The organism is Peteryoungia rhizophila, assembly GCF_004912145.1.
GTDB lineage: Bacteria > Pseudomonadota > Alphaproteobacteria > Rhizobiales > Rhizobiaceae > Allorhizobium > Allorhizobium rhizophilum.
In genome coordinates, this window is the sequence record NZ_STGT01000009.1 from 1 (window position 1) to 57,418 (window position 57,418).

General features: G+C 61.8%; 51 protein-coding genes and 1 riboswitch (1 of these 52 cut by a window edge). Of the genes, 22 read left to right on the top strand and 29 right to left on the bottom strand.

The genetic code is table 11. The annotated features are described in order from the left end of the window. Window positions 1-121: 121 nt before the first annotated feature. The 7 genes from E9677_RS24245 to E9677_RS24275 all read right to left on the bottom strand — a co-directional run bounded on the left by E9677_RS24245 (window position 122) and on the right by E9677_RS24275 (window position 7,491). Complete coding sequence (locus E9677_RS24245) at window positions 122-646, bottom strand: flavin reductase (protein WP_136560642.1); 525 nt, start codon at window positions 644-646, stop codon at window positions 122-124. A 46-nt stretch (window positions 647-692) separates the two neighbouring features. Next, window positions 693-2,111 carry an amidase gene (locus E9677_RS24250; protein WP_136560643.1) on the bottom strand — a complete coding sequence of 473 codons (1,419 nt, stop codon included), beginning with the start codon at window positions 2,109-2,111 and terminating at the stop codon, window positions 693-695. After that, on the bottom strand, window positions 2,108-2,311 hold the full coding sequence (locus tag E9677_RS24255; RefSeq protein WP_136560644.1) for a hypothetical protein: 204 nt from the start codon (window positions 2,309-2,311) through the stop codon (window positions 2,108-2,110). Before E9677_RS24255 ends, E9677_RS24250 begins: the two co-directional genes overlap by 4 nt. Then, window positions 2,311-3,321, bottom strand: coding sequence for an ABC transporter permease (locus tag E9677_RS24260; protein WP_136560645.1), 1,011 nt, complete (start codon window positions 3,319-3,321; stop codon window positions 2,311-2,313). Before E9677_RS24260 ends, E9677_RS24255 begins: the two co-directional genes overlap by 1 nt. Further along, on the bottom strand, window positions 3,318-4,865 hold the full coding sequence (locus E9677_RS24265; RefSeq protein WP_136560646.1) for a sugar ABC transporter ATP-binding protein: 1,548 nt from the start codon (window positions 4,863-4,865) through the stop codon (window positions 3,318-3,320). Before E9677_RS24265 ends, E9677_RS24260 begins: the two co-directional genes overlap by 4 nt. A gap of 24 nt (window positions 4,866-4,889) precedes the next feature. After that, window positions 4,890-5,990, bottom strand: coding sequence for a sugar ABC transporter substrate-binding protein (locus E9677_RS24270; protein ID WP_168801342.1), 1,101 nt, complete (start codon window positions 5,988-5,990; stop codon window positions 4,890-4,892). A gap of 280 nt (window positions 5,991-6,270) precedes the next feature. Continuing rightward, complete coding sequence (locus tag E9677_RS24275) at window positions 6,271-7,491, bottom strand: MFS transporter (RefSeq protein WP_136560648.1); 1,221 nt, start codon at window positions 7,489-7,491, stop codon at window positions 6,271-6,273. Between the two features lie 179 nt (window positions 7,492-7,670). Here E9677_RS24275 and E9677_RS24280 point away from each other — a divergent pair, with 179 nt between their 5' ends. The 6 genes from E9677_RS24280 to E9677_RS24305 all read left to right on the top strand — a co-directional run bounded on the left by E9677_RS24280 (window position 7,671) and on the right by E9677_RS24305 (window position 14,144). Further along, the gene (locus E9677_RS24280) at window positions 7,671-8,429 is read left to right on the top strand and encodes a GntR family transcriptional regulator (protein WP_136560649.1); all 759 of its coding nucleotides are present in this window, start codon (window positions 7,671-7,673) and stop codon (window positions 8,427-8,429) included. Window positions 8,430-8,686: 257 nt separating this feature from the next. Further along, on the top strand, window positions 8,687-9,769 hold the full coding sequence (gene rutA, locus E9677_RS24285; RefSeq protein ID WP_136560650.1) for a pyrimidine utilization protein A: 1,083 nt from the start codon (window positions 8,687-8,689) through the stop codon (window positions 9,767-9,769). 1 nt (window position 9,770) lies between these two features. Then, window positions 9,771-11,330: an amidase gene (locus tag E9677_RS24290; RefSeq protein WP_136560651.1), complete on the top strand. Its 1,560-nt coding sequence runs from the start codon at window positions 9,771-9,773 to the stop codon at window positions 11,328-11,330. Further along, window positions 11,327-12,634, top strand: a complete 1,308-nt coding sequence (locus tag E9677_RS24295; protein ID WP_136560652.1) for an amidase — start codon at window positions 11,327-11,329, stop codon at window positions 12,632-12,634. The genes E9677_RS24290 and E9677_RS24295 overlap by 4 nt, the downstream gene beginning before the upstream one ends. A gap of 16 nt (window positions 12,635-12,650) precedes the next feature. Then, window positions 12,651-13,517: an isocitrate lyase/PEP mutase family protein gene (locus tag E9677_RS24300; protein ID WP_136560653.1), complete on the top strand. Its 867-nt coding sequence runs from the start codon at window positions 12,651-12,653 to the stop codon at window positions 13,515-13,517. 3 nt (window positions 13,518-13,520) lie between these two features. Next, complete coding sequence (locus tag E9677_RS24305) at window positions 13,521-14,144, top strand: isochorismatase family protein (RefSeq protein ID WP_136560654.1); 624 nt, start codon at window positions 13,521-13,523, stop codon at window positions 14,142-14,144. A 209-nt stretch (window positions 14,145-14,353) separates the two neighbouring features. On the opposite strand, the gene ribB is transcribed toward E9677_RS24305, so the two are convergent. The 5 genes from ribB to E9677_RS24330 form a co-directional block, all read right to left on the bottom strand. Next, window positions 14,354-14,989, bottom strand: coding sequence for a 3,4-dihydroxy-2-butanone-4-phosphate synthase (ribB, locus tag E9677_RS24310; protein ID WP_136560655.1), 636 nt, complete (start codon window positions 14,987-14,989; stop codon window positions 14,354-14,356). Between the two features lie 114 nt (window positions 14,990-15,103). After that, window positions 15,104-15,248, bottom strand: a riboswitch (FMN riboswitch). A 158-nt stretch (window positions 15,249-15,406) separates the two neighbouring features. Then, window positions 15,407-16,195 carry an SDR family oxidoreductase gene (locus E9677_RS24315; RefSeq protein WP_136560656.1) on the bottom strand — a complete coding sequence of 263 codons (789 nt, stop codon included), beginning with the start codon at window positions 16,193-16,195 and terminating at the stop codon, window positions 15,407-15,409. A gap of 17 nt (window positions 16,196-16,212) precedes the next feature. Continuing rightward, complete coding sequence (locus tag E9677_RS24320) at window positions 16,213-17,706, bottom strand: sugar ABC transporter ATP-binding protein (protein ID WP_136560657.1); 1,494 nt, start codon at window positions 17,704-17,706, stop codon at window positions 16,213-16,215. A 21-nt stretch (window positions 17,707-17,727) separates the two neighbouring features. Further along, window positions 17,728-18,663: a substrate-binding domain-containing protein gene (locus E9677_RS24325; protein ID WP_136560658.1), complete on the bottom strand. Its 936-nt coding sequence runs from the start codon at window positions 18,661-18,663 to the stop codon at window positions 17,728-17,730. Window positions 18,664-18,781: 118 nt separating this feature from the next. Beyond that, window positions 18,782-19,756 (bottom strand): ABC transporter permease, encoded by a 975-nt coding sequence (locus E9677_RS24330; protein WP_136560659.1) that lies wholly within the window; start codon window positions 19,754-19,756, stop codon window positions 18,782-18,784. 204 nt (window positions 19,757-19,960) lie between these two features. On the opposite strand from E9677_RS24330, the gene E9677_RS24335 reads away from it, so the two are divergent. The 5 genes from E9677_RS24335 to E9677_RS24355 all read left to right on the top strand — a co-directional run bounded on the left by E9677_RS24335 (window position 19,961) and on the right by E9677_RS24355 (window position 25,087). Then, window positions 19,961-20,770 (top strand): transketolase, encoded by an 810-nt coding sequence (locus E9677_RS24335; RefSeq protein WP_168801343.1) that lies wholly within the window; start codon window positions 19,961-19,963, stop codon window positions 20,768-20,770. Further along, window positions 20,770-21,738: a transketolase family protein gene (locus tag E9677_RS24340; RefSeq protein ID WP_136560661.1), complete on the top strand. Its 969-nt coding sequence runs from the start codon at window positions 20,770-20,772 to the stop codon at window positions 21,736-21,738. Before E9677_RS24335 ends, E9677_RS24340 begins: the two co-directional genes overlap by 1 nt. A gap of 71 nt (window positions 21,739-21,809) precedes the next feature. Beyond that, the gene (locus E9677_RS24345; protein ID WP_168801344.1) at window positions 21,810-23,276 is read left to right on the top strand and encodes an FGGY family carbohydrate kinase; all 1,467 of its coding nucleotides are present in this window, start codon (window positions 21,810-21,812) and stop codon (window positions 23,274-23,276) included. Between the two features lie 22 nt (window positions 23,277-23,298). Next, on the top strand, window positions 23,299-24,249 hold the full coding sequence (locus E9677_RS24350) for a sugar-binding transcriptional regulator (RefSeq protein ID WP_136560663.1): 951 nt from the start codon (window positions 23,299-23,301) through the stop codon (window positions 24,247-24,249). Window positions 24,250-24,301: 52 nt separating this feature from the next. Then, window positions 24,302-25,087, top strand: a complete 786-nt coding sequence (locus E9677_RS24355) for an SDR family NAD(P)-dependent oxidoreductase (RefSeq protein WP_136560664.1) — start codon at window positions 24,302-24,304, stop codon at window positions 25,085-25,087. Window positions 25,088-25,397: 310 nt separating this feature from the next. Here E9677_RS24355 and E9677_RS24360 read toward each other — a convergent pair whose 3' ends face one another. From E9677_RS24360 to E9677_RS24435, 16 genes are all read right to left on the bottom strand, one after another. After that, window positions 25,398-26,708, bottom strand: a complete 1,311-nt coding sequence (locus E9677_RS24360; RefSeq protein ID WP_136560665.1) for an extracellular solute-binding protein — start codon at window positions 26,706-26,708, stop codon at window positions 25,398-25,400. Between the two features lie 77 nt (window positions 26,709-26,785). Beyond that, window positions 26,786-27,637, bottom strand: a complete 852-nt coding sequence (locus E9677_RS24365) for a carbohydrate ABC transporter permease (RefSeq protein WP_136560666.1) — start codon at window positions 27,635-27,637, stop codon at window positions 26,786-26,788. Continuing rightward, window positions 27,634-28,515: a carbohydrate ABC transporter permease gene (locus tag E9677_RS24370; RefSeq protein WP_187182072.1), complete on the bottom strand. Its 882-nt coding sequence runs from the start codon at window positions 28,513-28,515 to the stop codon at window positions 27,634-27,636. Before E9677_RS24370 ends, E9677_RS24365 begins: the two co-directional genes overlap by 4 nt. Window position 28,516: 1 nt before the next feature. Further along, window positions 28,517-29,611: an ABC transporter ATP-binding protein gene (locus E9677_RS24375; RefSeq protein WP_136560668.1), complete on the bottom strand. Its 1,095-nt coding sequence runs from the start codon at window positions 29,609-29,611 to the stop codon at window positions 28,517-28,519. Between the two features lie 27 nt (window positions 29,612-29,638). Then, the gene (gene arfA / locus E9677_RS24380) at window positions 29,639-31,147 is read right to left on the bottom strand and encodes an arabinosylfuranosidase ArfA (RefSeq protein ID WP_136560669.1); all 1,509 of its coding nucleotides are present in this window, start codon (window positions 31,145-31,147) and stop codon (window positions 29,639-29,641) included. Window positions 31,148-31,261: 114 nt separating this feature from the next. Then, entirely contained in the window at window positions 31,262-32,182 is a 921-nt protein-coding gene (locus tag E9677_RS24385) for an ArsR/SmtB family transcription factor (protein ID WP_136560670.1), read from the bottom strand. Window positions 32,183-32,297: 115 nt separating this feature from the next. After that, a complete protein-coding gene (locus E9677_RS24390) occupies window positions 32,298-33,416 on the bottom strand; it encodes an SAM-dependent methyltransferase (RefSeq protein ID WP_136560671.1) in 1,119 nt (372 codons plus the stop codon). Next, window positions 33,388-36,045 carry a nitrate reductase gene (locus E9677_RS24395; RefSeq protein WP_136560672.1) on the bottom strand — a complete coding sequence of 886 codons (2,658 nt, stop codon included), beginning with the start codon at window positions 36,043-36,045 and terminating at the stop codon, window positions 33,388-33,390. The genes E9677_RS24390 and E9677_RS24395 overlap by 29 nt, the downstream gene beginning before the upstream one ends. A gap of 3 nt (window positions 36,046-36,048) precedes the next feature. Then, the gene (gene nirD / locus E9677_RS24400) at window positions 36,049-36,384 is read right to left on the bottom strand and encodes a nitrite reductase small subunit NirD (protein WP_136560673.1); all 336 of its coding nucleotides are present in this window, start codon (window positions 36,382-36,384) and stop codon (window positions 36,049-36,051) included. A 47-nt stretch (window positions 36,385-36,431) separates the two neighbouring features. Continuing rightward, window positions 36,432-38,879 carry a nitrite reductase large subunit NirB gene (nirB, locus tag E9677_RS24405; RefSeq protein WP_136560674.1) on the bottom strand — a complete coding sequence of 816 codons (2,448 nt, stop codon included), beginning with the start codon at window positions 38,877-38,879 and terminating at the stop codon, window positions 36,432-36,434. A 5-nt stretch (window positions 38,880-38,884) separates the two neighbouring features. Beyond that, a complete protein-coding gene (locus E9677_RS24410) occupies window positions 38,885-39,682 on the bottom strand; it encodes an ABC transporter ATP-binding protein (RefSeq protein ID WP_136560675.1) in 798 nt (265 codons plus the stop codon). Between the two features lie 12 nt (window positions 39,683-39,694). Further along, complete coding sequence (gene ntrB / locus E9677_RS24415; protein WP_136560676.1) at window positions 39,695-40,591, bottom strand: nitrate ABC transporter permease; 897 nt, start codon at window positions 40,589-40,591, stop codon at window positions 39,695-39,697. Window positions 40,592-40,683: 92 nt separating this feature from the next. Then, entirely contained in the window at window positions 40,684-41,982 is a 1,299-nt protein-coding gene (locus E9677_RS24420; RefSeq protein WP_136560677.1) for a CmpA/NrtA family ABC transporter substrate-binding protein, read from the bottom strand. Window positions 41,983-42,326: 344 nt separating this feature from the next. Continuing rightward, on the bottom strand, window positions 42,327-43,601 hold the full coding sequence (locus tag E9677_RS24425; protein ID WP_136560706.1) for a CmpA/NrtA family ABC transporter substrate-binding protein: 1,275 nt from the start codon (window positions 43,599-43,601) through the stop codon (window positions 42,327-42,329). Window positions 43,602-43,634: 33 nt separating this feature from the next. Beyond that, entirely contained in the window at window positions 43,635-44,222 is a 588-nt protein-coding gene (locus E9677_RS24430; RefSeq protein ID WP_136560678.1) for an ANTAR domain-containing response regulator, read from the bottom strand. Window positions 44,223-44,407: 185 nt separating this feature from the next. After that, window positions 44,408-45,742, bottom strand: coding sequence for an MFS transporter (locus E9677_RS24435; RefSeq protein ID WP_136560679.1), 1,335 nt, complete (start codon window positions 45,740-45,742; stop codon window positions 44,408-44,410). Window positions 45,743-45,980: 238 nt separating this feature from the next. On the opposite strand from E9677_RS24435, the gene cyoA reads away from it, so the two are divergent. The 5 genes from cyoA to E9677_RS24460 are packed head-to-tail and all read left to right on the top strand — an operon-like array spanning window position 45,981 to window position 50,945. Further along, the gene (gene cyoA, locus E9677_RS24440; RefSeq protein WP_136560680.1) at window positions 45,981-47,186 is read left to right on the top strand and encodes a ubiquinol oxidase subunit II; all 1,206 of its coding nucleotides are present in this window, start codon (window positions 45,981-45,983) and stop codon (window positions 47,184-47,186) included. A 12-nt stretch (window positions 47,187-47,198) separates the two neighbouring features. After that, on the top strand, window positions 47,199-49,202 hold the full coding sequence (gene cyoB / locus E9677_RS24445; RefSeq protein WP_136560681.1) for a cytochrome o ubiquinol oxidase subunit I: 2,004 nt from the start codon (window positions 47,199-47,201) through the stop codon (window positions 49,200-49,202). Window positions 49,203-49,207: 5 nt separating this feature from the next. Continuing rightward, window positions 49,208-49,828 (top strand): cytochrome o ubiquinol oxidase subunit III, encoded by a 621-nt coding sequence (gene cyoC / locus E9677_RS24450; RefSeq protein WP_136560682.1) that lies wholly within the window; start codon window positions 49,208-49,210, stop codon window positions 49,826-49,828. Continuing rightward, window positions 49,828-50,226: a cytochrome o ubiquinol oxidase subunit IV gene (cyoD, locus tag E9677_RS24455; protein ID WP_136560683.1), complete on the top strand. Its 399-nt coding sequence runs from the start codon at window positions 49,828-49,830 to the stop codon at window positions 50,224-50,226. Before cyoC ends, cyoD begins: the two co-directional genes overlap by 1 nt. A gap of 14 nt (window positions 50,227-50,240) precedes the next feature. Next, complete coding sequence (locus E9677_RS24460; protein ID WP_136560684.1) at window positions 50,241-50,945, top strand: SURF1 family protein; 705 nt, start codon at window positions 50,241-50,243, stop codon at window positions 50,943-50,945. A 15-nt stretch (window positions 50,946-50,960) separates the two neighbouring features. On the opposite strand, the gene E9677_RS24465 is transcribed toward E9677_RS24460, so the two are convergent. Next, entirely contained in the window at window positions 50,961-51,869 is a 909-nt protein-coding gene (locus E9677_RS24465; RefSeq protein ID WP_136560685.1) for a LysR family transcriptional regulator, read from the bottom strand. Between the two features lie 171 nt (window positions 51,870-52,040). Between E9677_RS24465 and E9677_RS24470 the strand changes: the two genes are divergently transcribed. The 6 genes in view from E9677_RS24470 to E9677_RS24495 are tightly spaced (at most 20 nt apart) and all read left to right on the top strand, a layout consistent with a single transcriptional unit that may run on beyond the window. Then, window positions 52,041-53,165, top strand: a complete 1,125-nt coding sequence (locus tag E9677_RS24470) for a BMP family ABC transporter substrate-binding protein (RefSeq protein WP_136560686.1) — start codon at window positions 52,041-52,043, stop codon at window positions 53,163-53,165. Window positions 53,166-53,185: 20 nt separating this feature from the next. Then, window positions 53,186-54,298, top strand: a complete 1,113-nt coding sequence (locus E9677_RS24475; protein ID WP_136560687.1) for an ABC transporter permease — start codon at window positions 53,186-53,188, stop codon at window positions 54,296-54,298. After that, the gene (locus E9677_RS24480) at window positions 54,295-55,215 is read left to right on the top strand and encodes an ABC transporter permease (RefSeq protein ID WP_136560688.1); all 921 of its coding nucleotides are present in this window, start codon (window positions 54,295-54,297) and stop codon (window positions 55,213-55,215) included. Before E9677_RS24475 ends, E9677_RS24480 begins: the two co-directional genes overlap by 4 nt. An 11-nt stretch (window positions 55,216-55,226) precedes the next feature. Further along, window positions 55,227-56,243: a formamidase gene (locus E9677_RS24485; protein WP_136560689.1), complete on the top strand. Its 1,017-nt coding sequence runs from the start codon at window positions 55,227-55,229 to the stop codon at window positions 56,241-56,243. Beyond that, window positions 56,240-56,917, top strand: coding sequence for a biuret amidohydrolase (biuH, locus tag E9677_RS24490; RefSeq protein WP_136560690.1), 678 nt, complete (start codon window positions 56,240-56,242; stop codon window positions 56,915-56,917). Before E9677_RS24485 ends, biuH begins: the two co-directional genes overlap by 4 nt. Beyond that, window positions 56,914-57,418, top strand: the beginning of a protein-coding gene (locus E9677_RS24495; RefSeq protein WP_136560691.1) for an ABC transporter ATP-binding protein. 1,034 nt of this gene lie beyond the right edge of the window; only the first 505 of its 1,539 coding nucleotides appear in the window; it begins with the start codon at window positions 56,914-56,916; its stop codon lies off the right edge, out of view. The genes biuH and E9677_RS24495 overlap by 4 nt, the downstream gene beginning before the upstream one ends.

Below are 57,418 nucleotides of genomic sequence, written 5' to 3' on the forward strand. Positions count from 1 at the left end.
CCTGCCCGGCAATCACACCGGCGCGGCCCATTAGCTCTTCCAGGATTGCCAATCGCCACGTCTTCTCTGTTTCCCGGAGAACTGGCGGGAGAGTTGGGTCATGGGTAAGCCGAACGGCATGTCAACTCGCAATACGCCCATAGGCACGTCTGTAATAGACCAATGCCTCCGCGTCATTGCCACCATGAATGCCTTCAACTGTGCAGTATAACACCCGATGGGTGCCGATGTCGCACTGCTCGCTGATACGGCAGTCGAAGGAGACGAGGGCGTCGCTCAGCACAGGCGCGCCGGTAATTCCACTCCTCCATTCGGCGGCAGCGAAGCGTTCGTCGACTGGCGTCTTGCCACCGAAGACCCCGGACAGCGCCTCGTGAGAGGATGAAAGTACGTTGACGCAGACTATACCGTTCTGGGTGACGGCATCGAAGACGGATGCGGATCGGTTGAGGCAGATCAGCAGCGTTGCGGGACTGTCGGTGACGCTGCAGACGGCGGTCGCGGCAAAGCCGGCGCGGCCGGCCGGACCGTCCGTCGTGATGATGTTCACGGCCGCGACCATTTTTGCCATCGCGTCCCGGAATGCCTCGCGGGTAATCGGGGAGATGACGTCCAGGGGTTCGGCGAAACTGGGGATGCTGTTCATCGTGGTCATCCTCTCTGGCTTTGGGATCGTCTTGTTGTCGGTAAGGTCATGCCGCAGACCGTGTCCTTGTCGATGGAGTAAAGGCGGCAAGCGACAGGATTAGTTCGAGGCGGCGAGCAAGGCTCGCTGCAAGGTCCTCCCGCCAGGGCCTTGCAATGATCTGGATGGCAATTGGGAGACCACCGGGCGAGACCGCAACGGGAAGCGTCACCACGGGCAGTCCGAGGAAGCTGAAGGGTCGGGTGAAGGAGGTCATGGCGCTGACCACCGCGTTCATCTTCGGGCTGGTGCCGATGTCGACCTCGCTGGACAGCGGAGGGAGGGCTGGCATCGCCGGTGCAATCAGGATGTCGGTATCGCCGAAGGCCTCATTGAGGAATGCTTCCAGTAAAACCGACCGCATCTGCAGCGCCCTGATGTAGATTGGCGCCGGGATGGCCAGTGACTGCGCCAAACGCATGCGGATCTGGGGGCCGTAGTCTTCCGCGCTCTCTCGCATCCAGTCGAAATGGACAGTGCCGGCCTCGGCCATGGCGACGACATTGGCAAGTTCTGCGATCGACGGCATGTCGATGCCCTTGCTCATTCCAAGCGAGGCAACTTCATTCTCTAGGACATGCGCAGTTGTTTCGATCGCGGTGCCGACCGCATCGTCCAGTCCGCTTTCAAACTGGCCGCCGAGAATTCCGACGCGCAGTGCGCCAATCTCATCCATCAAAGGGGCGGGGCGTGGGACGGCCATGCATGTCGTGTCTCGACCGTCTGGTCCGGCGATCACCCTCAGGACGCGATAGGCGTCCTCCACCGTGCGGGCGAGTGGGCCGACGCAGTCCTGCGAAAAGGAGAGCGGCATCACACCATGCCGGCTGACACGGCCCTGGGTCGGTTTGATGCAGACGATGCCACAGCAGGCTGCGGGCAGCCGAATGGATCCTCCTGTATCCGAGCCGAGTGCGGCTGTGACCACGCCACCGCCGACGGCCGAACCACTGCCCGATGACGATCCCCCGGTGATCCGCTCGGGATCGATCGGGTTCAAAGCCCGGCCGTAATGAAAGTTGTAACCAGTCGGACCCATCGCGAATTCGCTCATGTTGAGCCGTCCGATGGAGATTGCACCAGCTGCCTCCAGCCGTTGCATCACAGTCGAGGTTTCCGTGGCGACATGAGATTGCCTGATCTTCGATCCGCATCCGGTGACGAAGCCTTTGCGGTCATACATATCCTTGTGGGCAAGCGGGACGCCGTGCAATGGGCCCGTTGCTTGACCCCGCGCCAGCGCCTCGTCTGCCAGATGGGCCGCCCGCAATGCCGCTTCCTCTTCGATTTCGATGAAAGCGTTCAGTTGCTCGTGGCTCGATCTTGCGCGGTCGAGTGCCGCTCTGGTCAGCTCCACGGCGCTGATCCGGCGTTCTTTGACAGCGGCTGCCGCCTCCGCGAGCGAAAGGGGATCGTCGAGGCTCATCGATCCGCCTCCGTCTGCAGTATGCGGTCGAAGGCTGCAGGTTCCACATTGAACAATGCGCCGTTCCGCCCTTCCGGAGCCGCAGCGATCGCAGCGCTGTCCCTGCGCAATTCGCCAACCATGGCGACGAGTTCCGGATCAACGGCCGGTCGTCCCCAATAGGCTCGAGCGAGGGCCTTCATGACGTCTTCGATATCCATCAGCTGAAATCCTGCGGCTGCCGGTTTCGGACCAACTGGCTGAGCGAGACCGCGATCACCATCGCACCACCATAGAAAAGGTTCTGCACATAGGCATCTGCGCCCAGCATGGTCAGCCCGGTGATCCCCGTGACCAGGAAATAGACGCTGATCACGGCACCGAAGGCATTGAATCGCCCCGGAGAGATCGTCGTGGCGCCCAGGAAGGCGGCGGCGAAGGCCGGCAGCAGAAGGTTGAGGCCGGAAAGCGGATCGGCGGAACCGGTCATGCCGGCATAGAGCACGCCGGCAAAGGCCGAGATCAGGCCAGAGAGGACGAAGGAGGTCGCGCGGACGCGGTCGACATTGATGCCGTTCAGGCGTGACACTTCACGACCGCGACCGACGAAGAGCAGCTTGCGCCCCGGGATCGTGTATTCGAGCGCATACCAGATGATCGCAGCCAGGATCATGGCGTAGAAAAAGGCGAGCGGTATGCCGAGGAAGCGGTTGATGATAACCCATTCCACGAGGCCCATGGAGATGCCTGATATCGTCTGGCTGTTGCTGACCCAGAGGATCAGGCCATTGACGAAGGTGCCGATGCCGAGCGTCACGATCAGCGAATGAATGCGGAAATAAAGGACGAAGAATGCATTGGCCGCGCCGATGACGATGCCGCTTGCGAGCGCCACCAAGATCACGGGAAAGATCGGCCAGCCAAGCTTCACGTTCAAAACTGCAATCAGCATGCAGCTCATGGTGAGCGTGGAGGCGCCCGACAAGTCGAAATCGCCGGAGGTGAGTGGAAGGATGATCGCCAACGTCAGGACGACGAGGATGGCCTGAGATCCGAACAGGGTGGAGAAGCTGCGCCAACTCAGGAAAGACTCCGGCATCAGGAAGCCGAAGATCACAATCAGCAGCAGCCAGGCTGCGACGAGCGCGAAGCGTTCGACCTCTGTCTTGACCGTGAAGCGGCTCTTCGCCCGGGGGAGGGATTTAGTTGTCGGCATGTCGAGCGTCGTCATTCTGCAGCCTCCGCTTGATGGCTGTGGAAACAGGCTTCGGTGATGGACTTGCGGGAGATCTCGGAACCCTTGAGCTCCATGACCGGGCGTCCGCGGGAGAAGACGATGATCCGATCACAGATCTGTTCGAGCTGTTCGTTGTCTGTCGAGGCGCAGAGGATAGCCGTACCCCCAGCCGCGGCCTGATCGAGCGCCTTGAAGATTTGCTGGCGAGCGCCGAAATCGACGCCCTGGGTTGGCTCGTCGAGCATCAGCAGATTGGGTTTGATCTGCAGCCACTTTGCCAGCAGGACCTTCTGCTGGTTGCCCCCCGACAACGAGCCGAGCGGCAGTTGCGGGTCCTGGGGACGGACGTCGTAGACTTGGGCCAGGCGACCTGCTTCTCTCACCATCCAGCCACGATCGAGCCCATAAGGCTTGAGCAGCCCTTCCAGAACCGGGAGGGTGATATTGTCTGTCACCGACAGACTGCCGATACCGGCAGATCCTAGTCGGTCTCCCGGCAGAAAGGCGATGCCGAGTTTCTGCGCCAGAAGAGGGGTGATGGCGGATAGGGCAAGGCTCTGGCCGCCGATCGAGATCGTGCCTGTGCCACGCAGCGCGCCGTAAAGCAGATAGGGCACAGAAGCGAAGCCCGAACCGATGAGGCCGGTCACTCCGAGGGTCTCGCCCTCACGGATCTCGAAATCGAAGCCTGGGGACCTGCCGTCGCTCAGATCGCGGACACGAACGGCGGCGGGAATGCCATCCGTTGCCATCCGATCCTTTTGAAAGTGATCGATTCGCGTACCGACGATCGTATCGAGAATAGACTGGCGTTCGGCTGTTCGGGTGTCGAGGATGTCGACGAGTTCGCCATCCCGCAGAACGGCGACGCGGTCGGTGATATCCCTCACCTCGTCGATGTCGTGGGTGACGATGACGACCGAAGCTCCGGACCTGACGATAGAGCGGATCAGCGTGAACAGCCGCTGAACGTCTTCGGCAGGCAGGAAAGGTGTCGGCTCGTCGAGCACCAATATGCCCTCACCGCCATAGCCGGCATCCGAGGCGCGCAGATCTTCGAACGCCCTGACAATGGCGACGAAGGCGCGTTCAACCGGTGCCAGGCTGGCAATGGTGCAATAGGGGTCGATGTCGAGGCCGAATTCGGCGAAAAGAGCCGAGATCGTCTGTGCTTCCCGCTTCCAGTTCACGCCCCATGGCGTCTTCTGCCCGAGCGCAGTCACCCGCATGTTCTCGAGGACGGTCAGCGAGGGAACGAGGCCGAGATGCTGGTGGACGAAGGCCACGCCACGCTTCTTGATATCCATCGGGTCAAGCGGCAGGGGCAGCGTCTGGCCCCAAAGGACCACTTCGCTGCCCTCTTCCGGCTGGTGGAAGCCCGCGAGAACCTTGATCATCGTCGACTTGCCCGAGCCGTTCTGCCCGAGCAGGCCGAAGACTTCGCCGCGGCGGATGGAAAGCGATACGCCCTTGAGCGCGTAGTAGCTCCCGAACCGCATGCGAATGTTGTTCATCCTGAGCACAGCATTCTCGGTCATCGCGCCGCTCCCGATGTGGCTGGGTTACTTCAGCATCCAGAGCTTGCGGAAACCCTCGAGATGAGCGTCGCCGTAGCCATCGTCGAAGTTGGCAGGCACCCCTGCGGTCTCGATGTTATCCTTGTCGAAGACCAGGAGCGGCACATTGAGCTTGGCCACTTCCGGCTTGCCGCACAGCATCCGCATGATGTTGTCGATGGCTGCATATCCGGCCCAGCCAAGGCTCTCGCCGATATCCATCTCGACCTGTCCTTCGCGCACCATGTCCAGCACGAAGGGCGTACCGTTGAAGCTCGCAACCTTCACCGAGCCTTCAGAGCCGGTGATGCGCAATGCGGGCACGACGAACTGCGACATCGAATCGTAGATCGGCAGGATGTAGTTGATCGAGGGGTCGGCCAGCAGCGCCGACTGGGTGCCCGACTGGATCTTCGTTGCCCATTCGGAAACCGGCACGTCGAGATGCGTCTGCTTGCAGTCCGGGCAGAGCGCCTTGAGTTGGTCCTGGATGGACTGGACGAAAGGAATTGACGGCAGCACATCAGAGGAGCCGATGATCAGTACGTTCGGCTTGCCTTCGGTCTGCGCATAGGCCCAGGCAGCGAGCAACTTGCCCGCGCCAGTGAAGTCGACTTTGCCGGAATAGTCGACGCTCTCCACAGCCGGCTGGGTCACGTCGTAGAAATGGGTGGTGCTGATCTTGAGGCCAGCGGCGCGTGCCTCGGAGAGCTGCGGCCCCAGCACTTCCGGATTGAGGCCCCCGGCAAGGTCGACCACGTCATAGTCCTGGCTGATCGCCTGGGAAATCCCCTGAACCCACTGGTCGAGTTTCAGCTGGTTGTCCCAGGTCGTGTAGGTGAAGCCAACTTCGGCCGCTGCCGAGGCCATCGCCTTCTGAAGCTCCACATTGAACGGGATCGTCATCGAGATCGGGATCGACAGAACCTTCTTGTCCGCCATGCAGGCCTTGGCATCGAAGGGTTCGCCAGGTGCGGCGAAGACCGGCATGGCGCGGTGCGCTTCGATGATGGCCTTTGCATCGGCCATGGGATCTGCGGCGGCTGGCGTGGAGGCGACCGCAAGTGTGGATGCGGCCAAAAGCGAACTGGCAAGAATGAGGCGCATGATTGACGTTCCCCTGTCTCTAACCCGGTTTTCCGGTGTCATCTGATGCGGTTCTCGATGACCGCTCGTAGATAATGTACGTACATAGTCAGCCGAACGTCAATCGTGTTTTGCCTATTTTTTTGCACTGCACATTTATTCAGCGAATGCCGAAAACCCTTTCAGTCAGGCGATCGAATCGCGATCAACTGGGCGCAGCTCGTCCCCAGCAGGCGCGCGATCTCGCACGTGCAGCATCGATGAGTGCCGAGTGATATGTCAGTACATATGGTGAGAGTTGTTATCGGCTGGCCGTATGCGCGCGCCAGGCGATCAAGCAGCCAGCGAAGCCGAAGAGGGCAAAGATCATGAAGCTGGCGCCATAGTGTCCCGTCAGTGCATAAACGCTGCCGAATGACGAGGGCCCTACGATCACCCCGATGAAAGTGTAGACAAGCACGCCGCCGGTGATCGAGCCGACCCGTCCCTCCGGAGCATTGTGGGCCACCTCGGCGAGCAGCACGCCGTTCCATCCGATGGTGACCCCACCCATGGCGACGAAAAGCGCCACCTGCGCGATCGTTGGCAGATCGGTCAGCCAGAACAGCAGGGCATAACCGGTGCCGCCCAGCAATCCGAGCAGGGCGAGTGTCTTGAACCCGCCACCGATCCTGTCGGCGACCACACCCCAGAAAATGCGCCCGACCGCGCCGGCAAGCTGCATGGCTGCTGCAACAGAGCCAGCCGAAAGAAGCGACCATCCGGCGTCATGCACGAGCGTTACGACGGCAAATGCCGAGACGGACAGTTGCATGGCTGAATAGGCAAAGCCGAGAGCCGACAGCGCCCTCAGTCGCGGATTGCGCCAGATCGTCGACTGCTCCTCCGCGAAGCCCTTCAAAAAAGACCGCCTTGGCGCCGGATTGACCGGCTCCGCTGCATGCGTCGCGGCCAGAAGCGCCATCGTCAGGATCGGGGCGACGGCGCCGATGAGCAGCGCGACGTGCCAGTCGAAGAAGCGCGTGAGAAACGGAAAGGCAAAGCTCGCAAGGATGCCGCCGAGTGGCACGCCCGACTGCTTCAGGGAGAAGACGATATTGCGTCTGTTCAAGGGGGTGACCCGGCTCAGCATTTCCGAGGAGGCGGGATTGTTGAGCCCGTAGCCGATGCCGATGAAGAGGGAGGCGGCGATGATCAGCGGGATCTTAGCGCTCGCAATGCCGACAAAGCCCAGCACGAAACAGGCGAGAGCGGCCTGTTCGATCCGGATTGGGCCGAAGCGCTGAACCAGCGTCCCGGCAATCGCCGAAGAAAACATCCCGGAGAAGTAGATCAGGCTGATCTGGTAGCCGATCCAGTAGGCCCCGATATCTAGATCTTTCGCCACCGTGGGCGCAATCGCGGTCAGCGCGAGCACGCTTGCCGTCGCGACGATCTGTATCAGTGTGGCCGCAATCAAGGTCTGGGTAAGCGAGGAGGCGTGTCGCGCGGGTGGCGCCTCTTCGGCGATGAAGTCAGACATATGGTGCTGTCTCGGAGGATGTGGCTAGGATATGTACGTACTAATTGATTTGGTGAAGGATCGCAAGCCGGTGCTGCGGCCTGCTTCGATCTCCCGAATTCCATTTGCCTTTTGCCGGGAAAGGAGGTTGAAACTCTGGCACGAGGAACTCGGCGTTGCGCCGATGGGGATGGTTGAGCTTGGATCAGAAGCGCATGGACTGGAAGCCGGAAGTGGACACCGCGCCGCTCTACCTGCAGGTCGCCCATCATCTAGAGAGCCGGATCAGCGACGGCGAGTTTCCGGTCGGATCGCTTCTGCCCACGGAAAACGAGATCGCAGCCGCTCTCGGCGTTAGCCGCCAGACCGTGCGTCAGGCGATAGCAACGCTTCGCAACAAGGGGCGCCTTTCCGCCCGCAAGGGCGTGGGCACGCGCGTTGAGGCGGGGTTCGACCCGGAGAAGAAGCGCTTCATCGCCCATTCGCGTTCGGAGCTGTTCGAGATCGCCGCCGAAACGGAATTCGTGATCGATACCAAGGAAGAGATCTCCGCGCAGGGCAAGCTTGCCGTCGAGCTCGGCTGCCGGCCCGGGCGCAAGTTCTTCCACATGGCCGGTATCCGGTATCCCGGCAATCGCAGCCGCCCGTTCTCGTGGAATGAGGTCTATGTCGACGCCAAGCTGGCTGCTGCCGTGAAGGACATCACGGTCGCCCGCAGCGCCATCTTTCACTATATCGAGCAGTACACGGGGGAGAAGATCCAGGAAATCCAGCAGGACATCCGCCCGATGATCCTCGACGCCGAGATTGCCGCCAAGCTCGATGTCAAGGCAGGCGATCTGGCGCTGGTCGTCACTCGACGCTACTTCGGCTCCGGCCGCCGCCTGCTGGAATACGCCTTCCAGGTGCTTCCGGCAGAGCGCTTCACCTTCACCACGACGCTTCGCGCCGAAGGCTGAGCCTCCCCTTTTCTCATCATAGATCCATGGCCACCAGCAGCGCTCTTGGGCGCTGATGGCGTTTCCGCGTCCTGTTTTGCCTACAGATCGTCCGTTTGAACGGTTGCTCGGCAACTCCGCCCTGCGCGCGATTCCGGCGAATGATCGAAAAATATGCAGGCCTAAAGATCAGGCATTTTTGGCTGGACAGCCTCAAAAATTTTTGCATTAGTTCGTACATACTGCTTGCGTGTAGGTCATACTAAAAGGGGAACCACATGGATATCGGTGTCTTCATTCCTATCGGAAACAACGGCTGGCTGATCTCGACAGCGTCGCCGCAATACATGCCGAGCTTCGAGCTCAACAAGCAGATCGTCCAGAAAGCGGAAAGCTACGGCCTCGACTTCGCCCTCTCGATGATCAAGCTGCGCGGCTTCGGTGGCAAAGCCGAATTCTGGGACTATAACCTCGAGAGCTTCACGCTGATGGCGAGCCTCGCCGCCGTCACCGAGCGCATCAAGCTCTTCGCGTCTACAGCTGTTCTCACCCTGCCGCCGGCAATCGTCGCGCGCATGGCGACCACCATCGACAACGTGGCGCCCGGTCGCTTCGGTGTGAACATCGTGTCCGGCTGGCAGATGGCGGAATACGACCAGATGGGCATCTGGCCGGGTGATGACTATTTCGGCTACCGCTACGACTATTCAACCGAATACGTGCACATCATGAAGGAGCTCTGGGCGAACGGCAGCTGCAGCTTCGAAGGCAAGCACTTCACCATGAAGGATTGCATGATGAAGCCGATGCCGGCGAACAAGATCGAGATCGTGGCAGCGGGCCAGAGCCCCCGCGGCATGGAGTTCGCCGCTGAATATGCGGACTACAACTTCGTCATGGGTTCCGGCATCAACACGCCGACTGCCTATGCCCCCAACAACCAAAAGCTCCTCGATGCCGCCGCGAAGACAGGCCGTGACGTCGGCGCCTATGTCCTCTTCATGGTGATCGCTGACGAGACGGACGAGCTGGCCGAGGCGAAGTGGCAGAAGTATCGCGCAGGTGCTGATGTCGACGCGCTGGCCTGGATGGCGGATCAGGGTAGCAAGGACGCATCGGCGGACGCCAATTCGACCGCCAAGCACATCAACCTCCCCGAAGGGGCGGTCAACTTCAATATGGGCACGCTGGTCGGCTCCTATGCGAAGGTCGCCCGCATGCTGGACGAGGCGGCGGATGTGGCGGGTACAAAGGGCATCATGCTGACCTTTGACGACTTCCTTATCGGTCTCGATCAGTTCGGCGAGCGTGTCCAGCCGTTGATGGCAAGCCGCGCACCCAAACAGATCGCGGCGGAATGACGTGACGGCGACTCAGCCTGCATCTGTTGGCAATCCCCGCCCAGCGGCGGGGATCAACTTCGATCCGATGACACTGGCAGACCCCACCCATGTCGACCGCGTTCATCGCGATGCGGTGTTGTCGGAAGTGGATCCTGCTTCGGTGGCTCTGCCGCCGGCGCGGGCTCCGCTGAAGAATCACCCGGTCGCAGCCGGGGTGACCGAGTTGCTCTCGGCCTATTCCAGTGGCAGCTTGCAACCGTCGCAACTTCTTGACCAGCTCAAGGCGCGCATTGAAGCTGCCCGGACGGGAGGAGAAGCAGTTCTCCGCTTCGCTCCAGACGCCGAACAGGCTGCGCGAGAGAGCGATCGGCGCATTGCCGAGGGTCGTGCGCGACCGCTGGAAGGCATCCCCTTCGGTGTCAAGGATATCATCGATGTTGCGGGTACCATGGTTACCTCAGGCTCTCACTTCACGGGTGACCGTGTCGCGGCCGTCGATGCGCCGGTGGTGGCAGCCCTGCGTGCTGCCGGTGCGATTCCCTTCGCAATCACTGCGACCACCGAGTTCGCGACCGGATCGCCGGACAATCCACGCTACGGCACCGTCACCAATCCGCATGACCGTCGTCGCTGGACGGGCGGATCCTCGACAGGGTCCGGAGCCGCCCTCGCTGCTCGGCTGATGCCGCTTGCGCTCGGCACGGATACGGGAGGGTCGATCCGCGTCCCCTCCTGCTGGTGCGGCACAACGGGGTTGAAGCCAAGCCGTGAACTGATCTCTCGGCAGGGTGTCGCTCCCCTTTCCTGGACCCTTGATCATGTCGGTCCGATGGCGCGCTCGGCCGAAGATATCGCCCGCGTTCTGCCATTCATGCTGCACGGCGGTGGAGGGCGGCTGGCAAGCGAAATCGCCGCGCTGTTGACCAACGGCCCCGTCCGGAGCCTGAGGCTTGGCGTTCCCGTCAACTGGTTCACCGAGAAGGTCGACCAACGCGTGCTCGCCAATTGGCAGGCCGCCCTGGGACAGTTCGAGGCCCTCGGATGTCAATTGGTGCCGCTGCCGCGAATCGAGGTAGAGCCCTTGCATGAGGCCGGTTGGGTCATCCTTCAGAGCGAGCTGGCGAGCCTTCATGCGGCCCGTCTTGACCGCGCCGAACTCTTCGATCCAGGCCTCCTGCATCGTCTGAAGAACGGGCTGGGCTACTCGGCCCGTGACTATGGCGAAGCACTTCAGCGTCGGACTGAGGCACTTGAGGCATTCCTGACCGCCATGCGCGACATCGATGCGGTGATCACACCGGGCCTCGGTGGCGAAGCCGGCCATCTCGATGATCTCACCGTCGATATCGATGGCGAACGCCACGCATTCCAGACAGTCATTTCACGCAACACGATGATCTTCGATGTGACGGGCCTGCCGGCGCTCATGGTGCCGTCGGGTGTCGGTTCAACCGGCTTGCCGACCGGCATCCAAATCGTCGGTCACCCCGGGGGAGATGCGCTTTGCCTGAGGCTTGGGAAGGCTTTTCAGGAGGTGACGGATTTCCACCGGATGATGCCGCCAGAGGATGCCCTATGACATCGCACGCCCCTGTCACACCGGATCTCACAGCGCTCACGGCAACCGAGGCCCTCTCCCTGATGGCGGATGGGCGTCTGACGTCGCGCGCGCTCGTTTCGGACTGCCTCGAACGGATCCATGATCGAGATGCCGATGTCAGGGCCTGGCTAGCACTCAGCGAAACGGCACTAGCACAGGCCGACCTTTGCGATGCCGCCCCGAAGGCCGAGCGTGGCAGGCTTCACGGTCTGCCAATCGGGGTGAAGGATGTCTTCGATACATCAGACCTTCCCACCACGCACAATTCGCCACTCTTTCAAGGCTTCCAGCCTGCCGCAGACGCGGCCGTGGTCGATCTTCTGCGCAGCGAAGGCGCCATCATTCTCGGCAAGACCGATACGACGGAATTCGCGGCCGCCGGTTGTGATGCGGCAACCGCCAATCCTCACGACCTCGCGCACACCCCCGGAGGTTCGTCTGCGGGCTCGGCCGCAGCCGTAGCCGACATGCACGTGCCGCTGGCGCTTGCGACGCAGACGGGCGGTTCGACGATCCGGCCCGCCTCCTTTTGTGGGGTCGTCGGCTTCAAGCCGAGCTTCGGCCGGGTAAGTCGCGAAGGCGCAAAGATCTACGCGCAGAGTTTCGATACCGTCGGCTGGTTTGGCCGTTCGGTGGATGACGTAGCACTGCTCGCGTCTGTGCTCGGGCTCGATGAAGCGCTGGAGTCGGCTGACTTGCCGGGCAAGGTCAGGATTGCGATCACGCCTGGGCCCTATCGCGAGCGCCTGAAACCCGAGAGCCTCTTAGCTCTTGACTTCTCGAAGCAGCGGCTCGAAGCGCGGGGCCATTCAGTGCAGTCCATCGACCTGCCGACCGAATTCGAAGCTCTCGACAGCCACCACCGCGTGATCCTTCACCGGGAGGGGCAGGCATCCTTCCGCAATCTGGCGCGACGCCATGGAAGCCTCCTGCACGATGATTTCCACCACCGGGTCGAAAATCGCGATGGCTCCAGCCTTCGGAACCTCGCACAGGCCTATGATGCTATGGCGCTCGGACGCATCGCATTTGACGCCTTGATGCAGGACTTCGACATCCTGATCGCTCCGAGCGCACCTGGTTTTGCACCGCTCGGACGCCGCCCGGGGGATCCGGTCTTCAATGCCTCCTGGACGCTTCTCGGCGTCCCCTGTCTCAATATCCCGGTGCCGCTTGGCCATCCCTCTCTCCCGATCGGTGTCACGCTGATCGCCGCGCGCTTCGCCGACAAACATCTGCTCGATGTCGCGCGGCAGCTCGAACCCGTCCTCAATCCGAGATGAAAGCAGCAGACGAAACATGCCCGATCCCACTTTGAAGCAGCGGCTCACCGACGGCGAGTTCATCCTGGCGCCTGGGATCTACGACATGATCTCGGCTCTGATCGCAGACCAGATGGGCTTCAAGGCGCTCTATGTCACAGGATATGGAACGGTCGCCTCTACCCTCGGCATTCCAGATGCGGGCATTGCCACCTATCGCGACATGATCGAGCGTATTGCGCAGATGGTGAAGCTCACCCATACGCCTGTCATCGCCGATGCGGATACCGGTTATGGCGGACTGCTCAATGTTCGGCACACCGTTCGGGGGTATGAAGAGGCCGGCGTCTCGGCCATCCAGCTCGAGGATCAGGAATTCCCGAAGAAGTGCGGCCACACGCCCAATCGGCGCGTGGTGCCCATGGCGGATATGGTGAAGAAGATCGAGGTTGCGGTCGATAGCCGGCGCAGCGACGATTTCCTGATCATCGCCCGTACCGACGCCCGCACGAGCCTTGGTCTCGACGAGGCGGTCCGCAGAGCGAAAGCCTATGCGGCGGCAGGTGCGGACATTCTTTTCGTGGAATCACCTGAGAGTACCGAAGAGGTGAAGGCGATCGCCGAGGCCATGGACCGGCCACTGCTCGCCAATATGGTCAATGGCGGGCGTACCCCGCTTCTGCCGGCCTCTGCCTTGCAGGCGCTCGGCTACAGGATCGCCATCTATCCCGCCCTTGGCTTTCTCGCCCATGGTCACGCGCTGCGCCATGCCTATCAGGACCTGCTCGACAACGGCATCACGACCGATGCCGTGCCGCTTTACCCCTTCAAGGACTTCAACAGCCTGCTCGGTTTCGAGGACGTGTGGGCTTTCGAGAAGAAATTCGCCGAAACCGAGGACTGAGCCATGACCGACGATCTCACCGCAAATTATGCCAAGGCCTATGACAACAGGATCGGTTTCGGCAAAAAGCCTGCGCTCATTCTGGTCGATTTCGTTCAGGCCTATTTCGAGCCGGAAAGCCCGCTCTATGCCGGCGTGGACGCCGCGCTTGCCAGCGCCCTGCGCATCCGTGAGAAGGCGCGGGAAAAGGCCATTCCCGTCATTCTTACGGGCGTGGTGCTCCATCCCAGTGGTCTGGATGGCGGGCGATTCTTCCAGAAGGCGAAACCGCTCGCCTGCTTCACGGCCGGAAATCCGCTCGGAGCATGGCCGCAGGGGCTCGAACCGTTTCCGGACGAATTCGTCATCACCAAGCAGTATCCGAGCGCCTTCTTCGGGACGTCGCTTGCGCCGCTGTTGACCTCGATCGGCGTCGACAATGTCATTCTGACGGGCCTGACGACGAGCGGCTGCGTGCGGGCGAGCTGCGTCGATGCCATGTCGCACGGCTTCATCACCACGGTCGTCCGCGAGGCCTGCGGCGACCGGCATGCAGCGCCGCACGAGGCAAATCTTTTTGACATGAATGCAAAATATGCCGACGTCGTTTCCGAACGAGAGATCCTCGACTTCATCGCATCTCTTTAACGGACACCCAGTCCCTGCAATGCTGATAGGGCCTGTCCCCGATGCTGTTGCTAAACCGCAGTCGCAGGTTTTCCCGATCGGCGCGACCCCCGATCTGCACCGCTCCAGTTTGCAGTTTGCCAAGGATCGGCTCTTGGCCGACCAGCTCCCCCGATGAGGCATCTCCGGGTGAGCTCGCCGACGCCAGTTCCGCCGCGCCCTCGGCTGCGTTACGCGGCGGCCGCGGATGCGCTCTGATCACACCGCATGCGATAGCGGATCAACTCCTCTATGGAGATGAGAGGGAGGCCGTGCAGTTCACAGAACACGACGAGATCGGGCAGCCTGGCCATGGTTCCGTCGTCATTTGCCACCTCGCAGATCACGCCGGACGGCTTCTTGCCGATCAACCGTGCGAGATCGACTGCAGCTTCCGTGTGGCCGGGGCGGCCCAAGACGCCATCAGGATGGGACCGCAGGGGAAAAACATGCCCCGGCCGAGCGAAGTCTTCGGCAGTCGATGACTTGTCCATCAGGGCGCGAACCGTCGTGGCGCGATCTGCGGCCGAGATTCCGGTCGTCGTGCCGTGGATGTAATCCACCGACACTGTGAAGGCCGTCTTCAGGTATTCCGTATTGTTCGGGACCATCAGCGGAATTCCGAGCGCATCGAGCCGGTCGCCTTCCATGGCGATGCAAACGAGCCCTCGGGCATGTTTCATCATGAAAGCGATGGTTTTAGACGTCACATGCTCGGAAGCGACGATGATGTCACCCTCGTTCTCGCGGTCCTCGTCATCGACGACGACGACCATACCGCCGCGTGCAAGGGTTTCCAATGCGTCTTCAATAGTCGAAAGTGTCATTCCATTGCCTTTCAAGGGTCACCGCGTCAGCGGCCAAACCACGACCTTGCGGTCGCCATCCATCCCTTGGGCGAACACAGCACACACGTCTCCCGGCAAGGGAGGCGCCATGGCCGGTGCTCTCTTTCATCCGGACTGTGACCGTCGGCTCCGGCATCGCACCGGATCTGCTGCCTTCCACCGAAGTGAAAGCGCTCGCGGGCTCCCGGCTTCGCCGGATACCGCCGGTGGGGAGTTTCACCCCGCCCTGAGAACCCCTTCAAGGTAGGAGATTGGATACCGACTTTTCAAGCGCAAACTGAGCAGATGCAGCAAAATTGCAAGTCTTGTCGCTTGGTTGCCACGCGACGTCGCGAAACAAAAAAAGCACGGTGCGCGAGCACCGTGCAGGCTTGGGAGGCCTTGTTTCGATGGGGGTCACCAGCAGCAGAAGCCGCCATCGACTAGGAGGTCGACACCGGTGACGAAGCTCGCGGCGCCGGACAGCAGGAAAACGGCCGGGCCGACCATTTCGTCGACATTGGCCATGCGCTGCATCGGGGTCTGTTCTTCGAAAAGTTTCGTCTGATGGACCATTTCCGGCCGCGTGTTCATCGGCGTCGCGGTATAGCCGGGGCTGATCGTATTGACGCGAACGCCACGTCCCACCCATTCCATCGCCATGGACTTTGACATGTGAATGACGCCGGCCTTCGAGGCGTTATAGTGGCACTGGTTCAGGCCGCGATTGACGATCACGCCCGACATCGAGGCGATGTTGACGATCGAGCCGCGACCGTTCTTCAGCATGGCACGGGCTTCGGCCTGGCAGGACAGGAAGACACCCTTCAGGTTGATGTCCATCATCGTCTGGAACTGGGATTCTTCCATCTCCTCCGCCGGGTTCGCATTGGCGATGCCGGCGGCGTTGACGGCGAGGGTCAGCGGGCCGAGTTCGGCCTCAGTCCGCGCCACGGCGTCCGTCAGCGCGCCGGCCTGGGTCACGTCCGCCGCGATTTCGATGCTGCGGCGACCGGCGGCCGCGACGTAACGCGCAGTCGTCGCCAGACCGTCATCGGTGCGGCTGTCGAGGAGCGCGACGTCGGCCCCGCATTGGGCGAGCCCGATCGCGATCCGTTGACCAATGCCGCTGCCGGCTCCCGTCACCAGCGCCACATTTCCCGAAAGATCGAAGAGCTTCGGTGCGTTCAAAGTCATGTCCGACATGGGTCGTTCTCCTGCAATTAAATCGTGGCGAGTTCCATGACCGAGACGTCATTGGCGTCTGCGCGGTCGAGAATTCCAGCCTGTTTTCCTTGTGCCATCACCATGATCCTGTTGGAGACGCCGAGCACCTCTTCCAGATCCGAGCTGACGACGATGACGGCGATGCCCTGGCGGGCGAGTTCCATGATAGTGTCATAGATCGACGAGCGCGCGCCGACGTCGATGCCGCGGGTCGGCTCGTCCAGCACCACGACCTTCGGGTTGCGCGCCAGCCACTTGGCGAGCACCACCTTCTGCTGGTTGCCGCCAGAAAGCTCTCCGGCATTCTGCTCGCCGCGACCCTTCACTCCGAATTTCTTGATGTAGCCGTCGGCGAATTGGCTGAGACGCTTCGACGTCATCCAGCCGGTTCTCGAGACGGCGTCGAAATTGGCGTAGCCGATGTTTTCCGTGATCGAGTGCTCGAGGACGAGCCCCTGGAGTTTGCGATCCTCCGGCACCAGGACCATACCGTTGCGGATCGCATCTTGCGGTGAGCGCGGCGTGATCACCTTGCCGTCGAGCACGACCTCGCCGGCGGCGATCGGGTCGGCTCCGGTGATCGCCCGGACGAGCTCGGTGCGCCCGGCACCGACAAGGCCCGCGATCCCGAACACTTCGCCACGCTTCACCGCGAAGTCGATGTTGCGGAATGTGCCTGATGGCGACGAAAGCCCGCGTATCTCCAGCATGACGTCGTCCGATGGGGCTGGCACAGCTGGAAACATGCGGTCCAGCGAGCGGCCGACCATGGCCTCGACAATGGTGCGGACGGGAACGTCCCCGCTATCGAATTCCTGCACCTTGGCACCGTCGCGCATGACGACGATGCGGTCGGCGATCTGTCGGATTTCTTCCAGTCGGTGGGAAATGTAGATGATGCCGACACCGTCGGCCTTCAGACGTTCGATCTGGCGGAATAGGAGCTGTGTTTCTTCTCCGCCGAGCGCTGCGGTCGGCTCATCGAGGATGAGCAGCCGGGCATTCAGCGTCATCGCTTTGGCGATTTCGATCAGCTGCTGCTTGGCCGTGGAGAGGCCTTCCACCAGCCGGCGCGGGGAGACGTCGAGCCCCAGCCTCTGCAGGCCGGCATGGGCGCGTTCCTCCATCGCCTGTCGATCGATGCGTCCGCCCTTGGTGAGGTAGCGCCCGACGAAGACATTCTCGGCGATCGACAATTCTGGCAGGAGTTTCAGCTCCTGATGGATCATGCCGACGCCGGCATCCATGGCGGCCCGCGGGGTGGCCGGCGCATAAGGTGCGCTGAGCCATGTCATTGTGCCGGAAGTCGGCTGAACGGCGCCGGAAATGATCCTTGAGAGGGTCGATTTTCCGGCGCCGTTCTCACCCAGCAGCGCCACGACTTCACCCGCTCTCACATCGAGGTCGATGCCGTGCAGGACCTCGAGCGATCCGTAGACCTTGCGGATCTGCCGGAGCGAGAGGATGGGCGGGAGGTCGTTGGCAGTCATGGCGCTGTCTTCCGGTCGTGATCAGGGATGCTCGGCGACGAACTTTTCAGCATTTTCCGGCGTCGTCAGGAAGCCGGGAAGCAGCTGCTCCGCCGGGAGTGTTTCGCCGGCTGCGAGTTTGATGGCGCTGTCGACGGCGAGACGGCCGATGCCGCGGACCTGCTGTGTCGCCGTAGCGTCAAAGCCGCCTTGCGCGAGGATCGGCAGAGCGGTGGTGTCACCATCGAACCCGCCGACATAGACCCGCTGGGAAACGCCGGAGACCTTGACTGCCTGTGCGGCACCGAGTGCCAGACCGTCAGCCTGTGCGAAGATCAGCGAAACGTCGGGATGGGCCTGGAGAAGGTTCTGGCCGATGTTGAGGCCTTCCGCCTGCGACCACTGCTCGCTCCACTGCTGGGCCACCAGTTCGACCCCGGAATTCTCCCCGATCGCCTGCATGCAGCCCTTGGTCCGCTCGACTTCCGGCGTTGTGCCCTTCTGGCCGTGGATCATGAGCATCTTGCCCTGGCCGCCGGCCAGCCCGATGATGTGCTTGCAGACTTCATAGGCCGAGGTTGCGTTATCGGTGGCGATGAATGTATCGCCAGGCGCACCGTCGGCATTGCGGTCGACATTGACGACCGGGATCCCGGCTTCCTTGGCGAGGCGCGTCGGAACGGCGGCGGCGGCAGCACCTGCAGGAATGTAGATGAAGGCGTCGATGCCCTGCGTCAACAGGTCCTGCACCTGGCTGACCTGCGTGGCGCTATCGTTCTTGGCGTCGACAGTGATGACCTCGATGCCCTTCTCCTTGGCATAGGATTCGACGCCGATCTTGATCTGGTTGAAATAGTCGGCCTGCAGGTTCGAGACGGCGAGCCCGATCTTCTTGACCTCTTCGGCAGATGCGCCGATAGGATTGAGGGCCGTTGTCGCCAGCGCTGCAGCGACCAGAAGCATGGTCTTGATTTTCATGGTAGATCTCCTCCGTTGTTTCGGCACCCCGCTACCACCGCAGGACCGAAGTTTTGCCTGGCATTTGCCGGGCGGTGAACTGGCGACAATGCCGCCAAACTGAACCGCAGCCGAGCCATCACCTCCGTTTGATGGCTTCGGCCGCGACTGCGAGTGCGATGACGACGCCGATGACGACGGCCTGCGTGAAGGGCGAGACGCCCAGCAGGTTCAGGCCGTTGCGCAGGACGCCGATGATCAAAACGCCGATGATCGTTCCGAGAATGCCGCCCTTGCCGCCACTCAGGCTTGTTCCGCCGATGACGACGGCTGCGATGGTGTCGAGTTCGTAGGAAACGCCGGCCGTCGGTTGGACAGAATCGAGGCGCATGGCGAGAACCACACCGGCTAGGCCCGCGAGCAGGCCGGACACGACATAAACGCCGATCGTGTAGAGATTGACGTTGATGCCGGCGAGGCGCGCGACCTCCTGATTGCCGCCGATCGCATAGAGCGAGCGGCCGCCCGTGGTGTAGCGCAGGTAGATCCAGCCGAGCACGAATACCACCAGCATGACAGCCACTGTCAGCGTCAGGAAACCGCCGAAGCGGGTGTAGGCGAGCAGGCTGAACCAGGAAGGGAAGCCAACGATCTGCTGGCCGTCAGTGATCATGTTTGCCAAGCCGCGGGCGACGGACATCATCGCCAGCGTAGCGATGAAGGCCGGCACCCCGAGCGCCGTAATCAGTATTCCGGAAATGGCGCCTGTCACGGCGGCGGCTCCGAGAGCCAGGATAATGCCGACAGGGAGCGCCATGCCCACCTGGTTTGCGAGGTAGCCCATCACCATCATGGCGAGTGCCATCACCGAGCCCACGGCGAGATCGATACCGCCGATCAGGATCACCATGGTCATGCCCACGGCCATGATTCCCAGCACCGTGATCTGGTCGAGGACGTTGAGAAGGTTGCGCGCCGACATGAACTTGTCGGTGGCAAATGAGAGGAAGATGCACAGCAGGATGAGGCCGATCAGCGGGCCGGTCGTGCCTCTCAATGCCGACAAGGCATTCGTGCCCCCGCCGCGCCCCTGGTCTGCCGCTTGAACCGACATCCGCTCCTCCCATGCTGATACCAGATCGATAGCGCTGGTATAAATATTCATTGCTGTGTGTAAATTCGTAACGCAGGGATCGTTAGGCTGTCAACTACCGATGTCGTGAGGTTTCGAAGATTTAATTTCAGCAATGCGCCTTGACAGGCGAAGCTGAGATGCAATTATATGAGGTACAGTATATTTATGCACAATGAGGTTTCCATGCAGCCGAATGATCTCGACCGCATTGCGAGGCAGATACGTCTTCGCGATCTCCAGGCGGTTTACGAAGCGCGCGCTGGCCATATCGGCGGAGAAATGTCAGCCATCGACGTTCTGACCGCCCTGTATTTCCAGGTGCTCAGGATCTGGCCGGATCAGCCGAAGCACCCTGACCGGGATCGATTCGTGCTGTCGAAGGGACATGTCGCTCTCGCTCTTTACGTAACCCTCGCGAAGCGCGGCTTCTTTCCCGAAGAGGAGATCTCGACCTTCCTCAAGCCGCATTCGCGCCTCAACGGACATCCGAACTGCAACAAGGTTCCGGGTGTGGAGACCAATACCGGTCCCCTTGGACATGGTCTGCCGGTTGCTGTCGGAATGGCAAAGGCAGCCAAGCTGACCGGTGCCGCCTATCATACGTATGTGCTGACGGGTGACGGCGAGATGCAGGAAGGATCCAACTGGGAGGCGATATCGTCGGCGGCTCAGTTCGGCCTCGATAATCTCACGCTGATCATCGACCACAACCGCTTCCAGCAGGGGGCCTCCCTGAGCGACACCAACAACATGGCGCCGTTCGGCTCCAAGCTTCAGGCCTTCGGTTGGGATGTCACGGAAATCAACGGAAATGCAATGGCAGAGATCGTCCCGGCCCTGCAGCACCGGTCAGCCCGTCCCCACTGCATTGTCGCTCACACCAATAAGGGCCACGGCATTTCCTTCATGCAGGACAGAGTGGATTGGCATCACAAGGTGCCGAATGCCGAACAATACGAAATTGCCGTGGCCGAGCTTTCGGAGGTGCTTTGATGAACGCCGTGACCATGACCGAAAAACTGCACGACTGCCGTGACGCATTTGTCGCCGTGCTCGAACGCCTCGGCGCCGAGAATTCGAAAGTCGTCGCTGTCTGCAACGACTCCGTCGGCTCCTCCAAGCTCGGTGGCTTCAAGTCCAAATGGCCGGAGCGGCTGGTCAATGTCGGCATCGCCGAACAGAACATGGTCGGCGTCGGCGCTGGCCTTGCGAACGGTGGTCTGCTGCCTTTCGTCTGCGGTGCCTCCTGCTTCCTGACAGGGCGTTCGCTCGAACAGGTCAAGGCCGACATTGCCTATTCCAACGCCAACGTGAAACTGATCGGCATATCCTCGGGCATGGCCTATGGAGAATTGGGCCCCACGCACCATTCGGTAGAGGATTTCGCCTGGATGCGGGTTCTGCCGAACCTCCCGGTGATCGCGCCCTGCGATTCTATCGAGACCGCTGCAGCCGTCGAATGGGCCGCGCGCTATGAAGGCCCCGTCTTCCTGCGCCTGTCGCGCGTTGGCGTGCCGGACCTGCTTCCGGCAGGTCATGTCTTCGAACCCGGCAAAGCGAACCTTCTGCGCGACGGCGATGCCGTCACCCTGATTGCCAACGGCACGCTGACGCACCGCGTTATGAAGGCGGCCGAGATCCTTTCCGCCCGCGGCATCGAGGCACGTGTCCTCAACATGGCAACCGTGCGCCCGATCGACGTGGAAAGCATCGTTGCTGCTGCGCGCGAAACCGGCGCGATCCTGACGGCCGAGGAGCATTCGATCTATGGCGGTCTCGGGTCGGCCATCGCGGAAGTCGTCGTTGCGGAGGCGCCAGTACCGATGAAGATCCTGGGTGTGCCCGGCATCTTTGCGCCAACCGGATCGGCCGAATTCCTCCTCGACGAATTCGGCATGTCGCCACAGGGTATCGCCACCGCTGCGGAAGAACTGCTGGCGCGGAAGAGTGGCCGCAGCTAACGGCTGCCGTACAGATCTTTGGATGCCGCCGCTGTACCGGGCGGCATCTTGCAGCATTCGGAGCCGACATGATCACTGCCATCCTCGCCATCGACCAGGGAACCACGAACTCGAAGGCCGTGCTCGTCTCGAGCGAGGGCGAGATTGTGGCGCGCGGATCTTCGCCCGTCGGCATATCGCATCCGCAGCCGGGCTGGGTGGAGCAGGATCCCGAGCGCGTCTGGCAGTCCGTCCTGGAAGCGATCGGCATATGTCTTGCCGCCGCGCCGAATGTGACCATCGCCGGTATCGCCATTTCCAACCAGCGTGAATCCGTCACCATCTGGGACGGAGAGACTGGCGAGCCACTTGGACCCCTCGTCAGCTGGCAGTGCCGCCGCAGCGCGCCGGTCTGCGCCGAACTCAAGGCATCCGGCCATTCCGCCCGTGTCGAGGCGCTCACTGGCCTGCCCATCGATCCGATGTTCCCCGGGCCAAAGATGAGGTGGCTTCTCGACCGAGCGCCGGATGGCCGCCCGCTGCGGCTCGGAACGGTCGATTCCTGGCTTGTCCACCGACTGACTGGCGGCAAGGTGCATGCCTGCGATGCGTCCAATGCGGCGCGAAGCCAGCTTCTCGATCTCAATCGCAAGGTCTGGAGCGACGAACTCTGCGATCTCTTCGGGGTGCCGAAGGCCCATCTCCCGGAGGTCTGCGACAGCGCATCCCGCTTCGGCGAAACGCTCGGTGTCCCCGGCTTGGCCGACGGCATTCCGATTGCGGCCGCCATCGGCGACAGCCACGCGGCCCTTTTCGGCCACGGTGCCTTCGCGCCCGGCGACGGCAAGGTCACCTTTGGCACCGGCTCGTCGATCATGACGACGCTGCCGCATTTCATCGCGCCGCAAAACGGCATCACCACGACGATCGCCTGGTCGCTCGGTGGCAAGCCGACCTATGCATTCGAAGGCAATATCCTGGTATCGGCCGCCTCGCTGCCCTGGATGGTTGAAATTCTCGGCCTTCCCGACGTGCAGGCGCTGATCGATCTCGCCGAGACGGCCGACCCGCAAGGTCCCGGTTTCGTCCCGGCCTTTGTCGGCCTCGGCGCTCCCCATTGGCACGCGGATGCCCGCGCGCTCTTCTCCGGCATCACCTTCAATACGACGCGCGCGCAGATGGCTCGCGCCGTAACGGATTCGATCGCCTTCCAGGTGCACGATGTGTTCAAGGCCATGGCGGCCCAGTCGCCGACGCCGCTCGGCAGGCTGTTTGTCGACGGTGGCCCCAGCAAGAATTCGTTCCTGATGCAGTGCGTCGCCGACACGCTCGTTCACCCTGTCATCCAGTGTGACGCTGCGGAAGCGTCGGCACTCGGCGCGGCCTATCTTGCGGGCCTGACGCTCGGCCTCTGGGATGATCTGGACGCGGTCAGGGCGCTGCCGCGCAAGACCGCAGGTCTCATGCCGCGGCCGATGGACCGCGCTTTACGCCTCGCCACATGGCAGGATGCAATCTTCCGCTCGACCGTGTCAGTGACTTCATCTATGGGTGAATAAAAATTCACCCATTGGAGGGTTCATGGGACGTCTCAACGAGCTTCGACTGATCGCCCGCGTTGCGCAGATGTATCACGCCGAAGGCAAACGGCAGGCAGAAATCGCCGAGATCATGCACATGTCGCAGGCGACTGTTTCGCGGATGCTCAAGCGCGCCGAAATGGAAGGGATCGTGCGGACCACGATCATTCCCCCGCCGGGCACCTTTGCTGACCTGGAGACCGCCCTGCGTGATCGCTACGGCTTGACCGAAGCGATCGTGATCGACTGTTCGGAAGATCGCGACGGCGCGATCATGGCCCGTATCGGCGAGGCTGCCGCACATTTCGTCGAAGTCACCCTGCAGCAAGACGAGATCATCGGCGTTTCGAGCTGGAGCCAGACGCTCCTGCGAATGGTCGACAACATTCATCCTCTGAAAACCGGCCGCGCCAAGTACATTGTCCAGATCCTCGGCGGCATGGGCGAGGCTTCGGTGCAGACCCATGCGACGCAACTGACGGCCCGACTTGCGAAACTGACCGGCGGTGAGCCTCGGCTGCTGCTCGTCCAGGGCATCACGTCCTCGCGCGAAGCGAAACTGGTCATGCTGGCAGATCCCGTGGTTCGCGGCACGATGGATCTCTTCGGACGTCTGACCCTTGCGGTCATCGGTATTGGCGCCGTCGAACCCTCGGAACTGTTGGCACGCTCCGGCAATGTGTTCTCGCGCCAGGAAATGGCCATGCTGCACGATGCCGGTGCCGTCGGCGAGATTTCATTTCGCTTCTACGACCGTGACGGCAAGCCGGTCGAAACGCCGCTCAACGAACGGGTCATCGGCATTTCGCTCGAGGAATTGCGTAAGGCAGATCGCGTCATGGCCCTGGCGGGCGGGGAATCGAAGACAGAGGCGATCGCCGGTGCCTTGAGGATGGGCATCATCGACGTGTTCGTCACGGACAAGTTTACAGCAGCGCGACTGACAGCCTGACGCCTCGTCGAGGGTGGGTTGTCGGATCGGCTGCAAACAGGAGGAGTAGACTATGCAGCGTTTTTCCGGACAGACCGTCTTCGTCACGGGTGGCAATAAGGGGATCGGTCTGGGGGTCGCCCGGCGGTTCGCCGAAGAGGGCGCAAAAGTCGCCATCGCAGCGATCGAGCCCGACACCGAGAAGGTGGCCTTGCGGCTTGTGGAAGAGACCGGTGCCGAAATCCTTGGACTGCAGCTCGACGTCACCAAGGCCTCGGCGGTCAAGCAGGCCTATGGCGAGGCAGAAGCGCGCCTCGGACCGCTCAGCGTTTCGGTGCAGAATGCCGGTGTGATCACCATTGCCAAGGTCGAGGACCTGAGCGAGGCCGAATGGGATCTCAATCTCGACGTCAACACCAAGGGTGTCTTCCTCTGCTGCCAGGAGGCGATTGCGCGCTTCCGGGCGAGTGGCACGAAAGGGCGCCTGATCAACACGGCATCCGGCCAGGCCCGCCAGGGCTTCATCTACACGCCCCATTATGCTGCATCGAAATTCGGCGTCGTCGGCCTCAGCCAGAGCCTCGCCAAGGAACTGGCGAAGGAAGGCATCACCGTCAACGCGATCTGCCCCGGCATCATCCACACCGAAATGTGGGACTATAACGACCGCGTCTGGGGCAAGATGCTCGGCGACTATGGCCCCGGCGAACTGATGGCCGAATGGGTCGAGGGCATCCCCATGGGCCGTGCCGGCACGCCAGCCGAAGTCGCTGCATTGGTCGCGTTCCTCGCATCCGCCGACGCGGCCTACATCACCGGCCAGACGATCAATGTCGACGGTGGGCTCATCATGTCTTGAATCACTTCTGCGCAGCCCCCGGTGCCGATCTCTGTTGCGGGGCGGTTGATGGTCGCGTGCACTGCGAATTGTGAGACGCGGACGGCGATGCGTGAATGCTGTTAACGCAGAATGACAGGTACTCGGCCTTCTAAGCGCTGGGCGATCTCTTCGTGACCGGCCCGACCGGCACCAATCTCAATGACTTCAGATCCATCATCATCGGTTAGCACGGCGCTCTTCACAGACCCCTCAGACCCTGGCAAAAAAAGGCCCCACACACCGAAGTGTGCGGGGCAGGCCAGGGAGGCCTTGGGGAGTTCCGAGAGGATCAAAGGTCTTCGAGCAGTTCGTTGACGCGGCTTTCGGCGGAGGTGAGTGCCTCCTCGATCGACTTGTCACCATTGACGGCAGCACCGATCTCTTCGCCGATGATGTCCTGGATCGGGAACTGGCGCTGAACTTCGGCCGGCAGAGAGCGGCCGGTTTCGGCGATCTTCGCGATGTTGTCGCGATGCGGCAGTGCCTTGAATTCTGCCATGTCGAAGACGGCCTTGGCTGCCGGCAGGTGACCGGTGCGGGCCCATTGGAAGTCATTTTCGGCGAGGAACTTGAACAGCTTGCCGACGGCATCGATCTGCTCTGGCGAACGGTCCTTTTTCGGCATCACCCAGCTGTGGCCGTCGGCATAGGTGCTATCCTGGCCGGCAAAGAGCTGGGGCACGGGATAGACGGTGTAGCCGTTGGAAAGCGCTGTGCCTTCCTTTTCCGACTGCGCGACATAATCGCCGATCAGCCAGGTGCCGTTGACAGCAATGCCACCCTCACCGTTCGCAAATCCCGAAACCGCGGCCGCATAGTCGAGGCCGGTCGTCGAGATGCCTTCATCCTTCGTCGCCTTCATCAGTTCGACGGCAGCTATGGCTTCCGGAGTGTTGAGCTTGATTGACATCGGATCGGCGAAGAAATCCGAATTCTGCTGCTGCAGCAGGGTGTAGAGAATGCGCGCATAGGACGCCGTCTCGTTCGCCATGATCTGGATGAGATAGGGTTTGCCGGTCTTTTCGGTAAACTGCTTGCCCTGGGCGATCAGCTCTTCGCCGGATTTGGGCAAGATCGGCGTACCGTCCGCATTGACGAGGCCCGCTTCCTTCATCAGGTTCAGGTTGACATGGAACAGCATGGTCCAGTTGTCGAAGGGCAGGCCGAAAAGCTGACCTTCCTTGGTGACGCCGTTGCGGCCGGCATCGGTGAAGCTCTCGGGCGAAACACCTTGGGCTGCCAGCACTTCGTCGATCGGTTCGATCAGGCCGCGGCTCTGATAGTCGGAAATCGCCGAATAGTGCATCGAGACGACGTCGGGGGCTGCACCCGAGGCGAGCTGCGCGTTGAGCTGATCGTAGCCCGGCCATTCCACCGTCGTGATGTTCACGTCGATATCAGGATTGTCGGCCTCGAACTTGTTGACGAGAGCGGTAATGATACCGCATTCGCCCACGGCAGCCGAGACATCGGTGACATTTCCATATTCTGCTTCGCAGGCGCCGAAGAAGCGCTGCAATTCGATCGTGGTCTGTGCCTGCGCAGAGGCGCCATAACCCAGCGCGATCGTTGCGACCGTGGTCAATAGAATGCGTTTCATGCTGTCTCACTCCCTTTTGTCGGGTCCGCTGACCCTGTTGAACTTGACCGACCGGCTCCTCCCCGGGCGGGCAGGCTTTACTTCACGGCACCACCTGAAACGGCAGTGACGATGTGTTTCTGGAAGATCACGTAGACGATGAGTGCCGGCACACTGGCGAACACCGCCTGTGCCGCCAGGAAGCCAAGGCCCTCGCTCTGAGCGAAGTTGGATTGCGACGAGGCAAGCCCGACTGTCAGCGTGTACATTTCCTTCTTTGTCGCCGAAATCAGTGGCCACCAATAGTCGTTCCAGCCGCCCAGGAAGGTGAAGATGCCGAGTGTCGCCTGCGCCGGAAGGGTCTGCGGCAGCATGACCTTCCAGAAGATGCGCCATTGCGAGGCGTTGTCGAGCAGGGCCGCTTCGTCGATTTCCTTCGGGATCGCGCGGAAGAACTGCGTCATCAGGAACACGCCGAAGGCACCCGACAGGCCCGGCAGCATCAGCCCGAGATAGCTGTTGTGCAGGCCGAACCAGTTGAACATCTGGTGGCGCGCGATGATGACGGCCTGTTCCGGCACCGCGAGTCCGAATAGCACGATGATGAAGAGCGTTCGGCGGAAGGGGAACTCGAGCCGCGCGAAGCCATAGCCGGCCAGTGACGAGAGCACCAGCACCATGAGCGTCTGTCCTGTGGCGACGACGAGGCTGTTGAAGAACCAGCCGAAGACCTGCGAGGAATGCCAGATGTTGAGGTAGTTGGCGATCGTATAGGGCGCGCGGAAGACCGAGTCCGTGCCGATCATCAGATCCTGGTTGCTCTTGATCGAAAGCCCGACCAGCCAGGCCACCGGCGCCATCATGACGACGGAGAGCAAAGCCGCACCCCAGAGCAGCGGCCGGTTGGCCGTCAGAACTTCCGGCTTGTAGGTGTCGTTCGACTGGCTCATGCGCCGTCCTCCGTCTTGCGCGAGGACACGACATATTGCGCCATGGCCGCCACGAGGATGATGAGGAAGAGGTACTGTGAGGCGGCCGCTGCTCGACCCACATCCCAGCGAACGAAGCCGACTTCGTAGATATACATAACGAGCGGACGAGACGACCCGTTTGGACCGCCGTTAGTCATCAACTGCGCCTGCCCGAAGAGCTGAAACTGAAAGACGATCTGGATGATCGTCACCAGCATGATGGTGCGGGCGATCGAGGGCAGGGTGATCCGCGTCAGCACGCGCCATGGCTTCGCATTGTCGAGCGCTGCTGCCTCGTAAAGATCCTGCGGAACCTGCTGGAGCGCGGCGAGGAACAGCATCATCGGCAGGCCCACGCACCACCAGACGGTGGCGACGCCGACGGCGAAGAGTGACCAGCCCTTGGTCGAAATGAAGTTGATCTGGTCCAAGCCCGCTTGAGCGAACAACACGGACAGGAGGCCGTCGCTCGGAATGAAGACGAAACGCCAGATCAGGGTAACGATCGTGACCGATAACACCGAGGACGAGAAGAACAGGCCGCGGAAGAAACTGGTCGTGCGCGTGGTCCGGTTTAACGCCAGGGCCAGGAAGAGGCCGAGGCCAACCAGAGTGGGTACGCTCACCAGCACGAAGACGATCGTGTTGCGCAGGGCCTGCAGAAAAACTGCGTCTCCTGCTACACGGATGTAGTTTGTCAGGCCGACGAAGCGGCCGGGACCGAAGAGATCCACCTTGTGCAGGCTGAGCCACATGCCCCAGAAGAGCGGGAACACGAGAAGGGCGATGAAGACCAGCAGATAAGGAAGGATGAAGAGCCCATGGCTCCACTGACTGCGGCGATAGCTCTCTGCCATGTCAGTCCGCCTCCCTGCGATAGGCGCGGCCATCGGCGCCGAAGAGATGGAAGGAATGCGGATCGGCTGAGACCATCACGCGGTCGCCGGCCTTGATCAGGGAACGGCCGTCGGCTTCCACCACAAGCTTGCTACCATCATTGAGCACGCCATAGACGAGCGAACGATCGCCGAGCCGCTCGACCACTTCAGCGGTCAGCGGTATGCCAGCGTCGCCCGTGATGACGGTGATGTCTTCTGCGCGAATGCCGAGGGTGGCGCCTTCGGGGTTAGAACCTTCAGGGACCTCGAAGCCCGTTTCGACGCGTCCCAGACCCGCAGTTGTCACCGCGAGGCTGGCACCTCCCGGTGTCCAGCTGGTGACGGGCAGGAAGTTCATGGCCGGTGAACCGATGAAGCTTGCGACGAACTTGCTGGTCGGACGCTGGTAAACATCCATCGGCGTGCCGATCTGCTCGATCTTGCGTTCGTTCATGATGACGATCCGGTCTGCCAGCGTCATCGCCTCGACCTGGTCGTGGGTGACGAAAATCATCGTCGAGCCGAGGCGGTGGTGCAGTTGCGCCAGTTCGAGGCGCGTGCGGCCGCGCAATGCTGCGTCGAGGTTGGACAGCGGTTCGTCGAACAGGAAGGCCTTGGGTTCCTTGACGATGGCGCGGCCGATCGCAACGCGCTGGCGCTGGCCGCCCGAGAGTTTCTGAGGTTTCCGATCGAGCAGGTGGCCGATTTCGAGGGTCTCGGCGGCGGCCAGCACGCGGCTCTCGATCTCGCCCTTTGCCATGCCGATGTTTTCGAGCCCGAAGGACATGTTCTGCTTCACGGTCATATGCGGATAGAGCGCATAGGACTGGAAGACCATTGCGACCCCGCGCTTGCCTGGGGGCAAGGTATCGACGCGCTGGCCGGCTACCGAAATGGTGCCCGCCGTCACGTCTTCGAGGCCCGCAATCATGCGCAGCAGGGTGGACTTGCCGCAGCCCGAGGGGCCAAGAAAGACCAAGAATTCACCCGCCCCGATGGACAATGAAATGTCCTCGAGCACGGTGAGTGCGCCGTAGCGCTTTGTGACGTTGTCAATTTCAATCGAAGCCGACATGGTTTCTCCTCCCCGTCGTCGATTGGTTTACTGGCCGAGCCGGATCATCCGGTAGCTGAGCGGCGCGATCTCTCCCTTGAGGCGTCCGCTCTCGACCGTGATGCCGCTACCGTCGACCGGAGCGACGGTCTGCTTGTCGGGACCGTTCACTGCCTTCAGCGCATGACCCGCGATCACCTTGTCCATGATCACCTTCCGGTCGCCGAAGCCTTCGAGCGCGACATCGAGCGCGACGGCGTCGGTCTCGTGGCGGTTGACGATGAAGAGGGTGAGCGCACCGTCGGTGTCGCTCTCGACCGCAGAGACGTCGAGATAGGGCACGGCGTCTGCAAAGTCGGTCGCATAAACAGGGCAGTCGATCGACAGCTGGTAGGAGGTGCCGCGGCCGTAACGCGATGCAAAGAGGTAGGGATAGTAGGTCGTCTGGCGCCAGGCCGGACCGCCGGGCACGGTCATGATCGGCGCGATGACGTTGACGAGCTGCGCCAGGCAACCGACCTTCACCACGTCTGCGCGGCGAATGAAGGTGTTGAGGATGCAGCCGACCTGCAGCACGTCTTCGAAATTGTAGATGTCTTCGAGCAGTTCCGGCGCATGCGGCCAGCCATCACGGCCTTCCAAAACCTTCCGGTCGGCTTCATTGGAATGGTACCAGACGTTCCACTCGTCGAAGCTGATATAGACGTCCTTCTTCGAGCGCTTCTTCGCCTTGGTGACGCGGATGACGGAGGCAATGGTCTCGATATAGTCATCGAGGCGGGCGTTCTGCGCCAGATAGGCTGCGGTATCGCCGGCGTGGTTCTCGAAATACATGTGCAGGCTGATGTAGTCGACGCTGTCATAGGTGTAGTCGAGGACGGTGGCTTCCCAGGCCGGATAGGTCGGCATCTTGGGAGAAGAGGAGCCGCAGACGACGAGTTCGATCGACTTGTCGAAGGCGCGCATGGCCTTGGCGGTCTCGAAGGCGACCCGGCCATACTCCTCGGCGGTCTTCTGGCCGATCTGCCAGGGACCGTCCATCTCGTTGCCGAGGCACCAGAGCTTGACGTTCCACGGCTCTTCGCGCCCGTTCTTGCGGCGCAGATCCGACCAGTAACTGCCGCCTGGGTGATTGACATATTCGAGGAAGGCGCGGGCTTCATCCAGACCGCGCGAGCCGAGGTTCACGGCCAACATCATCTCGGTGTTGGCAGCCTTTGCCCAGTCGGCGAACTCGTGGATGCCGACCTGATTGGATTCCGAGGTATGCCAGGCGAGGTCGAGGCGAACCGGGCGGTCTTCCTTCGGCCCGATGCCGTCTTCCCAGTTATAGGCCGAAACGAAATTGCCGCCGGGATAGCGCACGACGGGAACGTCAAGTTCGCGCACGAGATCGATGACGTCCTGACGCATGCCGTTCTCGTCGGCAGTCGGGTGATTAGGCTCGTAAATACCGGTGTAGACCGCGCGGCCGAGATGCTCGACGAACGAGCCATAAAGGCGCGGATCGATCGTGCTGATTTTATAGTCGCGGTGAACGGTGCCGACAGCCCGCATGTGCATTTCCTCCAACCATATCCGTTTATCGGATATCTATCGTATTTGAGGATATGATACACGGGATCGACCGGAGGTCAATCCGGCAATATCCAGGGGCAAATGGTGGGTGTGTCAGGTCTTGATGCGCAGGACGATATCCTGGTCGTAATTACCGAAGCCGCGGCCGAAGATATTGATTCCACCGGGATGTTCGGCCGTCTCCGGGACCTCGATCCTGAGCCGGATCGACCGGTGATCGAGCAGTTCCAGATCATTGAGCTTGGTATCTGAGACTCGCATGCCGTCGATGAATGTACCGCCATCAGTGATGCGGAAGCTCTTCAGCACCCCATACTGGCTGCCCCTCAACTTCCACCAGTCCGGCGTGAACTTGCCGCGCCGGTCGCCGAAGTCGCCGGGCGAGGTCCAGGTCGCGACCGCCTTGCCGTTGATCGAAATTGTGATGTCCGAAGGCCAGTTGTCGGATGTGCCCGGCACCTCGGAAGAAAGCTCCATCAGAACCTCCAGTTCCCTGATCGGAGCCCCCTTGATCCTTGCATTGTTGGGGAACTGGTAGTCCACATAGCCGCGCGTGAACCACAGCAATCCAGCCTTCATACGGTCAGGAGAAAGGAAGGTATCGGGGCTGTCGAGATAGCCGATTATCGCATCTGGCCCGCACATGCCACAGGGGGCGTAGACGTCATACCCGCTATAGAGGCCGACGGGCATCGATACCTCTATCGCCTCGTCGGACGCCTCGTTCGGGCGTGTGAAGGAGAGAACGATCTCGTCATGCACCGCATGGCAGATCTTCTGGCTGCCCTTGCGTGCCTTCTGCACTTCGGTCCGGATGAGGCCCGCCTCTTCCATCTGGTTGAGATGGGTGGAAGTCGTCGATTGCGGCAGGTCCAGCACCTCGGCGATCTCGTTGACGTTGAGAGGCCCGCGGGCGTGCAACAGTTCGAGGATCGCCAGTCGCGCCGGTGCCGCGAGGCATTTAAGGACTTCCTTGCCGTCTTCCGGCGTGATCATGAGAAACCGGCTGCTCAATAAACTTACTCCCCAGTCACCAGATCTGTATCAGAAATCTGGGTTTGAACAACCGGATTTTGTGAGGGTTCAATGACGGGCGTAGCGAAGGCGCAAGTTGATGATCAGGCTGACCTTACCCTGTGTGGACCAAAACCTCGCTTGTGATGGGCTGCTTGAAAGCAACGTCTGACGAGAAATTGCTTCCTGAAATCCCGAGAACGAGATCGACGTGCAGGCCCGCCATCTGCAAGTCCTCGATCAAGGCGGCGACGGCTCCTGAGGCAGCCGCATCTCCGGCTCTCAGCAGCACCACGCGTTTTCCCGTCCGTGCCAGTCCCGCCACCAGTTGGCGCAGATTGAGTTCGCTCCCGGTCGCATTTTCGTCGACCGCGCCGACAAGCATGCGTTTGGCCTCCCGCCGTGCCAGTTCCAGCACGTCGGAAGAAACGCCGTCATCGAAAAGGATGAGGTCGGCCGCCTGCAGGCAGCGAACGGCCTTGAGCGTCAACAGTTCCGCATCGCCAGGGCCGGCACCGACGATGGTGACAGACCCCGAAAGCGGCAGGCTGCAGAGCGTCTCGACATCGGAAATCAGACCCTGCCGATCGTCCTCGCCGGGCACCTTCGTCGATGAGAAGCAGCGGTCGACGAAGCGCTCCCAGAAGGCGCGGCGTTTCGGCCCCGGCTCCAGTTGGCTGTTCACCGTCGCGCGAACGGTCTGCGCCAGCATGGCCCAGTCCTTGAGCGACGGAGGCAGCAGCGTCTCCACCCGTCTGCGAATGGCCTGGGCGAGGATCGGAGCCGCCCCATCCGTCGAGATGGACAGGATGACGGGCGAGCGATTGACGATGGAGCCGAATTGGAACTGGCAATAGGCGGGCTTGTCGATGACGTTGAACGGTACGCCGGCCGCGCGCGCCGCACAGGAAAAGGCGCGGGCCTCGTCGTCGCTGTCGCAATCAGCGATGGCCATGGAGGCCCCGTGAAACATGCCGATATGCCAGGGCTGGTTCAGTATCGTGACCTTCTCCGCAATAACCAGATCCTGCATGGCTGCGCCGATCCCCTCGGCTTCGGCGTAGACATCGACCAGTGCGCCGCAGGCTGCCAGAAGTTCGGCCTTCCAGGCGGCCGCATCCGATCCCCCGGCAATGACCACCCGTTTTTCGGAGAGGTTCCAGAAGACCGGAAGCTTGGCCAGCGGTTCGATCCGGCCAGCTTCGTCACTCTGCGGCGAGGAGCGCTTGCGCATCGATTATCCTCCGGATCTCTGGGCGGCAGGAGCCGCAATTGGTTCCGGCGCTGAGCAACTGACCGATGGCGTCCATCGATCGGCAGCCTTGACCGACGGCATGGGAGATCTCCATTGCGCCGACCGAAAAACAGGAGCAGACGATCGCGCCCTTGTCCGGCTGGCCTGCACCCGGTCGCCCCGCCACGAGCCGGGAACGAGCCTTGGCATCGTCATGCTCGATGAGCATCTGGTCGACGGCCCATTGCCGCGAAACGGCAACAGGAGAACGCGACGCAAAGAACGCAGCCATTAGGCGGGTTCCGCGCAAGGCGAGGATCCGACAATCCCCGGCTGCCATATCGCGGTAGCGCACAATCTCGATATCCTCATCCAGGCCGAGGGCCTGGTTGAGCCAAGCCTCGAACCCGTTTTCCGGCTCGTCTCCGGCCAGTTCGAGCCGGTAGCCGCCATCGGCTTTTGCGATCGCCCAGTACTCGAAGGGCAGAATCCTGGGCCGCTCGGTCGCCACCAGAAAGGCATGAAATGCGGGCGCATGACGAGCGAGCGAAACGCGCGCCTGCTTGAGTGCAGGCTGCCCGGAGATGGGATCGACATCCGGTGGGACGAGCGCATCCACCCGTGCCCGCGAGGCTGTTTCATCCGTCCAGTGCATCGGCACGAAGATGGACCCACGTGCCTGCCGCTCGGTGAGAAGTGCGCGCACAAGGATGAAGTGACCCTTGTCGTCCGAGACCTTGACCAGGTCCGCATCACGGATCTGTTGGTCGGCTGCGTCAAGCGGATGGATCTCGCAGAATGGCTCGGCAAGATGCGTGGAAAGGCGCGCGCTTTTTCCGGTTCGGGTCATCGTGTGCCAGTGGTCACGCACGCGTCCGGTGTTCAGCACGAAGCTGCCATGCGCGCGTTCCACAGGCTGAAGGGCGGCGTGGACGGGGACGAAACGCGCCTTGCCGTCAGGATGATAGAAGCGGCCGTCTGCGAAAAACCGTTCCTTGGTCGCTCCAATTGCAGGCCTTGGCCACTGGAACGGGGCAAGCTCTTCATACTGCTTCTGGTTGATCGCAGCAAAGGCGCCGATATCGAAATCGCGGAGGCCATCATTCTCGAAGGCGGAAAGGGCTGAGTGTTCCGCGAAGATTTCGGCTGGCGATTCGTAGTCAAATGCATCGACAAAGCCCATGCGCTTGGCAACTTCCGTGATATGCCACCAGTCGGGACGGGCCTCTCCCGGAGCCGCCAAAAACGGCCGCTGTCGTGAAATCCTCCGCTCGGAATTGGTCACCGTGCCGGATTTCTCGCCCCAGCCGGTTGCCGGAAGCACGACATGCGCGAGCCGTGCCGTATCCGTATTTTTCTGCATGTCGGAGACGACCACGAAAGGACAGGCCTCGATGGCGGCCTTCACCTTGTCTGCGTTGGGCATCGACACAACGGGATTGGTCGACATGATCCAGAGCGCCTTGATCCGCCCGTCCGCCACCGCATCGAACATTTCGACGGCCTTGAGGCCAGCTCTATCCGCGATCCGCGGCGATGACCAGAAGCGCCGCACCCGATCCCGGTGATCTCCATTCTCGATTTCCATATGCGCCGCCAGCATGTTGGCAAGCCCGCCCACTTCACGACCACCCATGGCATTCGGTTGCCCCGTCAGCGAGAACGGCCCCATTCCAGGGCGTCCGATGCGCCCCGTCGCCAGATGGCAATTGATGATCGCATTGACCTTGTCGCTGCCGGACGCCGATTGGTTGACCCCCTGACTGTAGCAGGTGACGACGCGTTCTGTGCCGGCGAAGAGCCAGAAGAACTGCCGGATCAACATGCCGGACAGGCCGGTCGCTTCCGAAAGCTCCGCCATGGAAAGGCGGGACGCCGAAAGCAGAGCCTCCGAAAAGCCTGTCGTATTCGCCGCGACATAGCTCTGGTCGATCCTGTCGGTTTCGGCCAGATGGGTCAGCAGACCATTGAACAGGGCAACATCCCCATCCGGGCTCACCGAAAGATGAAGGTCCGCAATATCGGAGGTCGCAGTGCGTCGTGGATCGATGACGATCACCTTCATCGCGGGCCGTGAGGCCTTCGCGGCGGCGAGACGCTGGTAGAGGACAGGGTGACACCAGGCGAGGTTCGAGCCGACCAGGACGACGAGGTCCGCGAGTTCGAGATCCTCATAGGTGCCCGGAACCGTGTCGGCCCCGAAGGCCCGACGATGCCCAGCGACCGAAGAGGCCATGCAAAGCCTGGAATTCGTGTCGATATTGCCGGAGCCGATGTAGCCCTTCATCAGCTTGTTGGCGACGTAGTAGTCCTCGGTCAGAAGCTGGCCGGAGACGTAGAACGCAACCGAGTCCGGACCATGCTCGGCGATCGTATTGCTGAAGCGATCCGCAATCAGGTCGAGCGTTGTATTCCAACTCGTTCTCTGGCCGCCGACTTCCGGAAAAAGCGCTCGTCCGTCGTCACCCAGCGTCTCGGCAAGGGCAGACCCTTTCGAGCATAGCCGGCCGAAATTGGCGGGATGCTCCGGATCGCCGCGGACGCTGACGGAACCGGCATCGTCAACGGTTGCGATGACACCGCAGCCGACGCCGCAATAGGGGCAAGTGGTGCGGGTTTCGCAGGCCATGGATCACTCCGCCGCCACGAGCGCGCTTTCGAGCGCGATCGACAGCTGGCCGTCAATGTTGCGGATAGGGATGGTGCGGACAGTGCCCTCGTCTGCGCCCAATGCCTTGCCGGTCTCGAGCGAGATCACCCAGTTGTGTAGCGGACAGGTGACGGAAGCCCCATGCACGATGCCCTCCGTCAACGGTCCACCCTTGTGCGGGCAATGGTCCTCAATCGCGTAGACCTGGTTTTCAGCGGTCCGGAAGACCCCGATCTTGCCCTGCGGGGTCTTCACGCAGCGCGCGCCGCGCAGGGGAATATCGTCGATCGTGCCGATGGCGATCCAGTTCATGGGCATGTTCCTTGTTGATCCTTTCCCTTCTCCCCGTAGGAGGGAAGAAGGGACTATTCCGCCGCCGCCGAATAACCGACGGTCGCCATCGGTTTGAACTCGTGTTTGTCCTTGCCCGAAACACGTTCCGACCAAGGATCCACCTGCGCGAATTGCTGGGAGAACACGAAGCGCTCGTAATAGGCCCGTCGCTTGTCCGCATCCTCCATGATCTGGCGGCGGATCTCGTCATGGCCGATGCGTTTCGCCCATTTGTAGATGCGTTCGAGATAGCGACCCTGCTCGCGATACATCTGGGTGAGCGCGACGATATGCTCCAGCGCCTCGTCCTCGGTCTTCACCAGACCCAGGACATCCGTGCCCTTGATGTCGAGACCGGCAGCGCCGGCAAAATGGATTTCGAAGCCGGAATCCACGCAGATCACGCCGATGTCCTTGCAGGTCGCCTCCGCGCAGTTGCGCGGACAACCGGAGACGGCGAGCTTCAGCTTGGCCGGTGTCCAGGAGCCCCACATGAACTTCTCGATGCGGATGCCGAGACCCGTCGAATCCTGTGTGCCGAAGCGACACCAGTCGGAACCGACGCAGGTTTTCACGGTCCTCAGTCCTTTGGCATAGGCCTGGCCCGAGACGAAGCCGGCCTTGCCGAGATCGGCCCAGACGGCCGGCAGGTCTTCCTTCTCGATGCCGAGAAGGTCGATGCGCTGGCCACCGGTCACCTTCACCAGGGGGATTTCGAACTTGTCGACGACATCTGCGATGGCGCGCAGTTCCGCCGCATTGGTGACGCCGCCCCACATGCGGGGGACGACGGAGTAAGTGCCGTCCTTCTGGATGTTGGCATGCACACGCTCATTGATGAAACGCGACTGGTAATCGTCGGCATATTCGTCCGGCCAGTCGCAGACGAGATAGTAGTTCAAGGCCGGCCGGCACTTGGCGCACCCACAGGAGGTCTTCCATTCGAGCTCCTGCATCACTGCGGGGATCGTCTTCAGCCCCTTGGCCTTGATCAGGCGGCGCACGTCGTCATGCCCGAGTTCGGTGCAGGTGCACATCGGCGTGACGGCGGCAGGGTTGTAGGCGTCGCCGAGTGTGAGCGCCATCAGCTGCTCGACGAGCCCCGTACAATTCCCGCAGGAGGCAGACGCCTTGGTATGCGCGCGCACGCCATCCAGTGTCGTCAGGCTCTTGCCCGTGATCGTCGAGGTGATTTTGCCCTTGCAGACGCCGTTGCAGCCGCAGATTTCCGCATCATCCGGCAAGGCTGCAACGGCCGCCATAGGGTCCAGCGGAGACCCTCCCTGGTAAGACTGGCCGAAGATGAGGGTGTCCCGCATCAAGGAGATGTCGGTCTGCTTCTTCAGCAGATCGAAGAACCAGGAGCCATCGGTAGTTTCTCCGTAGAGAACCGCGCCGATGATGCGGTTTTCCTTGAGAACGAGGCGCTTGTAGACACCGGCCGAGGCATCACGCAGCACAATTTCCTCGCGGTCCGGCGCCTCGGCGAAGTCGCCTGCCGAGAAGAGGTTGATGCCCGTTACCTTCAGCTTCGTGTTGACGACCGAGCCATGATATTCGGCATGGCCGCCCGTCAGCCGGTCGGCCAGAACGCGGGCGCTCTCGTAGAGCGGCGCCACGAGGCCGTAGCAGATACCGCGATGCTCGGCACATTCTCCCAGCGAAAAGATCGAGGCATCCGAGGTCATCATGCCGTCATCGACGACGATGCCCCTGTTGACCGCGAGCCCTGCATCCTTGGCAAGCTGCGATGCCGGACGAATGCCGACCGCCATGATCACCATGTCGCCATCGATCACCCTGCCGTCTTCGAGCTCGATCCCTTCGACCTTGTCGGCGCCGAGGATCTGCTTCGTATTCGCCTTGGTGATGATCTCGATGCCGCGCTCGGTGAGCGCCCTTTCCAGGAGATAGGCGGCCGCCGGATCAAGCTGCCGCTCCATGATCGTCGGCATCAGGTGGATGACGGTCACCTCCATGCCTTGGCGCTTCAGGCCATAAGCGGCCTCGAGGCCGAGAAGTCCGCCGCCGATGACGATCGCGCGGCCCTTGCGTTCGGAGATTTCAAGCATCTTCTCGACATCGTCGAGGTCGCGATAGGCGAGCACGCCTGGCAGTTGATGGCCCGGAACAGGGATGATGAAGGGCAGCGACCCCGTCGCGATGACCAACTTGTCATAACCCGCAGTGATCCCATTCGCCGAGGTCACGGTCTTTGCCTGGCGGTCGATCCTCGTAACCCGCGCGCCCTTGTGCAAGGTCACGCCGTTGGCCGCGTACCAGGCATCGTCATGGATCACGATGTCCTCATAGGCCTTCTCGCCCGAAAGCACGGGAGAGAGCATGATCCGGTCGTAATTGACCCGCGGTTCGGCGTTGAAGATCGTCACCTCGTAAAGGCCTGGCGCCTTCTCGAACAGTTCTTCCAGCATGCGGCCCGGCGCCATGCCGTTGCCGATAATGACCAGTTTTTCCGCCATGGTTCTCACTCCGCAGCTTCCACGAAGCGATGGCGCTCGTAGAGGAACTTCAACACGGCCTCGCGGCATTTGAGATAGGTGCGATCAGAGGCGAGCTCGATCCGGTTGCGCGGACGCTCGATCGGCACGTCGAGGATTTCCCCGATCCGTGCCGCCGGCCCGTTCGTCATCATCACGATCCGGTCGGAAAGCAGCACGGCTTCGTCGACGTCGTGGGTGATCATGATCATCGTGTTGCCGAGCCGGCCGTGGATCTCCATAACCGCGTCCTGCAGGTGCGCCCGCGTCAGTGCATCCAGTGCGCCAAAGGGTTCGTCGAGCAGAAGCACTTTCGGCTCCATCGACAGCGCCCGGGCAATTCCGACACGCTGCTTCATGCCGCCCGAAATTTCGGCGGGGCGCTTGTCTTTGGCATGGCCCATCTGCACCAGATCGAGATTGTGCATGACCCAATCATGTTTTTCGGCCTTGGTCTTGCGCCCGGAAAACACCTTGGAGACGGCCAGATTGACGTTCTCGTAGACCGTGAGCCAGGGCAGCAGCGAGTGGTTCTGGAAGACGACGGCGCGATCAGGGCCGGGCTCGTTGACCTCCTGGTTCTCCAGGAGCACCGCGCCCGAGCTCACCCGTGTGAGCCCCGCAATCAGATTGAGCAGTGTGGATTTCCCGCAACCCGAATGCCCGATGATCGAGACGAACTCTCCCTTCTCGATGGTGAGCGTGATGTCCTTGAGAACTTCGGTGCGGACGCTGCCGCGCTCGAAGCTTTTGTCGATGTGGTCGATCTTGAGATAGCTGGACATGATGCGTCCCCCTCAGTTCTTGGCTGTGCCACGGGTGACGATGCTGCCGAGCAGCGCGACGAGCTTGTCGAGGACGAAGCCGGTCACGCCGATATAGGCGAGCGCCACGATGATGTCGGAGAGGCGCGAGGAATTCCACGCATCCCAGATGAAGAAGCCGATGCCGACGCCGCCTGTCAGCATTTCTGCCGCGACAATCGCGAGCCAGGAGAGGCCCACGCCGATTCGAAGGCCTGTGAAGATATAAGGCGCAGCCGCCGGCACCATGATCCGCACGAAGAATTCCAGCGGGTTGAGACGCAGCACGCGGGCGATGTTGCGATAGTCGTCCGGGATGTTGCGCACACCGACGGCGGTGTTGATGATCACGGGCCAGATCGACGTGATGAAAATGACGAAGATCGCGGACGGGTTGGAATCCTGGAAGGCGGCGAGCGAGAGGGGCAACCAGGCGAGCGGTGGCACGGTGCGCAGAATCTGGAAAATCGGATCGAGACCGCGCATGGCCCAGATGGACTGCCCGACGACGGCCCCGAGGAAAACGCCGACGATCGCTGCAAGGCCGAAGCCCATGGCGACGCGCTCCAGGGACGTCAGCACACGCCAGGCGAGGCCGATATCCTGCGAGCCGAAATTGAAGAAGGGATCGACGATCAGATCGTAGCTGTCGGTCCAGACCTGGGAGGGCGGCGGCAGGGTGGCGCCCGGCTGGGAACAGGTGAGCTGCCAGATGCCGAGAAGCACCAGCGTGACCAGGAGCGGCGGCAGCGTGTTGCGAGCAAAGCCGAGCCCTCCGCGCTTCAGGTCGAATCTGGGCGTCGCGCGCTTCGCCAGGTGAACGACGGTGCCGTTCCGGCTAGGGGAGACGGCGATCGACTCTGTCTCTGCTTTTCGGGCGGTGGCGGTCATGGGATTGTCCTCTGCGCGTGTCGAATGGGAAGCGGGGTTCCTCCCTGCCCAAACCATTCATTTCGGGATGGGCGGGGAGGGAGGCGCCAGCGTCAGGCGCCAGCCTTGATGGCGAGGCTGTCGAGATAGGCCTGGGGGTTTTCCGGATCGAAGACCTTGCCGTCGAAGAAAGTTTCCGGACCGCGGGAAGCGGATGCCGGGATGTCGGCCGCAACGACGCCGAGGTCCTTGGCGGCCTCGCGCCAGATGTCCTCGCGGTTGACCTTGTCGACCAGAGCCTTGATGTCGGTATCGGGCGCGAACTTGCCCCAGCGGACATTCTCGGTCAGGAACCAGGCATCATGGCTCTTGAACGGATAGGACGCATGATCCTTCCAGAACTTCATCTCGAGCCCGGAGTTCTCCACCACCCGGTCATTGCCGTAATTGATCGTGCCCTTGAGACGGCCGGCAACGTCCTTCGGCGGCACGTTGAACCACTGGCGCTTGCCGAGGATTGCGGACATTTCTTCCTTGTTGCCCATGTCGTCCGCCCACATCTGGGCTTCCATCACGGCCATCAGCAATGCCTTGGCGGCGATGGGGTTCTGCTCGATCCAGTCGGACCGGAGACCCAGCGCCTTTTCCGGATGCCCCTTCCAGAGCTCACCCGTCGTACAGGCCGTGAAGCCGATGCCCTGATTGACCAGCTGCTCGTTCCACGGTTCGCCCACGCAAAAGGCGTCCATGTTGCCGACCTTCATATTGGCGACCATCTGCGGCGGCGGAACGACGATCGTCGAGACGTCCTTGTCCGGATCGATGCCGCCGGCAGCCAGCCAGTAGCGCAACCAGAGATCATGGGTCCCACCGGGGAAAGTCATGGCGACCTTCACCTCGCCACCGGCTGCCTTCTTGGCGGCGAATACATCCCTCAGCTTGGACGCGTCGAGCTGGACGCCGGTCTCAGCATATTCCTTGGAGACCGAGATGCCCTGGCTGTCCAGGTTGAGGCGTGCCAGGATCGACATCGGAACGGGTACATTGTTCTGCGTCACCTTGCCAGCCGAGATGAGGTAGGGCATTGGGGTCAGGATATGCGCCCCGTCGATGCCGTTCGATGCACCGCCGAGCACGAGATTGTCGCGCGTCGCGCCCCAGGATGCCTGTTTCAGCACTTCGACTTCGGGCAGGCCAAATTTCTCGAAGAGCCCCTTCTCCTTGGCGATGATCAACGGTGCGGCATCAGTCAGCGCGATGTAGCCCAGCTTGACGCCCGTGACTTCCGGTCCTGCTCCAGCCGCGAAAGCACCCGACGGGAACGCCATTTTCGCTGCGCTGACGATTGCTGCAGCCGAAGTGAGCTTCAGCAGCTGACGGCGGGTGGTGCTCATTCCTGTAGTCTTCGTCATGTTCTGTGCCCCTCTGATGTGACGGAGATCCGGAAAAACAAAAAAACGCCGCTCGGTGACTGCATCCTCGGGATCGAATAATCCCGTGTGCAAACCAAGCGACGTCGATGTCTCTGGTGAGCGCGCTTCAGGCGCTCTTTCGTCCGGTCGCCGTTGACCGGATAGTTTTTAGGTAAGCAAAGGCCGTGCCAGTTTCAGAGGAGCCTTGCCAAGCTACAGTAATAGATGATGAAAATGATCTTTCGGCACAGCGGCTCAACTGTAAAACTGCATTCTCGGCGGAGCAAAAATTGTGCATCTGCACAAAGCCACGCGAAATTCAGGCCGTGTAGGTGTGCAGCCGCTCAGTCCTCGGCAGCCCCTCCTGGGGGTGCGCGGTCAGAGCCCACGGCAAATCCACGAACATATTCCTGCATCCGATCGGGATCGAAAACGCGGCCGTCCATGAACCGGTCGTCCGGTGATGCGCCCGGCAGATGCCCCGCCTCGTCCGGCAGAGAGGCATCTGCTCCAAGGGCCGCATGATAGAGGTCGGCCCGATAGGCACTTTGGGCACGCTGCATGTTCTCGGCGCTGAATTCGACCTGTCCCCAACGGATCATCTGGCTGTAGATCCAGAGCGCCTGGTTGGCCTGCGGATAGTTGGCAGCCTGGCGGTGAAAGACGAAATAGTCGCGGATCAATCGGCGATTTCCGCGGGCATCGAGACTGAATTCGCCTGCCAGCACGCGGCGGATAATGTCCCCCGGCGCTGAGATATAGCGCGGCGAAGCTAGGATCTCAGAGAGATGATCGTGATTGTCCGGCTGATCGCACCAGCGGGCCGACTTGTCGAGCGCAACGATCAATCGGCTGACTGTATCGGCATTCGTTTTGGCCCAGTCCGGCCGCATGCCGACCACCTTTTCCGGTGCCGAAGGCCAGATGTCTTGTTTCGCAGCCACGATACGCCCGAGGCCGCGTTCGGAGGCGACCATGTTCCAGGGAGCGCCGACGCAAAAGCCGTCGATTGCACCGGCTGCGAGCGCATCCGAGGTCAGGGGCGGCGGCACGACCACGAGCTTGACGTCGCGATCGGGATCCACCCCGCCTGCCGCCAGCCAGTAACGGAACTCGTAATTGTGCGAGGAGAAGGGATAGGTCATGCCCAGCGTCGGCGGTTGCTCCCCCTTCTGCCGCATGTCGGTTAGCACGGCAGCGAGCGCCTTTGCATTGTCCAGGGCGCTCGCATCCTCGGCCAGATCGGCGCGTGCCTTCATGCGTTCATAGAGCCCGAGCGACAAGGTGATCGCATTGCCGCCGCGCCCGAGAGAAAAGGGCGTGATCGTGGGGGAGGGATTGGAGCCGAGATCCAGCATCGAGGCGACCGGCATCGGTGAAAGCATGTGTGCGATATCGAACTGTCGAAAGGCGAGGCGGTCGCGGACGTTGGCCCAGGAGACATCGCGCACAAGGTCGAGTGTGAGGCCTTCGCGCGCCGCAAAGCCCATTTCCGCTGCCGCGATCAGAATCGACGCGTCCATCAGCGGGATGAAACCGGCACGCAGGACCCGTTGCTCCCGCCCGGAGCCATGGAGCGCCGGGGCGCCTGTGCCGATTTCTCCCCGCCTGCTCATCATGTCGCTCACTTCAGTCTCCCCACAGGATCGTCATCACAGCAGCAATCCTGCTGCGGTCACCACGCTCTGGGCTATGTCGACCAGCTTCTTCTTTTCGTTCATCGCCGTCTGGCGCAGCAGCGTGAAGGCCTCCTCCTCGCTCATGCCGCGCATCTTCATGAGAATGCCCTTGGCCCGCTCGATGATCTTGCGTTCTTCGAGGGCGGAGCGGGCGTCGGCGAGTTCCCGCTGCAGGCGGCTGAAGGCGTTGAAGCGGCTGACCGCCATGTCGAGGATCGGCTTCACGCGCTCCTTGCGCAGTCCGTCGACGATGTAAGCCGATACGCCCGCATCGACCGCGGCCTCGATGGAGGCTGTATCGGATCGGTCGACGAACATGGCGATCGGCCGGCTGACCGAACGGGTCAGCTGGAAGAGATGCTCCATCATGTCCCGGTTCGGGTTTTCGATGTCGATGATGATTACGTCGGGAGAAAGCGTTTCGACGGTCTTGGCAATCCCGTGAATCTCCAGCGCCACGGTGACATGCTGGTGTCCCGCTTCGCGCAAACCATCCTCGATGATCGCCGCGCGAACGGCGTTCTCATCAATGACGAGGATGGTGAGGTCCAGATGGCTCATGCGCGATTGATGACGCAATGCAGCAAAGTTGGCAAGCTTTTGGCCTAATATTTGAGCCGAGAGATTTCCGGCTCATTTTTTTGGCAGCTGCGGTGCCGCCACCAAGCGGACAAGGCGAAGCCCCGAAGTTTGCTAACTCCGGGAGCTATAGCTGTGCGATCTCCTGAGCAGGACTGTTCGGAGACTTATTCTTGCCCCTTCGGCTGTAGCGAGATCTGCCGGACGATAGCCAGCGAGATGAGGGTGCAGATCGCACCCGACAGAAGGTAGAGGCCGGCGGCAAAGAGGCCGAACCAGGTGGACAGCAGAAGTGCCGCCAAGGGTGCGAAGCCAGCGCCAAACATCCACGAGAGCGCTGAAACCATGGCTGATCCAGTGTAGCGGTTGCGCCGATCAAAGAGCGATGCGACGGCGCCGGAGGACTGCGCAAAGTTGAAGCCCAGCACGACAAACCCGACCATCATGTAGATGGTCACGCCGGGAAGATCGCCATTCAACAGCAGCGGTGCCGTCAATGCGAAAGCACCGATCGCCCATGCGCCCCAGACAAGGATCTTGTCGCGGCCGATGCGGTCCGACAGCCAGCCCGATATCAGCATGGCAAGCACGCCCAGCGCAGCACCCGCAGCCTCGATCAGGAGGAAGGTGCCGGGAGCCTCATCCGTGTACAGGAAGATCCACGATAGCGGGAAGACCGTCACCATGTGGAACATGGCAAAGCTTGCGAGCGGCACGAAGACGCCGAGCAGCACTGTGCGCCCGTCCTGCGCCATCGTGGCGCGCAGCCCGGTCGGGGTGAGCTCGTTCGTTTCGAAAAGCTCCTTGAACTCCGGCGTATCGACGATGCGAAGCCGGGCGAAGAGCGCCACGACATTGATTGCGAAGGCGACGAAGAACGGATAGCGCCAGCCCCAGTCGAGGAAGTCTGCCGCCGAAAGCGTCATCACCAGATAGGCAAAAAGCACGGCTGCCACCGCGAGACCGACCACGGCGCCGAGCTGCGGGACCATGGCGTAGAAGCCGCGCTTGTCCTTGGAGGCGGTGATCGCGAGAAGCGGCGCCAAGCCGTCCCAGGTGCCGCCAAGTGCAAGCCCCTGTCCAATACGAAGCAGGGCAAGCATGGCAATCGCCCACCAGCCGGCGATCTCGTAGGAAGGCACGAGACCCATGGCCACGGTCGAGGTTCCCAGCAGGAAGAGCGCCACCGTAAGCTTGATGACACGGCCATGCCGCCGGTCGAGCATGGTAAACAGCACAGTGCCGAGCGGGCGCGCTACGAAGGCAAGTGCCACGAGCACGAATGACCAGAGCGTGCCGGTCAGTGGATCGAGAAAGGGAAAGATCCGGGCCGGGAAGACGAGGACGGACGCGATGGCGAAGACGAAGAAGTCGAAGAATTCCGACGTGCGCCCGATGATCACGCCGACGGCGATATCCGAGGGGGAGACGTGGTGATCGTCTTCGGAAGTTGTCCGGCCGTTCTGCGCGGCGGGGGATGCGGAACCGGTCATGCTCGCCATAACGCGTGATCACTTTCTCGTCTGAACAGGGCGGATCCGAACGGGGGAATGCGGTCCGCGCCTTAGTCTAACATGCCGGAAAGCGATGCCGCAGACGCGCTCAAATTGACAGGTGACAAATTGTCGTATGTGCTGCACCGCAAAACCCGACTAACTAACTCGGCGAATATCAATGGTCGTCGAGTGGAGTTTCGGGGGGACCCCTGCTCAGAGACCCGTCAGAGTATCAGGGTACGAAATGCAAAAGCTTCGCCTCCCGAAATTGTTCATTGCCCTCATGGCGGTCCTTGTCCTGTCCGCCTGCAAGGCGGAGGTTCTAGCCCCTACGGGTGATATCGCCGCCCAACAGCGCGACCTTCTGGTCATCTCCACTCTGCTGATGCTGATCATCATCATCCCGGTGATGGCGTTGACCTGCTGGTTTGCCTGGCACTACCGCGCTAGCAACAAGGAAGCGATCTACAAGCCGAACTGGTCTCACTCGACGAAACTCGAGCTCATTATCTGGGCGATACCGCTTCTGATTGTTGTGTGCCTCGGTGCCTTGACCTGGGTCGGGACCCACTTGCTGGATCCCTACCGTCCGCTGGCCCGTGTCTCCGAAGCGCAGCCGCTCGATCCGCAACAGGAGCCGCTGGACGTCCAGGTCGTCGCTCTCGACTGGAAATGGCTCTTCATCTACCCGCAATACGGCGTTGCATCGGTCAACGAGCTTCCGGTCCCGACCGATCGTCCGATCCGCTTTTCGCTGACCTCGTCCTCGGTGATGAATGCCTTCTACATCCCGCACATGGCCGGCATGATCTACGCCATGCCTGGCATGCAGACGACGCTGCATGGGGTCTTTAACACGGAAGGCACCTTTCAGGGCCTCGCCTCGCATTACTCCGGCGCCGGTTTCTCCGGCATGCGCTTCAAGGCAAATGCAACCGACGCTGCCGCCTTCGAGGCCTGGGTCGACGAAGCACGCGCTGGCGCCGAAAGGCTCGACCGCGCCAAGTATCTGGAGCTCGAGCGCCCCAGCGAAAACGTCAAGCCGGAGACCTTCGCCAGCATCGATCCGCAGCTCTTCCCGCGCGTCGTCAATATGTGCGTCGAAGAAGGCAAGATCTGCATGGCCGAGATGATGGCCCTCGACGCCCAGGGTGGAACGGGTCTCGCCGGCACGGTCAACATGAGCGCCCTCATCCACGACAAGCACGAACGCCGGGGCACGCGCGAGCCGGTCTTCGGTTGGGAACCCTTCAAGGTTCTGGGCTTCTGCTCGGTCGAGGAGTTGGAGCAGATGCTCGCCGCAAAGCCCGCCTCCTTCAACGACAAACCCGTCGTTTCGGGTCCCCTGATGGGACACAACATGCAGCAGCCGGCATCGCCCTTCGGCGGTGAGGCCGAACGCTTCCTCACGCTCGTTCGGCAGGCAGCCGGCAATGCGCCGCAACTCTGACAGGAATTCGGCATGGCTACGATAGACCATTCCACCACGCTTCTTCTCGGTCGCCTCAACTGGAGTGCGATCCCGACGGATCCGATCGTTCTGGCGACCTTCGCTGTCGTCGTGGTCGGCGGCGCGGCCACGGTGGGCGCGCTCACCTATTACCGCCTCTGGGGATACCTCTGGCGCGAATGGCTGACCTCTGTCGATCACAAAAAGATCGGCATCATGTACATCATCCTGGCGCTGGTCATGCTGGTGCGCGGCTTCGCTGACGCCATCATGATGCGCCTTCAACAGGTGCTCGCCTTCAACGGCTCGGAGGGCTATCTCAACGCCCACCACTATGACCAGATTTTCACCGCCCATGGGGTGATCATGATCTTCTTCGTGGCGATGCCCTTCGTCACGGGTCTGATGAACTATCTCGTGCCGCTGCAGATCGGCGCGCGCGACGTCTCCTTCCCCTTCCTCAACAACTTCTCCTTCTGGATGACCGTCGGCGGCGCAGTCCTCGTCATGGCCTCGCTCTTCGTCGGCGAGTTCGCCCAGACAGGTTGGCTCGCCTTCCCGCCGCTCTCGGGTATCGGCTACAGTCCCTGGGTCGGGGTCGACTATTATATCTGGGGTCTGCAGATCGCCGGCGTCGGAACGACGCTGTCCGGCATCAACCTGCTCGTCACCATTGTGAAGATGCGCGCACCGGGCATGACCCTGATGCGTATGCCAATCTTCACTTGGACCGCACTCTGCACCAACATCCTCATCGTCGCCTCCTTCCCGGTGCTGACGATGACGCTGATCCTTCTGACGCTCGATCGTTACGTGGGAACGAACTTCTTCACCAACGATCTCGGCGGCAATCCGATGATGTATATCAACCTCATCTGGATCTGGGGTCACCCGGAGGTCTACATCCTGATCCTGCCGCTCTTCGGCGTCTTCTCGGAGATCACCTCCACCTTCTCCGGCAAGCGGCTCTTCGGCTACAGCTCGATGGTCTACGCCACCGTCTGCATCACCATCCTCAGCTATGTCGTCTGGCTGCACCACTTCTTCACCATGGGCTCAGGCGCCTCCGTGAACGCCTTCTTCGGCATCACCACCATGATCATCTCCGTGCCCACGGGGGCGAAGATCTTCAACTGGCTCTTTACGATGTACCAGGGACGGGTCCGCTTCGAACTGCCGATGATGTGGACGGTCGCCTTCATGCTGACCTTCACGATCGGCGGCATGACGGGCGTGCTTCTCGCCGTCCCGCCGGCAGACTTCGTCTTGCACAACTCGCTCTTCCTGGTCGCCCACTTCCACAACGTCATCATCGGCGGTGTCCTGTTCGGCTGCTTCGCCGCGATCGCCTTCTGGTGGCCCAAGGCCTTCGGCTTCCAGCTCAATGTCTTCTGGGGCAAGGTTTCCTTCTGGAGCTGGGTCAGCGGCTTCTGGCTCGCCTTCATGCCGCTCTATGTGCTCGGCCTGATGGGCGTCACCCGCCGCATGCGCGTCTTCGACGATCCGGATCTCCGTATCTGGTTCATCCTCGCAGCCCTCGGCGCCGTGCTCATCGCCATCGGCATCGCTGCCTTCTTCATCCAGGTCGCCGTCTCGATCTGGCAGCGCAAGGACAACATGGATCTCTCGGGCGATCCCTGGGATGGCCGCACGCTGGAATGGGCGACGTCCTCCCCGCCGCCGGCCTATAACTTCGCCTTCACGCCCGTCGTCCATGACCTGGACGCCTGGCATGACATGAAGCAGGTCGATCAGAAGCGTCCGAAGGCGCCGTATATCCCGATCCATATGCCGCGTTACACCGGCACGGGTGTCGTCATTTCGGCCCTTGCCACGCTCTGCGGCTTTGCGCTGGTCTGGTACATCTGGTGGCTGGCGGCTGTGTCCTTCGTGGCGATCATCGCCGTCGCGATCGCCCATACCTTCAACTACGACCGGGACTACTACGTCCCCGTCGATGAGGTCGAGCGCGTCGAAAAGGCGCGTGACCGCGAACTCGCAAGCATGGGAGCGTGACGACCATGAGCACGATCACTGATTCCGAAGCACCTGCCGTCTATTGGGAAACCGAGCCGCATCATCATCCGGAAGGCGCGTCCACGCGGCTCGGCTTCTGGGTCTACCTGATGAGCGACTGCCTGATGTTCGCCGTCCTCTTCGCGGTCTTCGGGGTTGTCGGCCAGAGCTATGCGGCCGGCCCCGGCCCCAAGGCGCTCTTCGACCTAAACCTGATCGCGATCAACACCGGCTTCCTGCTGGTATCCTCGATCACCTTCGGTTTTGCCATGCTCGCCATGTACGAAGGTAGGCAGGCCCGCATGCAGGCCTGGCTCGGCGTCACCCTGCTGCTCGGCTTCGCCTTCCTGGCGCTCGAAATCTACGAATTCCATCATTTGATCGACCTTGGCGCCGGTCCGCAGCGGTCGGCCTTCCTCTCGGCCTTCTTCGCGCTGGTGGGCACCCACGGCCTGCACGTGCTGTTCGGCTGCATCTGGCTCATCACGCTGATGGTCCAGATCAACCGCAAAGGCCTGATCCCGGCCAACACCAGACGCATGGAATGCCTGAGCATGTTCTGGCACTTCCTCGATGTCATCTGGATCGGGGTTTTCACCTTCGTCTATCTCCTGGGGATGATTTGATGTCCAAGCACTCCATTCAGCCCCACGGTCATCACGAGCGGGGCCACGACAACACCGGCCACGATCACGGCAGCTATCGCTCCTATCTCACTGGCTTCGTGCTCGCCGCGATCCTGACGATCATTCCCTTCGCGATCGTGATGAGCGGCGGCTTCGAAAGCCGCGTGCTCACTGCGGCCACCGTGATTGCCTTCGCCGTCGTGCAGATCCTCGTCCACATGGTCTATTTCCTGCACATGAACACCCGCTCTGACGAGGGCTGGACCATGCTTTCGATGATCTTCACCATCATCGTCGTGGTGATCATGATCGCCGGTTCGATCTGGGTCATGTACAACCTCAACACCAACATGATGCCGACAATGGATCACGAGAGCTTCCAGGGCTTCGGCTCCTGACGGAACGGCAGGGCATGACGCGCGCGCGCCGACCATGGTGGTTCATCGGGCTCGGCATCCTCGCCGTCGGCCTGCTCGTCGGCCTCGGCGTCTGGCAGCTCCAGCGGCTGCAGTGGAAGACGGCGCTGATCGAACGTGTCGAGGCGGGGCTCGTCGCCGCGCCATCCGCTGCCCCCGGACCAGATCTTTGGACGGGCGTCACATTCGACACGGCGGAATATCGCCGTGTCGAAGTGCGAGGGCAGTATCTTTCTTCTGACGATACGCTCGTGAAGGCAGTCACGTCCCGAGGCTCGGGCTTCTGGGTCATGACGCCCTTCGAGACGGACGGCGGCTGGCGCCTCTTCATCAACCGCGGCTTCGTTCCGGATGACCGGACCTCGGCCGCCGATAGACCGAAACCTGAGGGTGAGCAGACGGTCACCGGTCTCCTGCGTCTCACCCAGCCAGGCGGCGCCTTTCTCCGCGACAACGACCCCCCGGGCAATCGATGGTTCTCACGGGACACGGCCGCCATGGCTGAGGCCCTTGGGCTGGGAGACGTCGCGCCCTATTTCATCGATGCAGATGCATCGAGCGATGACCTGCCGATCGGCGGGCTCACCGTCGTTTCCTTCCCCAACAAGCATTTCGGCTATGCAATGACCTGGTTCGGCCTGGCTGCCGTTTTCGCCTACCTGCTCTATCGCGCCACGCGACCGGACGCGGTCGAACAGTAGCTTTCGGTCAAGCCGTCACGACACTTCGTATCGGCTGGCGAGCGCCGTCGAGAGCTGAGCGGCGAAACGCGCGGCGGCGACCGGAAGCGTTCTTCCACGCAACTGCCCCATGTAAAGCACGCCTGCGGGCACATCGCGCTTGTCCAGCGGTCGGGTGATCATCTCCCCTGTCATCGTATGATCCGAAAGCCCGATCGGGATCTGGAAGGTGATAATGTTCTCCGCGACCGCGTGGTTGCGCAGGAATTCGAAACTGTCGGATTCGATCACCGGCTCCAGCCGGTAGGATGACTTCTGCGCTGCCATATCCATCAGGTGGCGCACGCCGAACGGCGCCGTCGGCAACGAATAGGGATAGTCGAGGCAGTCGCTCAGCCGGATGGTTTCTTTGGTTGCCAATGGATGATGCGGTGCCATCACCACATGCACCGGCTGGTGCACCCGGATCAGCGTCATGAAATCCGCCATGCGCACCGGCTCGAAGACGATCGCAAGATCCGCCGAGTGATCGACCAGCGACTGCTCCGCCGCCTGACGGTCGCGCAGATGCACGCCGAAGGTCACAGCCGGATGGTCCTTCCTATACTGCGCGATCTGATAGGGCAGGAAATAAGGCAGCAGAGCCTGGCTGCAGGCGATCGACACATGACCGCGGCGAACACCAGAGAGGTCGGCGATCTGGGACCTTACCCGCTCCATGTCCGAGATCTGGTTGCGGATGTGGTGGATGAGGATCTCTCCGGCGCTCGAAAGCCGCACCCCATGCGGCAGTCGCTCGAACACCGGCACCCCCAATTCCTCCTCCAGCGCGAGAATGCGACGGTTGAGTGCGGTCGAGGTGATCGCGAGAGATTCGGCCGCCCCTCGGATGGAGCCGGCCTTCGCGACGGCATCGATGTAGCGAAGCGAAGTCAGATGACGCATGCGGCAGCTCCCCCGGTGATGCAAATTTTGCAGCAGCTCGCGCAAAACTTAGCACAAGACAGAAGCGGCGCCATATGGGTTACTCAAAGGTGAATGCGGAGCGCCATCAATAATCAGGGGAACCAGCGCCCGCCAGACATCCACTGTTCATCCTGATCTGGGAGATCCTTCATGAGCCAGTTTCTTATGCCGAGCCGCCGCCAGTTTCTGCGCCAGTCTGCGGGTCTCGCCGGTCTCGCCGCCGCCAGCAGCGTGCTTCCCTTCGACATCGCCCGGGCTGCAGGCCTCACCGTCGGCTTCATCTATGTCGGCCCGAAGGACGACTACGGCTACAACCAGGCCCATGCGGAAGGGGCGGCCGCGATCAAGGCGATCGACGGTGTGACCGTGATCGAGGAAGAACAGGTCCCGGAAACGGTCGACGTCCAGAAGACCATGGAGAGCATGATCAATTTCGATGGCGCGTCGCTGATCTTCCCGACCTCCTTCGGCTACTTCGACCCCCATATCCTGACCATGGCGCCAAAATATCCAGATGTCCGCTTCGAACATTGCGGTGGCCTTTGGACCCCCGACAAGCCGGCCAATACCGGCTCGTATTTCGGCTATATCGGCATGGGCCAGTATCTGAACGGCATCGTCGCAGGTCACATGACCAAGACCAAGAAGATCGGTTTCGTTGCCGCAAAGCCCATCCCGCAGGTTCTGCTCAACATCAATTCCTTCCTGCTCGGCGCCCGCGCCGTCGATCCGACAATCACCTGCCAGGTCATCTTCACCGGCGAATGGTCGCTCGCCGTCAAGGAAGCGGAAGCCACGAACGCGCTCGCCGACCAGGGTGTAGATGTCGTCACCTGCCATGTCGACGGCCCGAAGGTCGTCATGGAAACCGGCGCCGGCCGTGGCATGTTCCTCTGCGGCTACCATGCCAATCAGAGCCCGCTCGCACCTGAGAAATATCTGACCGGTGCCGAGTGGAACTGGTCCAAGGTCTATACCGACATGGTCAACACGACCCTGGCTGGTGGTACGATCGACAACTTCGTCCGCGGTGGCCTCGCCGAAGGTTTCGTCAAGATGAGCCCGCTGGGCCCGGCCGTGACGGAACCGGCGCGCAAGCAGTTCGATGCCACTATGGCCGAAATCATGAAGGGCGGCTTCGCGGTCATCAAGGGACCGCTGAACGACAACAAGGGCAATGTCATCGCCACAGAAGGCCAGGCCTTCGGCGAAACAGACGTAGCGCTCGAAAGCATGGGCTACCTCGTCGAGGGCGTCGTCGGATCCACGTCTTAAGCGTACTGTAGGGGCATGCCATGAGTGCACCGGCGAATCTCGCGAGCCAGGACCTGGCCAGACGCAGCGTCTCGTTCGAGACGGTTCTGCACTGGCTCGATCCGCTCTTCCTGCCGCTGGCAGCACTTCTCGCCGGCATGCTCCTCTTTGCCGCCTTCCTGCTTCTGATCGGCACCTCGCCGATCGAGTTCTACATGCTGGTCTACAAGGCGGGTTTCGGCACGTCCTTCTCATGGACCAACACGCTGGCCCGCGCGGCACCCCTCCTCTTCGCCGCGCTCTGCGTTGCCCTTCCGGCCCGCCTCGGTCTCGTCGTCATCGGCGGCGAGGGCGCGATCGTCCTCGGTGGTGTGGGAGCTGGCGCGATCGCCATGCTGGCCCCCGGCATGCCAGGTCCGGTCGGGATCCTCGCGATGATGATCGCCGGTGCACTTGTCGGTGCCATCTGGATCGGTGGCATCGGGGCTCTCAGGCATTTCCGCGGGGTCAATGAGACGATCTCCAGCCTGCTGCTGGCCTACATAGCGATCGCCCTGATGAACCATCTGGTGGAAGGACCGCTCCGGGATCCCGCAAGCCTCAACAAGCCCTCCACCTCACCGCTGCCTGAGCTCTACCGGATCGGCGAGATCCCGGGAATCGGCGTGCATTGGGGGCTCGCAGCCGGCATCATCGCCTGCATCCTGTGCTGGGTTCTCATCGAAAAGACGACCTTCGGATTTGCGGCGCGCATTGTCGGCGGCAATCTCAGGGCCGCCCAAGTGCAGGGTCTGCCGGCCGGCCTGCTGATGATCGGCTTTACAGCGCTCGGGGGTTCACTCGCCGGCCTCGCCGGAGCCTTCGAAGTCGCCGCCGTCCATGGTTCGGCTAATGCCTCGCTTGCCGGCGGTTATGGCTATACCGGCATCCTCATCGCCTTCCTCGCCCGACACAACTGCCTGGCGATCATCCCGGCCACCCTGCTCTTTGCCGGCTTCGAGGCGTCAAGCGGCCTCGTCCAGCGAAGGCTCGATCTGCCGGATGCCACCATCGTGGTCTTCCAGGGCATGATCTTTATCGCCATCCTGTTGGCCGACGCGTTCCGTGACCGCATCACGCTGGATGGCCTTCTGCTGAAGGGAAAGCGCGCATGACGGATATCGGTCTCTGGGGCGTGCCCCTTGCCATCCTCGGCGGCGCGATCCGTGTCTCCACCCCCTTCATCTTCGTCAGCATCGGTGAATGCCTGACGGAGCGCTCCGGCCGCATCAACCTTGGCCTTGAAGGCACGCTCGTCTTCGGCGCCATGAGCGGCTATGCCGTCGCCTACCACACCGGCTCCGCCTGGGCTGGCACGCTCGCCGCTGCCGTCTCCGGCCTCCTCTTCGGCCTCCTGCACGGCTGGATCTGCAAATTTCCCAAGGTCAACGACATCGCGATCGGCATCGCCCTGATGATCTTCGGCTCCGGCCTCGCCTTCTTCTTCGGCAAGCCCTACGTCCAGCCTGTCGCTCCGGATTTGCCGTCGATCCCGCTCGGGTTCTGGTCGGATATCCCGCAAGTGCAGGCGGCCCTCAACGTCAATGTCCTTTTCCTGGTCGGCATTGCGCTCGCCTTCCTCGCGGCCTGGGTTCTGAAGAACACCCGCGTCGGCCTCACCATCCGCGTTGCCGGTGACAGCGCCGATGCGGCGCGTGCGCTCGGCATCAACGTCAACCGCGTGCGCCTCTGGTCGACGGCGGTTGGCGGTGCGCTGGCCGGCGTCGGCGGCGCCTATCTCTCGCTGTTTTATCCGGGCAGCTGGAACGAAGGCATTTCCTCAGGCCAGGGACTGATGGCCGTGGCCCTGGTCATTTTCGCCCGCTGGAACCCGGTCCATTGCCTCTATGCCTCGCTGCTCTTCGGCGGTGCGGGCGCGCTCGGGCCGGCGCTTCAATCGGTCGGCGTCACCCAGGGCTACTACCTCTTCTATGCCGCACCCTATGTGCTCACCCTTGGCCTCCTGATCGCGATCAGCTCGCGCACGCGGGCCATGGTCTCGGCCCCCGGCGAACTCAGCATCACCAAATAGGAGCAGGATCCATGAACGGACTTGGCGGTCTCAACAAGTCGCCTGAGGGCGTGGTCATCGGCCTCGTACAGCTGCAATTGCCGAACACGGTCACCCGGGCCGATCTCGCGGCCCAGACCGACAAGGTCGTCGGCATGGTCGCCAAGGCACGCTGCAATATCGCCGGCATGGATCTTGTCGTCTTCCCGGAATATGCCCTGCATGGCCTGTCGATGGATACGAACCCGGAGATCATGTGCCGGATGGATGGTCCCGAAGTCGCAGCCTTCAAACAGGCCTGCCGCGACAACAGCATCTGGGGCTGTTTTTCCATCATGGAATACAATCCGGGCGGTAACCCGTGGAATACGGGTCTTGTTATCGACGACCAGGGCGAAATCAGGCTCTATTACCGCAAGCTCCACCCCTGGGTGCCGGTCGAGCCCTGGGAACCCGGCGATCTCGGCATTCCTGTCATCGAAGGGCCGAAGGGCTGCAAGCTCTCGCTGATCATCTGCCACGACGGCATGTTCCCGGAAATGGCGCGCGAGGCGGCCTATAAGGGCGCCGAGATCATGCTGCGCACGGCGGGCTACACCGCGCCGATGCGCGAGGCCTGGCGCTTTACCAACCAGTCCAATTCCTTCTGCAATCTGATGGTCACCGCCAATGTCTGCATGTGCGGATCGGACGGTACCTTCGATTCCATGGGCGAGGGCATGATCGTCAATTTTGACGGCAGCATCATCGCCCATGGCACGTCCGGTCGCTCGGATGAGATCATCACGGCGGAAGTCCGGCCCGATCTCGTGCGTGAGGCGCGCCGTGTCTGGGGTGTCGAAAACAACATCTACCAACTCGGCCATCGCGGCTTTTCGGCCGTTGCCGGCGGTGCGGGCGATTGCCCCTATACCTTCATGCAGGATTTGGTGGCCGGAGAGTACAAGCTCCCCTGGGAGGATGAAGTCCAGGTGACTGACGGCACGTCCTGCGGCTTCCCAAAACCCGTCCGCCGCTACGGCGAGACCAACAAGGAGGCGGCGGAATGACGACCATCAAGGCAGATCCCTATCTCTGGCCCTATAACGGCGATCTACGTCCTGAGAACACCGCGCTCATCATCATCGATATGCAGACCGATTTCTGCGGCGTCGGGGGCTATGTCGACAAGATGGGCTACGACCTCTCGCTCACCCGCGCACCGATCGAGCCGATCAAGAAAGTGCTCTCGGCCATGCGCGCCAAGGGCTACCACATCATCCACACCCGCGAAGGCCATCGCCCTGATCTCTCCGACCTGCCGCCGAACAAGCACTGGCGCTCGCAGCAGATCGGCGCCGGCATCGGCGATGCCGGTCCCTGCGGCCGTATCCTCGTGCGTGGCGAACCGGGCTGGGAAATCATCGATGAACTGGCACCACTGCCGGGCGAGGCGATCATCGACAAGCCTGGCAAGGGCTCCTTCTGCGCCACCGATCTCGAACTCATCCTGCGCACGCGTGGCATCGAGAACATCGTCCTGACCGGCATCACCACGGATGTCTGCGTGCACACGACAATGCGCGAGGCCAATGACCGCGGCTTCGAATGCGTGATCCTCGAGGACTGCTGCGGCGCGACCGATCCCGGCAACCACGCCGCCGCCATCAAGATGGTCAAGATGCAGGGTGGCGTCTTCGGCTCCGTCTCCGACAGCGAAAAGCTTGTGAGTGCCCTGCCATGAGGGTCCCGGCGCAAGAGTTCCAAACAACCGATCACGCCATGTCGGTGGAAACCGTCGGCATGACCATGCGCTTCGGCAGCTTCACGGCGCTCAACGACGTCTCGATCCGTGTCGCCGCCGGCTCCTTCCATGTCTTGCTTGGTGAGAACGGCGCGGGAAAGTCCACCCTCGTCAAATGCATGATGGGCTTCTACAAGCCGACCTCCGGCCAGATGATGGTCGAAGGCCTTGAGGTCGAGATCCCCGACCCCCGTGCCGCCCATGATCTCGGGCTCGGCATGGTCTACCAGCATTTCACCCTCGTTCCCTCGCTGACCGCAGCCGAAAACCTCGTCATCAGCCGGGCCGATGCACCGGCGCTGATCGACTGGAAGAAGGAGCGTCAGGCGCTGTCCGTCTTCATGGACCGCATGCCTTTCTCCGTGCCGCTCGACATTCCCGTCGGCCGGCTCGCTGCGGGTGAAAAGCAGAAACTGGAACTCCTGAAGCAGCTCTATCTCG

What these genes read in the sequence shown, in the direction of transcription:
- E9677_RS24245 (WP_136560642.1), bottom strand. Translation starts at nt 646, where the DNA reads ATGAACAGCATCCCCAGTTTCGCCGAACCCCTGGACGTCATCTCCCCG.
- E9677_RS24250 (WP_136560643.1), bottom strand. Translation starts at nt 2,111, where the DNA reads ATGAGCCTCGACGATCCCCTTTCGCTCGCGGAGGCGGCAGCCGCTGTC.
- E9677_RS24255 (WP_136560644.1), bottom strand. Translation starts at nt 2,311, where the DNA reads ATGGATATCGAAGACGTCATGAAGGCCCTCGCTCGAGCCTATTGGGGA.
- E9677_RS24260 (WP_136560645.1), bottom strand. Translation starts at nt 3,321, where the DNA reads ATGACGACGCTCGACATGCCGACAACTAAATCCCTCCCCCGGGCGAAG.
- E9677_RS24265 (WP_136560646.1), bottom strand. Translation starts at nt 4,865, where the DNA reads ATGACCGAGAATGCTGTGCTCAGGATGAACAACATTCGCATGCGGTTC.
- E9677_RS24270 (WP_168801342.1), bottom strand. Translation starts at nt 5,990, where the DNA reads ATGCGCCTCATTCTTGCCAGTTCGCTTTTGGCCGCATCCACACTTGCG.
- E9677_RS24275 (WP_136560648.1), bottom strand. Translation starts at nt 7,491, where the DNA reads ATGTCTGACTTCATCGCCGAAGAGGCGCCACCCGCGCGACACGCCTCC.
- rutA (WP_136560650.1), top strand. Translation starts at nt 8,687, where the DNA reads ATGGATATCGGTGTCTTCATTCCTATCGGAAACAACGGCTGGCTGATC.
- E9677_RS24295 (WP_136560652.1), top strand. Translation starts at nt 11,327, where the DNA reads ATGACATCGCACGCCCCTGTCACACCGGATCTCACAGCGCTCACGGCA.
- E9677_RS24300 (WP_136560653.1), top strand. Translation starts at nt 12,651, where the DNA reads ATGCCCGATCCCACTTTGAAGCAGCGGCTCACCGACGGCGAGTTCATC.
- E9677_RS24305 (WP_136560654.1), top strand. Translation starts at nt 13,521, where the DNA reads ATGACCGACGATCTCACCGCAAATTATGCCAAGGCCTATGACAACAGG.
- ribB (WP_136560655.1), bottom strand. Translation starts at nt 14,989, where the DNA reads ATGACACTTTCGACTATTGAAGACGCATTGGAAACCCTTGCACGCGGC.
- E9677_RS24315 (WP_136560656.1), bottom strand. Translation starts at nt 16,195, where the DNA reads ATGTCGGACATGACTTTGAACGCACCGAAGCTCTTCGATCTTTCGGGA.
- E9677_RS24320 (WP_136560657.1), bottom strand. Translation starts at nt 17,706, where the DNA reads ATGACTGCCAACGACCTCCCGCCCATCCTCTCGCTCCGGCAGATCCGC.
- E9677_RS24325 (WP_136560658.1), bottom strand. Translation starts at nt 18,663, where the DNA reads ATGAAAATCAAGACCATGCTTCTGGTCGCTGCAGCGCTGGCGACAACG.
- E9677_RS24330 (WP_136560659.1), bottom strand. Translation starts at nt 19,756, where the DNA reads ATGTCGGTTCAAGCGGCAGACCAGGGGCGCGGCGGGGGCACGAATGCC.
- E9677_RS24335 (WP_168801343.1), top strand. Translation starts at nt 19,961, where the DNA reads ATGCAGCCGAATGATCTCGACCGCATTGCGAGGCAGATACGTCTTCGC.
- E9677_RS24340 (WP_136560661.1), top strand. Translation starts at nt 20,770, where the DNA reads ATGAACGCCGTGACCATGACCGAAAAACTGCACGACTGCCGTGACGCA.
- E9677_RS24350 (WP_136560663.1), top strand. Translation starts at nt 23,299, where the DNA reads ATGGGACGTCTCAACGAGCTTCGACTGATCGCCCGCGTTGCGCAGATG.
- E9677_RS24355 (WP_136560664.1), top strand. Translation starts at nt 24,302, where the DNA reads ATGCAGCGTTTTTCCGGACAGACCGTCTTCGTCACGGGTGGCAATAAG.
- E9677_RS24360 (WP_136560665.1), bottom strand. Translation starts at nt 26,708, where the DNA reads ATGAAACGCATTCTATTGACCACGGTCGCAACGATCGCGCTGGGTTAT.
- E9677_RS24365 (WP_136560666.1), bottom strand. Translation starts at nt 27,637, where the DNA reads ATGAGCCAGTCGAACGACACCTACAAGCCGGAAGTTCTGACGGCCAAC.
- E9677_RS24370 (WP_187182072.1), bottom strand. Translation starts at nt 28,515, where the DNA reads ATGGCAGAGAGCTATCGCCGCAGTCAGTGGAGCCATGGGCTCTTCATC.
- E9677_RS24375 (WP_136560668.1), bottom strand. Translation starts at nt 29,611, where the DNA reads ATGTCGGCTTCGATTGAAATTGACAACGTCACAAAGCGCTACGGCGCA.
- arfA (WP_136560669.1), bottom strand. Translation starts at nt 31,147, where the DNA reads ATGCGGGCTGTCGGCACCGTTCACCGCGACTATAAAATCAGCACGATC.
- E9677_RS24390 (WP_136560671.1), bottom strand. Translation starts at nt 33,416, where the DNA reads ATGCGCAAGCGCTCCTCGCCGCAGAGTGACGAAGCTGGCCGGATCGAA.
- E9677_RS24395 (WP_136560672.1), bottom strand. Translation starts at nt 36,045, where the DNA reads ATGGCCTGCGAAACCCGCACCACTTGCCCCTATTGCGGCGTCGGCTGC.
- nirD (WP_136560673.1), bottom strand. Translation starts at nt 36,384, where the DNA reads ATGCCCATGAACTGGATCGCCATCGGCACGATCGACGATATTCCCCTG.
- nirB (WP_136560674.1), bottom strand. Translation starts at nt 38,879, where the DNA reads ATGGCGGAAAAACTGGTCATTATCGGCAACGGCATGGCGCCGGGCCGC.
- E9677_RS24410 (WP_136560675.1), bottom strand. Translation starts at nt 39,682, where the DNA reads ATGTCCAGCTATCTCAAGATCGACCACATCGACAAAAGCTTCGAGCGC.
- ntrB (WP_136560676.1), bottom strand. Translation starts at nt 40,591, where the DNA reads ATGACCGCCACCGCCCGAAAAGCAGAGACAGAGTCGATCGCCGTCTCC.
- E9677_RS24420 (WP_136560677.1), bottom strand. Translation starts at nt 41,982, where the DNA reads ATGACGAAGACTACAGGAATGAGCACCACCCGCCGTCAGCTGCTGAAG.
- E9677_RS24425 (WP_136560706.1), bottom strand. Translation starts at nt 43,601, where the DNA reads ATGATGAGCAGGCGGGGAGAAATCGGCACAGGCGCCCCGGCGCTCCAT.
- E9677_RS24430 (WP_136560678.1), bottom strand. Translation starts at nt 44,222, where the DNA reads ATGAGCCATCTGGACCTCACCATCCTCGTCATTGATGAGAACGCCGTT.
- E9677_RS24435 (WP_136560679.1), bottom strand. Translation starts at nt 45,742, where the DNA reads ATGGCGAGCATGACCGGTTCCGCATCCCCCGCCGCGCAGAACGGCCGG.
- cyoA (WP_136560680.1), top strand. Translation starts at nt 45,981, where the DNA reads ATGCAAAAGCTTCGCCTCCCGAAATTGTTCATTGCCCTCATGGCGGTC.
- cyoB (WP_136560681.1), top strand. Translation starts at nt 47,199, where the DNA reads ATGGCTACGATAGACCATTCCACCACGCTTCTTCTCGGTCGCCTCAAC.
- cyoC (WP_136560682.1), top strand. Translation starts at nt 49,208, where the DNA reads ATGAGCACGATCACTGATTCCGAAGCACCTGCCGTCTATTGGGAAACC.
- cyoD (WP_136560683.1), top strand. Translation starts at nt 49,828, where the DNA reads ATGTCCAAGCACTCCATTCAGCCCCACGGTCATCACGAGCGGGGCCAC.
- E9677_RS24460 (WP_136560684.1), top strand. Translation starts at nt 50,241, where the DNA reads ATGACGCGCGCGCGCCGACCATGGTGGTTCATCGGGCTCGGCATCCTC.
- E9677_RS24465 (WP_136560685.1), bottom strand. Translation starts at nt 51,869, where the DNA reads ATGCGTCATCTGACTTCGCTTCGCTACATCGATGCCGTCGCGAAGGCC.
- E9677_RS24470 (WP_136560686.1), top strand. Translation starts at nt 52,041, where the DNA reads ATGAGCCAGTTTCTTATGCCGAGCCGCCGCCAGTTTCTGCGCCAGTCT.
- E9677_RS24475 (WP_136560687.1), top strand. Translation starts at nt 53,186, where the DNA reads ATGAGTGCACCGGCGAATCTCGCGAGCCAGGACCTGGCCAGACGCAGC.
- E9677_RS24480 (WP_136560688.1), top strand. Translation starts at nt 54,295, where the DNA reads ATGACGGATATCGGTCTCTGGGGCGTGCCCCTTGCCATCCTCGGCGGC.
- E9677_RS24485 (WP_136560689.1), top strand. Translation starts at nt 55,227, where the DNA reads ATGAACGGACTTGGCGGTCTCAACAAGTCGCCTGAGGGCGTGGTCATC.
- biuH (WP_136560690.1), top strand. Translation starts at nt 56,240, where the DNA reads ATGACGACCATCAAGGCAGATCCCTATCTCTGGCCCTATAACGGCGAT.